Below are 57,671 nucleotides of genomic sequence, written 5' to 3' on the forward strand. Positions count from 1 at the left end.
GGCGAAGATGTAACGGGGCTAAAGTGATGCACCGAAGCTTAGGGTTCAGTCTTTGACTGAGCGGTAGCGGAGCGTTCCGTAGGCCGTTGAAGCGGAAGGGTAACCGACCGTGGAGGTATCGGAAGTGCGAATGCAGACATGAGTAGCGATTAAGAGGGTGAGATGCCCTCTCGCCGAAATTCCAAGGGTTCCTGCTTAAAGCTAATCTGAGCAGGGTAAGCCGGCCCCTAAGACGAGCCCGAAGGGGGTAGTCGATGGGAACCACGTTAATATTCGTGGGCCTGGTGGTGTGTGACGGATGCCGTAAATTGTTCGGGCTTATTGGATTGCTCCGGGCAGTGAAGGGGTCCCAGGAAATAGCCCCACCGTATAGACCGTACCCTAAACCGACACAGGTGGAATGGTAGAGTATACCAAGGCGTTTGAGAGAAGTATCCTGAAGGAACTCGGCAAATTGCCTCCGTACCTTCGGAAGAAGGAGGCCCCATCTTAAGGCAACTTTTGATGGGGGGCACAGGCCAGGGGGTAGCGACTGTTTAGCAAAAACACAGGGCTCTGCTAAGTCGGCTTCAAGACGACGTATAGGGCCTGACGCCTGCCCGGTGCCTGAAGGTTAAGAGGAGGAGTGCAAGCTCTGAATTGAAGCCCAGGTAAACGGCGGCCGTAACTATAACGGTCCTAAGGTAGCGAAATTCCTTGTCGGGTAAGTTCCGACCTGCACGAATGGCGTAACGACTTCCCCACTGTCTCCAGGATATGCTCAGCGAAATTGAATTCTCCGTGAAGATGCGGAGTACCCGCGGTTAGACGGAAAGACCCCGTGCACCTTTACTGCAGCTTCAGAGTGGCATTAGGAAAGAACTGTGTAGCATAGGTGGGAGGCTTTGAAGCATTGACGCCAGTTGATGTGGAGCCATAGGTGAAATACCACCCTGTTGTTTTCTGATGTCTAACCTCGCACCGTTATCCGGTGCAGGGACCCTCTGTGGCGGGTAGTTTGACTGGGGCGGTCGCCTCCTAAAGAGTAACGGAGGCGCGCGATGGTGGGCTCAGGACGGTTGGAAACCGTCTGTTAGAGTGCAATGGCATAAGCCCGCCTGACTGCGAGACTGACAAGTCGAGCAGAGACGAAAGTCGGTCATAGTGATCCGGTGGTCCCTCGTGGAAGGGCCATCGCTCAACGGATAAAAGGTACGCCGGGGATAACAGGCTGATGATTCCCAAGAGCTCATATCGACGGAATCGTTTGGCACCTCGATGTCGGCTCATCACATCCTGGGGCTGGAGCAGGTCCCAAGGGTTTGGCTGTTCGCCAATTAAAGTGGTACGTGAGCTGGGTTCAGAACGTCGCGAGACAGTTTGGTCCCTATCTGCCGTGGGCGTCGAAATTTGAGAGGAGTTGACCCTAGTACGAGAGGACCGGGTTGAACATACCTCTGGTGTACCTGTCGTCACGCCAGTGGCGCAGCAGGGTAGCTATGTATGGACGGGATAACCGCTGAAAGCATCTAAGCGGGAAGCCTCCCTCAAGATAAGATTTCATCGAGCCGTCGTAGACCACGACGTTGATAGGCTGGATGTGGAAGTGCGGTAACGCATGGAGCTAACCAGTCCTAATTGCTCTGTTCGCGCTTAAGAGTCCCACCATCAACGACAATGCTGGAAACAGCTAAGACGCTGATGGCGTGGTTTTAAGCCAGCCCAGATATACGAACATCAAACACTCAAAATTGTGCACGGTATCGATTAAAAACCCGCAGTTATGCGCCTGCTTCATTGCTTGGTGACCATAGCGTCTGTGACCCACCCGATCCCATCCCGAACTCGGCCGTGAAACCAGTCTGCGCCGATGGTACTATTGCTCAAGCACTGGAAGAGTAGGGCGTCGCCAGGCATTGAAGCACGCGCATAGCAACGGATCAAAAACCCATCACAATGTTACAAAACAGGGCGGCCAAAAGCCGCCCTTTTTTGCTTATCAGGGCCACAAAAGCCCAGTGTCGCGGGATGGAGCAGCCCGGTAGCTCGTCAGGCTCATAACCTGAAGGTCGTAGGTTCAAATCCTACTCCCGCAACCACATACCGATATCACAAACCGTCTCGGAGCATTCCGCGGCGGTTTTTTTATGTCTTTTCTGGCGGATTTGCGCCGTTTCTTGGGGATGCAGCGCCTCCCATCGGATCGCGCCTGATGCCAGGACGTCGATTTGCTTTTGGGGGTGTTTTGGAGGGTAATGCCTGTGCCCAGCAGGAGATACCCCCTATGCCGCTCAAGGAACTCGAGGTTCGCTACGCCAGCCGGCGCTCAAAGGATTACAAGCTTGGCGATGGCGGCGGCCTCTATCTGCTTGTTCGTCCGACTGGCTCACGCCTCTGGCGCATGAAATATCGGTTCAACGGCAAGGAGAAGCTGCTCTCGTTCGGGCGCTACCCGGAGGTTACCCTGGCTGAGGCGCGGCTACGCCGCGCTGAGGCCAAGCTCGCCCTTGCGCGGGGCGAGGATCCCGGTCCCAAGGCTCCCTCGCCTGTGACCAGCTTTGAGGCGGCTGCACGGGCCTGGCATGGTAACCGGGCGAGCGGGCTGGAGCCGGGGCATGCAGCACGCATCCTGTCGCGTCTGGAGCGCGACGTGTTCCCGTCGCTCGGGCAGCGCGATCTCAAGGACATCACTGCGGGCGATGTGCTGTCGATGCTGCGGGCGGTTGAGGCACGCGGTGCCCTCGATGTCAGCCGCCGGCTGCGCCAGCATGTAAGCCAGGTCTATCTCTTTGCCATACCGCAGGGCTGGGCCACCCATGATCCTGCTGCCGGGCTTGCTACCCTGCTGCGGCCCAAGCCTCGGGTCCGGCATATGGCCCGGGTTGGGGGAGGGGAGTTGCCTGCCCTTGTTCGGGCGATCGACGCTTATGACGGCGATGAGAATCCCCGGCGGCGTGCGGTCACGCGCGACGCGCTCTTGTTCACGCTGCTGACCTGGGCGCGGACCAATGAAACTCGCTATGCGACATGGGACGAGTTTGAAGGGCTGGACGGCCCTGATCCCATCTGGCGGGTGCCGGCCGAACGGATGAAGATGGGACGTGAGCATATCGTGCCGCTTTCGCGGCAGGCGGTCGGGTTGCTGGAGAGCGTGCGGATTTACAGCCGGGGGCCATATGTCTTTGCCGGCGACAAGCCTGAACTCCCCATATCGCAGAATACGATGATCTATGGCTGCTACCGCATGGGCTATCGCGGCCGTCAGACGGTGCATGGGTTCCGAGGCCTTGCCTCGACCTGGGCCAATGAAGCGGAATGCTATCGGCCAGACTGGATCGAGGTGGCGTTAGCCCATGCCGATCGTGATGATGTGCGTGGGGCCTATAACAGTGCCCTCTACCTTACGCCGCGTCGGCGGATGCTTCAGGCTTGGGCTGATCATATTCTGGGCATGGTCGCGGTGCCGCAAGAGGCGCTGGTCGCGTGATGGAGGGGATGCGGGGATCGGCTCTGCCGTGCCCCGCATAACTGTTCTCAGGCCGGTTCGGCGACCTTCGTCTTGCGCGGGGTGCGGGCCGGCTTTGCGGGGGCAGCGGCTTCCGCGCGCGGCTTGCGGCCGAGGCCGATCTTGTGGGCCAGCTCCTTGCGCTGCGCAGCATAGTTGGGAGCGACCATCGGATAATCCGCAGGCAAGCCCCACTTGGCGCGATAGTCCGCCGGGGTCATCTGATAATGAGTCATCAGGTGACGCTTGAGCATCTTGAGCTTCTTCCCGTCTTCCAGGCAGACAATATGGTCCGGCTTGATCGACGCGCGCACCGAAACCGCAGGCTCTGGCTTCACTTCTTCAGCAACCGCAGGTTCGCTCAGGCTGGCGAGAGCGCCATGCACATTGGCGATCAGGCCAGGAAGATCATTGATCCCAACGCTGTTGTTGCTGACATGGGCAGCGACAATATCGGCGGTAAGCGTGATGAGCGTTTCTTGCGCGGACATTTTTATCCCTTCTTTATGGCGACCAGTTGTTTTTGCTAAATGGCAGAAGGAAGATCGGATTACCAGTGTGCGTTCGATGAACTATTGCTCATGGTCGATCGCTTTTTTTAGAGAATATTTATGCTCGCTCGTCATCCTTGGATGATGCGGCAAAGATCCTCACTCATCATTGGCGCCCTCGTGGTCGGTGCTGCAGGTGGTGTGGTGCTCCGCGACCCAACACCGGCCGCGCAGTCTGAAGGGCCTTCCTGGTCTTTTCGGAACTGCAGCGAGGCGCGTGCGGCAGGCGTAGCGCCGCTCCATCGCGGCCAACCAGGCTATGGCGCGCACTTGGACCGCGATGGCGACGGAATTGCATGCGAGCCTTATACCGGGCGCTAAGCGATCGGACGGTTCACGACCGATAGTGTTGAAGAAGTCGGTGATTGTCAGTCTCTGACGTTGGGGCGAAGTCGGCTCCAGGTGTCACGCTGGAACGATAGGCGGCTGGATCGGGATGAGTTTCGCGAGCTTGCGCAGGTTCTGGGCTGTGGCTGCGAGGTGGAACTCATCTTTTGCGCCATTTGGTCCTCGTAGGCGCAAGCGATCGAGCTTCAGGATGCGCTTGAGATGGGCGAACAGCATTTCGACCTTCTTTCGCTCGCGCCGGGATGTGACATAGGCGTCGGTCTGGGACAGATCCCGTGCCAGATCGCGCGCGCCTTCATGGATTGATCGCATCACCTTGCGCGCGGGCTGGCCGGGACAGCATTGGGGCTTGAGGACGCAGGATTGGCAGTCGTGCTGACTGGCGCGGTAGCGCATGAAGCCGTCCTTATCGACGCCGGTCCGCGGGCTGGCATAGTCCCTGCGGTGCTGGACGAGGTGCTTGCCACCGGGGCAGACATAGAGATCTTTCCGGTGGTCATAGCGGAACACGGTGCGCTGGAAGCTATCGGTCCTGCGGCTTGCATGGTCGAAGACGGGGATATGCGGCTCGATGCCGCGCTCATGGACGAGCCAGGCAAGATTAGCCGCATCGCCATAGCCGGTATCGGCAGCTAACCGCTGGGGCCAGATGCCGAAGCGCTCCTGTGTCCTGTCGATCATCGTTCGCTGCGCCGTTACCTCAGCCTGACGGATGGCGGTGCTGGCCTCCACATCGACGATCACGGCATTAGCCAGATCGATGAGGTAGTTGGTGCTGTAGGCGAAGAAGGCCTGTCCGCCATGGGCGCCCGTCCAGCGTGCGGCCGGATCAGCCGGCGACAGATATTTGGGCGTGACGGGCGACGCCGCTCCGAAGGCCGCCTCGTCGAGCACTTCCAGATACTCCCGAACAGCATGATTGATGATATCCGGCGGTAGCCCCTCTGCGCCGGGAACGCCGCGCTGGCGATTGGCGTCGGCCTTGATCAGACTGGCGTCCACAGCAAAGCCTTCGCCACCGACCAGTCCTTCCTGGATGCAGCGCGAGACGGTCATCTCGAACAGTTGCCGTAATAGATCACTGTCCCGGAAGCGGCCGTGCCGGTTCTTCGAGAATGTTGAGTGATCCGGCACGGATCCGTCGAGACCGAGGCGGCAGAACCAGCGATAGGCCAGATTGAGATGCACTTCCTCGCACAGCCGCCGCTCAGACCGGATTCCCAGACAATAGCCGATCAGTAGCATCCGGATCATCAGTTCAGGATCAATCGAGGGCCGGCCTGTCTCGCTATAGAATGGCCGCAGCTTCTCTCGGATAGGGACTGTCAGGATTTCCGTGTGCGGCCGGGCATAATGGGCAACAAGGAGTCCCACTATGTCACGACGCAAAGAACCTGCCATACCGAATGAGCTTCTCGATCAGCTTTTGGCGGGCGGCGCTGCCAGTGCCGCCTTCGAGCAGGGCGGTCTGCTCGATTCGCTGAAGAAGGCGCTGACAGAGCGTGCCCTGAATGCGGAGATGGATCACCACCTCGCTGGCGAAGACGGCGCCGGCAACATGCGCAACGGCTACGGTCGGAAGACGGTAATGACCGACACCGGCAAGTTGGCGATCGACGTGCCGCGCGATCGCCAGTCGAGCTTCGACCCGCAGTTGATCGCCAAGTATCAACGCCGCTTTCCCGGCTTCGACGACAAGATCGTGTCGATGTACGCGCGCGGCATGAGCACCCGCGAGATCACCAGGCACCTGCACGATCTATACGGCATCGACGTCTCACCCGATTTGATTAGCACGGTGACCGACGCCGTGCTCGATGAGGTCGCCACTTGGCAGCAGCGGCCGCTCGATCCGGTTTACCCGCTGGTCTTCTTCGACGCGATCCGGGTCAAGATCCGCGACGAGGGCATGGTGCGCAACAAGGCGATCCACATTGCGCTGGGCGTCCGCGCCGACGGCGCAAAGGAGGTGCTCGGCTTGTGGCTCGAGCAGAATGAGGGTGCCAAGTTCTGGCTTCGGGTGATGAACGAGCTTCGCAACCGTGGCGTTGAAGACATCCTGCTGGCCGTCGTTGACGGCCTGAAGGGCTTTCCCGATGCGATCACCGCAGTGTTCCCCGATGCGATCGTCCAGACCTGCATCGTTCACCTGCTGCGCAACTCGATGGACTTCGTCTCCTGGAAGGACCGAAAGAACCTCGCCAGCGCGCTCAAGGAGATTTACCGTGCCACCGACGCAGATGCCGCCGAAAAGGCGCTGACAGCATTTGAGGCTGGCCCTTGGGGGCAGCGCTATCCCGCCATCGGCCAGAGCTGGCGGCGCGCCTGGGGCGAGGTGATCCCGTTTTTTGCGTTCCCCGACGAGGTCCGCCGGATCATCTACACTACGAACGCCATCGAAGCTTTGAACTCGAAGCTCAGGCGGGCTGTCAGGGCCAGGGGACACTTCCCCAGCGACGAGGCCGCCACCAAGCTGCTCTACCTGATCTTGAATCGGTCGGAGAAAGAGTGGAAGATGCCACCACGTGAGTGGACCATGGCGAAGGCGCAATTTGCCGTGATCTTCGGCGAACGTTTCATCAGAGCCATGGCGGCCTGATGATCAACCGCCCGGCCGCACACGGAAATCCTGACAGTCCCCTCGGATACCGTCCAGATCCACGAAGCGATCCACCGCTCGCAACAGGTGGCTCTGGGGAACATGATCTTCCAGGCTGAAGCTGTAAAACAGCGCCTCCTGCATCACCGTCCGATCACCCATCATGAGCCTGTCTCCTAACGACATGGTCAGTGAATCAGGACCGCGCCATTACTGCAAGGCCGGGTTTTTCAACACTATCGACCCTTATGAGACACTCAGCCGTCAACTTTCGTTGCCCAATTCCGGACGTTCCGGTCCAACGGCTCTCGACCAACGTCGGCCATTCAATTCGTCTCCCGTCAACGCCCGGTCCTGACAAAATTTGTTCGATCAAACAAACCCGGATCGCATGAAAATTTGGGAATCAGAAATTGGCAGCAACGATCTGTTGGCTGATGCTGCCGAAAGGGAATCTGTTGTTTCCAAATGCGCCGAGCGAAACGCGATCGCCGAATCTGAGGAAAGGCGTTTGGGGTTTACCTTGCTCGATCATCTCGATCGCGCGGCGTTCGGAGATGCAGCAGGAGCCAAGCGTCGCATAATCGGCATTGGACACGGTGCCTGATCCGATGATTGTGCCGGCGACCAGATCGCGCGTGCGGGCGGCATGGGCGACCAGTTCATGGAAGCCGAACACCATTTCACTGCCATGGGGATTTCCGAACCAGGCGCCGTTAACGTGGACCTGCAGGGGCAGATGGACGCGGCCGTCCTGCCAGGCCTCGCCCAGTTCATCGGGCGTGACTGCAAAGGGCGCGACAGAGCAGGCGGGCTTGGCCTGGACCCAGCCGAACCCGGTCTTCATCTCGATCGGCGCGATCGCGCGCAGCGACCAGTCGTTGATGAGCAGGACCAGCTTGATATGCGATAGCGCGTCCTGTGCGCTGGTGCCCATCGGCACGGCATCGGTAATGACGCCGAACTCGCCTTCGAAATCGATACCGTCAGCTTCGCTGGGGAGCGGCACATCCTGCGTTCCGGACAGGAAGCGATCGGACAGGCCCTGATACATGAGCGGCCGGTCGGTCTCGATCGGCGGCAGGTTGAACGCCTTCTGCATCAGTTCGCCATGCTGCGGGAAGGCCGAACCGTCGAGCCATTGCCAGGCGCGGGGCAGGGGGGCGAGCAGCCGGCTTTCGTCCAGCGCCTCGCCGTCCCCCTGTTCCAGCCGGTCGGCCAGCCGGCGCAGCGCCGGTTCGACGCTGTCCCATCGCTCGATCGCACACTGCAGCGTGTCAGCAATGCCGTCCGCAGGCAGGCAGCGACAGGCGTCGTGGGAGACGACGATCAGGCTGCCATCGGGACGGCCATTATCGAGGGTGGCAAGGCGCATCTCTATTCCTCGAAGATCGCGACCGCGCGGGTCCAGCCGGCTGACGCGCCCTTGATCTTGTGCGGGAAGCAACTGACCATGAAGCCATGGCCGGGCAGGCTTTCCAGATTGTGCAGCTTTTCCAGGTGGCAATAGCCGATGTCGCGGCCGGCCTTGTGGCCTTCCCAGATCAGCGAGGTGTCGCCGGTTTCCTTCACCTTCTGCGCGGTATAGCTGAACGGCGCATCCCAGGACCAGGCATCGGTGCCGGTGACGCGCACGCCCCGCTCGGTCAGGTAGATGGTCGCCTCATAGCCCATGCCGCAGCCGCGATTGACATAGTCGGGCTGGCCCAGCGCCGTGCCGGCCGCGGTGTTGACCAGCACGATGTCGAGCGGCTGGAGGCTGTGGCCAATACGGGCCAGTTCCGCTTCGACATCGGCGGCGGTGACGACATAGCCATCGGGAAAATGCCGGAAATCGAGCTTCACGCCGGGCTGGAAACACCATTCCAGCGGCACCTCGTCGATCGTGATCGACCGCTGCGGTTCGCCATCGCGGCCATCCATGGTGGGATGGAAATGATAGGGCGCGTCCAGATGCGTGCCGTTATGGGTCGTGAGCGTAACCCATTCCGCGGCGGCGAAACCCGCGCCGTCCGGTGTATCTTCCGCCGTCACGCCAGGAAAAAAATGCTGGAGCTCGGCGACGGTTTCGCCATGCGCCTGGTAGGTGATCTTGGGCCGAAGAAACGGCGGATCGGAAACCACATCATTGTCGAGCGTGATCGACAGATCGACGAAACGGCGGGTCATCGGGGTATTCCTTGAAAAACGGGATATGATGAAATCATGCGGCCGGAGCCGCGCGAAGAGCGGGAGGCGTGACGATCAAGGCGAGAATGGCACCATAGGTCGACTTGAAGAGCAGAGCAGGGATTGGGGCGATAATCTCCATACCCGTCAGCCAGACCAATCCGGCAACCAAAGCTGTGCCGATACCGGCTGATGCCCCTGCCAATACCAGCCCGCGCACCAGCAGATTGCGCGGAAGGATGGTGCTATGAGGGACAGGAGCCAAAACGCCCTTTTTGAGCTTTTTGTGGGCGATCGCGCCGGGGATGAGAACGCTCATCAGGGCGATCATGAAGCTCTGTGGCAGAAAGTCGAACACCCATCGCCCCAAGCCCCAGCTCTCCACCGGCTGGTGGAGGCCAAACACCACAAGGAAGATCAGCAGCGACAGCATGGCGTTGATCGCCATGCTGATGCGCGTCTCCTTGCGGACATAGGCGTCAATGACCGCCATGCCTGTCATTATCGGGCATGCCCGCCTAAGGTCTCGGCGAACCAGTCCGAGATGAGGTCGCGGCCATAGGCCATATTGTCGGCACCGACATGTTCGACGCCGCCTTCTCGCGCGGTGAAAATGACCTTCTCGCGCCGGGGCGAATTGACCAGCTGATCATAGAGATCATCGGCGTAGGAAACGCTGATCTGCCGATCGTCTCCGCCATGAGTGACGAGGAATGGTACCTTGATGCTGTCCATATGGCCATTGAGGTTCATCGCTTGCGACTTCGTCAGGAAATCCTCCTGATCGCTGGCACCGAACGCCCAATGGACATGCGCCCAATAATGGGGAACCGGGTTCTCGCCCTCGCGAGACATGCGCTTATCCTGCACTTCGCGCCAATTATGGTTGGCACCCCAGACCGCGCCGCTGGCAAAGCGCGGTTCATAGGCGACGGCGCGCGGCGCGAAATGCCCGCCCAGCGAAATGCCGGTCATGCCGATCGCTTTTGGATCGACTTCGGGCTGTTGCTCGAGCCAGTCGACGGCCTTGCTGGCCCAGCTTTCGCTGTGCGGATCGACAGGGAGGCCTTGCAGTCGCAGCGCTTCGCCTGATCCGGGCTGATCCACGCAAAGGGTAGATATGCCGCGCCGAGCCAGCTGTTCGGGGAGCCGGCTCCAGTACAGCAATTCCTTGCAGCTATCGAGGCCATTGCAGAACACCACCACGGGCTTCCTGCCGTCGCCGGGCGCGCGGGTGAAAAGCGCGGGCATGGTTCCGGTCTCAAGCGGAATTTCAACGCGTTCTCGATTGATCTGGCCAAGCGCAGTCGATCGATCGAAGGCCGTTCGCGCCTTGGCATAGGTCGCCTCGCGTCCCGGCGCGCCATGCCCCTGCATCCGTTCGGCCGTTATCAGATAGAGCGACGCACGTTCCAGCTTGTTCGAGGCAGAGAAATAGCGCCCCTTGGCCTCATCTTCACCGGCGAGTTCCAGCAGCTTGTCGCCCATTGCCGCCCAGGCCTTCATGAACTGGGGCGTGCCGGCGTCTGCGCCGCTATTGGCGGCATCGCGGATCGGCTGACACATGTCGATGATTTCGCCGAGTTGGGCGCCCGACTCCATCGCGATCGAGATCGAGAGGTTCCAGATATAGTTGGGGAAATATTCGAACAGCGCCATGGCTCAGGCCTCCAACGGCTGGAAGAGGCCCTTGTCGGCCTCGGGATGCGGCATGGTCTGCGGACCACCTGTGCCGATGCCCCACTGATCCATAACCTTGGGCCCTGGCACATGAACCTGCGGCTGATGTTCCTCGAAATCGACGTCCTCCAGTTCTGAAGTATATTCGACGGCGAAGCCTGCAGGCGTGGTGAAATAGCTGAACGTATTATTCCCCGCCGTGTGTCGGCCGGGACCCCAGCGGATGTCCGTCCCCTTGAACTTCAGCCGATTGATGCCGACCATCATGTCATCGACGCTAAGCATGTCGTAGGCGACATGGTTGAGACAGGGAGGCCCCGGAAGGATGGCCAGCCGATGATGGGCAGCATTGCAGCGCAGGAAGCACATGAAATCGCCCAGCCAGTCGCTGATCTTGAATCCCAGCACGTCGACGAAGAAGCGCACCAGGGCTTGATGGTCGGGAGAATGAAGGACGATGTGACTGATTTTCTGCGGGACGCCTTCCCAGCGAGAAAGCGTACGCGCGCTACGGGGCTCGACATCACTCGAAATCTCGAACGGCAGGCCGTCTGGCGAGAAGAAGCGAAAGCCATAGCCGCCCGCCAGAGTCGCCAGGTTGCGCGGCGGAAAGATGATTCGGCAGCCGGCAGTGACCACCTTGTCATGCAGTGCATCGACATCGGCTTGGCTTTCGGCGGCAAGAGCGATCACGTCAACGCGACGATCTTCGCTCCCGCGTAGGCGCACGACATAGGGTTCTTCGCCGCCATCGGCCGCAAAATATACCATGCCGTCCTTCTCGCCGACTTCGACTAATTTCCATTGATCAGCGTAAAAGCTTCGCTCGGCAGCCAGGTCGGGAACGCCGTAGCCGACATAGCGAATTTCAGAAACGCGGCTCATCAGATAACTCCTTGGGTAAATGCATGGGAGGCGGACTGCCGCCTCAGATCGGCTCGGCGATCATCTCGAACATTTCATGGGTGGCCGCCGCGTTATCGACAGGCGGCCCCTTGCCGATTTGACCGTGGCAGATGGCAAGGCTGGCACGCACGATATAGGCGCACCGTTCGAACCGACGGGCATGATAGGCTTCAAAAACGCTCTCCAGAGCGTCATGATTGGAGAGTTCATCGGCCAGGACCAGGCTGTCTTCGATCGCCATACCCGCGCCCTGTCCCAGATGCGGCGTGGTCGCGTGGACTGCGTCTCCCAGCAGGACGATCCTGCCCTTGTGCCATGGCCCTTCGACCAGCAGGCCTTCCAGTGGGCGGTAGACCACGGCGCTATCTTGTGTGATCTCTTGCGCCAGCGCCTGAATGGCTGGCGCGGTCCCCGAAAGCTTGGCACGCATGACCGCTGCCAGTCCTTCGAGCGGATAGCGCGGATTGTCGGGTTCGGGCGTCGTCGCATACATGTACATGAGCGCGTCCGAAATGGGCACGAGACCAACGCCGATAGGGCCGTTATAGACTTGCAGCGCATCAAGCTCGGCCGGGCGGGCGAAATTGTAACGCCACACGGCCTGGCCAGTGAATTGGGGCTTGGGTGCATCGGGGAAAATGAGGTCGCGCGTCTGCGAATAGACGCCGTCCGCACCTACAACCAGATCATAGCGATCGCTGCCGCCATCCGAAAAATCGACAGTCACGCCGTCGGCTCCGTCGACGATGCGCTCGGCTGTTACGCCAAGCCGAACGGTCGCACCGCTGGACAGCGTACGATCACCCAGAACATTGTGGAGCGCTGGGCGACCGATGCCGACATTGGCGGGCTTCCCTTCGACCAGTCGCGGCGAAGGGACACGGGCAATCTTCGCCCCGTTAGGAAGGAAGATCTCGATCGCGTCGAAGCCGACTCCTGCCGACAAATAATCGTCGAGAAGGCCGAGCTGCGCCATCGCCCGAACAACATTGGATTGCTGGATGATGCCGACGCCATAAACAGACCAGTCAGGGTCACGTTCGATAACATCGACCTGATGCCCCTTGGCGCGCAGGGCGATCGCAGCCGTCAGGCCCCCGATACCGCCGCCAATGACCAATATGCGCTGCGCTTCCAAGTCTCGCTCTCCTCCAATTTGTTCTGGGGAGAGTTTAGGACGCGCTTTTCAATATCAAAATTCGATTGTTTGGATCATAGTTTATCCATTTTGTGGATTAGTTGCTATCCGTCGCAATTGTTCTCGAAACCAGAAAAGCCCTTCGTCAGCAGCGCGGGTCTGATGAAACTGCACCAACTCCTGCATCACCGGGAAGGCAAAGGGCATCGGCACCGATGTGAGCGGAAAAAGGCGCATGGCCGCCCGTGCAAGACGTTCGTGCATGACCGCCAGCCGCTGGGTGCCCACCAGCAGCCAGGGAACCGTTGTGAATGACGAAGCCGAGATTTCGATCCGGCGATGCTTGCCCATCAGCGCGAGATGTCGATCGGCAAAAGCTATATTGGAACGCGAGCCAATGGCGACGCCGATGTGGCCCGCGCCCAGGAAGCGCGCTTCGTCGAGTGGCGTCTGGAGCAAGGGGTTGTCCTCCCACCCGACTACGACATGCTCTTCCTCGAACAGCAATTCTGTTGGATGATCGGCTGAGAGAAATTCGCGCGGACTGATCATCAGATCCGCCTTGCCATCACCGATCAGTTCGGAGCTGTGCTGATCAGGCGATATCAGTTGCAGCCTTACGCCGGGGGCCAAGTTGGAAAGGTCGGCCATCAAGGGAGCGACAAGCGCTGTGATCACATAGTCGGACGCGATGACCTTGAAGGTCCGCTGCGAGTTGGCAGGATCGAAGGAGGCCGACGTTGCGAGCAAGGTTTCAATCCCGCCCAGGCATTCGCGCACCAGCGGCGCCAGGCTTTCTGCAAAGGCGGTCGGGTACATCCGCTTGCCGTGGGTCACCAACAGAGGGTCACCGAAATAGTCACGCAGCCTGGACAGGGCAGCACTCATGGCGGGCTGGCTCAGATGCATCTGCCGCGCCGCGCCGGACACCGAATGCGTTTGCATGAGCCCTTCGAAGACAGCGAGAAGATTGAGGTCGAGACCGCGGAAACGCATGATCCATCCATTCCATGATTGGATAACGATAAGATCAAATGATTTAACCTATGGACCATAACTGATCTACTCTTTCCTCACAGATGCGTCGGAATAGGCGCGCACATCAGGAGAGGAGACAGGCATGAAGGCGGCCCTACTGGCGACAGCTGCAGCGATATTCATCCCGGTTACGCCGGCCTTGGCACAGGAGCAGGGCAGCGGCGAGGAAGTGCAGGCCGAGGTGTCCGGCATCGCCGACATCATCGTCACAGCGCAGCGGCGTAGCGAAAATTTGCAGAAGGCCGCGATCGCGGTCAGCGCAGTGGCCGGGGATACGCTCGTCAAGCAAAGCATCACCCAGGCCAATGATCTCACCCGGGTCGTGCCCGCGCTCCAGGTGGCGCCTGCGGCGTCCTTCACCCAGATCTATCTGCGCGGCGTCGGCACCTTTGGCGCCAATGCCTTTGCGGAGCAGGGCGTCGCCTTCAATCTCGATGGCGTTTATCTGTCTCGCCCAGCTGCACCGGCCGGGCTCTTCTATGATCTTGAGCGCGTCGAGGTGCTCAAGGGCCCGCAGGGCACGCTTTATGGTCGCAACGCCACCGGCGGCGCCGTCAACGTGATCACCGCCAAGCCCAAGCTTGGTGAGACGTCGGGCTATATCAACGCGGAATATGGCAATTACGATGCCATCAAGGGTTCGGCCGCGCTCAACCTGCCCCTGGGCGAGAAGCTCGCTTTGCGTGTTGCAGGCCAATATGTGAAGCGCGTCGGCTATTACAGCGATGGCTATGATGACGAGGATACCCAGGCCGTCCGCGCCCAATTGCGTGGCGAGACTGGCACTGGCCTCGATGCCACCTTGTCGGTCGATTATGCGCATGTGGGCGGAATGGGCTCGGGCGGCACGATCATGCCGCTGCTCGACGGGAAGCATCGGCTCGGGCCCAGCGATCCCCGTGTCATCGCCGCCTATGTAGCTCGCTCGCCAACGCCGCCGGTCCCCCAGGCGATCGCCAGCGATGATGGCTATCAGGATAATGACTTCTTCGGCGCAGCGCTGACGCTCAACGCGGATCTCGGCTTTGCGACGCTCACCGTCATTCCCGCCTATCGCAAGACGGATCTCGACTTTCGCTCCTATGCCTCGAGTTTCCTGATCGACGTCCAGGAAAAGTCGAGCCAGATGTCACTCGAGACCCGACTGGGCGGGCATAGCGGCCCCCTCGAATGGGTCGTTGGCGGCTATTATTTCGGCGAAGATGTGAGCGCCCGGCAGCTATTCGACCAGGCCAGCAATGGCACTCGGATCAACTCGGAACTGGAAACCGAAAGCCTCGCGGCCTTCGGTCAGGCGACTTTTTCGGTAACCGACAGATTCCGGCTGACAGGCGGGCTGCGTTACACAACCGATGCGAAACGCCAGGCAACCGAGGCGCATACGCTTCCCTTCGTCGGTTTCGTCAATCCCGCGCAGGGTAACTTCACCCCGATCATTCTCGACATCGTCAGCTATCCGCGCACCGACGTGGATTTCAACAAGGTTACATGGAAGGCGGGCGTGGAATATGACGCCGGACCGCGTTCGTTGCTGTACGCGTCGGTTGCCACCGGTTTCAAATCGGGCGCGCTGTTTGCGGCGACGGGGCGCAACTATTCAGCGCCGGAAAACATGACCGCCTACACCATCGGCTCGAAGAATCGCTTCTTCGACAATAAGGTTCAGCTGAACGCGGAAGCGTTCCTCTGGAAATATGAGGACCAGCAGATTTCGCATCTGGGCCCGGTCCAGATTGCCAGCACGCCGGCAGGCGCGATCTATGGTCCGGTCTTCACCACTGAAAATGCGGGCAAGTCGACCATCTACGGTCTTGAACTGGAGGCACTATTCCAGCCGACGAGCAATGACCAGTTTTCAGCCAATATCCAGTATCTGCACAGCAAATATGATGAGCTGACCTATCAGGCCTATTCGACGACCGGCACGGCGCCCGTCATCGGCTGCGCGGTGACCCCCACGAGCCAGACCGGCGCTTCGCCCGCTGCCCGCATCTATGATGTGGATTGTTCGGGCCGACCGCTGGTCAACGCGCCCAGGTGGGTGTTCAATCTGGGCTATGAACATAGCTTCCAGCTTGGCGATCATGGCAAGCTGATTGCGGCAGCTGATACACGGATCGAAACGTCCCGCTATCTCTCGCTCGATTTCCTCGAGCTGGGACGGCAGGGCTCCTACATGATGTCCAATGCGCGGCTCACCTACGAAAGCCCGTCGGGCAATTTCTCCCTGACCGGCTTCATCAACAATATTGAGAATGAGCTGGTGTTTGCCAATTCGCTGCAGAGTCCGGCGAAGCCCGGCGTCATTTACAACCAGCTGAGGCCGCCCCGCACCTATGGCGTGCGCGCCGGTTTCCGCTTCTAGTCGATCCCAAATCCGCTCGCGCGTCAGCCCCTGGCTCGCGCGAGCGTCAGGAGAATATATGGGTACAGAACCCGGCACCTCATTCCGTCGGATCGTAACCGGCCATGATGCAGATCGACGATCGCGCATCGCCAGCGATGCGCCCCCGGTCCGGATTTTCGACAATCTGGGCGAGGAAGGCCTCGTGTTCCACGAAGTATGGAATACCAGGCAGACGCCCGCCATCCTTGATAGGAACGACGCCGAACCTGCAGAAACGCATCTGCTTTTGGCGCCGCCGCCGGGCGGGACGCGTATCCGTGTCCTGGACATCCCGCCGGAGCAAGCCGGGGCAGATTTCGATGCCGTGTTCGATGCGATTGGCGGCAGCGACGCGCATGTCGGCAAGACATCTAATCGGCATGCCAGTTTCCATCGGACTCGTTCGATCGATTACGGCATCCTGCTCTCGGGCAGCATCACATTGATGATGGACGAGGGCGAGACCATTGCCCATGCCGGCGACATCATCATTCAGCGTGGCACCAATCATGGCTGGATCAACCGTTCCGGCGCACCTTGCCGGATCGCCTTCATCCTCATCGACGGCGTCTTCGACGACGATCTGGCATGACCCTGCTGGTTACCGGGGCATCCGGTTTTGTCGGCCGCCAAGTGGCGAGCCTGTTGGCGGATGAGGGTGGCTATGGCGCCGTCAGGCTGACGGATCTAACTGCGCCTCCCATACCGATCGGCAGCGGATTTGAAGCCGTCGCTTTCGACCTGGCCACCACGGAGCATCTCGACGCGCTGCTCGAAGGGGTCGACCGCGTCATCCATCTCGCCGCCGTTCCTGGAGGTGCGACGGAGCAGACGCCTGGATTTGCGCGCCGCATCAATGTCGATGCCCCGCTCGCCATCCTCGAGCATCTGGACCAGGCCAAGCGCCCGTGCCGCTTCGTCTATGCCAGTTCGATCGCCATACTAGGGCCGACGCCCTTACCCGTCGATGACGAGACGGTGCCTGCGCCGGCCACCCTTTACGGCGCACATAAGCGCATGATCGAGATCGCACTGGCGCAATTTGCTCGTCGCGGGAGCATCAAAGCTGTCGGATTGCGTTTGCCAGGTATCGTTGCCCGCCCCATGGGCCCAAGCGGTCTCGCCTCTGCCTTCATGAGTGACCTCTTCCATGCGGCGCTGGAACAGCGGCCGATGACCTTGCCCGTGTCGGCAGATGCGAGCATCTGGATATTGTCTGCGCGGCGGGCCGCCTGGAATCTGATCCATGCGCTTCATTGCGGTATCGAGCACGGCATAAGCCTGACCTGCCCGGCTCTGCATGTAACTATTGGACAATTGATCCAGCAGCTGTTTCCAGACCCGGCTCAGGTCCGCCATGCACCCGATCCTGAGCTTCAACGCCTGTTCGGATCCCAGCCCGCTCTTGTAACGCCATCAGCGGCAGAGGCCGGCTTCCAATCCGACGAAAGTCTCGAGGCGTTGACTGCTTCGGTGTTTGCCTCGCTTCGCGCTGAGGCGCCCTCTATTGTCCTATAGCGCGACCCGCCGGCATCGACGGATCACGGCCTAGGAAGAGCTCCGCCACGAGGCTACGAAACCAGACGATTGCCGGATCGCGATCGACACGCCGATGCCAGAATTGCTGGAGGCTTATCAGAGGCGTCTCGAATGGCGGCGGCAAGAGCTTGAGTGGCGCCATGGTGGCGAAGATGGCGGCGACCGCATGCGGAACGGTCGAAATGAGGTCGGACCCGGCGACAAGCAGCGGAACGCTCATGAAATGGGGCGATTGAAGCTGAATACGCCGGGATAGGCGAAGCTGATGCATTCGGATTTCCACCAGTTCCTGGCTCCGTCCCTTCTGCGACACCAGGATATGGCCGAGTCCCAGAAATTGCTCGAGTGAAAGCGCGTCGCCCACGTCAGGATGATCCTTGCGCACGATGCAGCTGAAGGGGTGCTCGAACAATGTCTGACACAGGAAATTGCTGCCCTGGAGATCCGGGAAATAGCCCAGCGCCATATCGACCACCCCGTCGGACATGGCGCGCTCCAGTTCATGGGGCGGCATCGAGTGGGAGCGCAGCGTCGCACGCGGCGCGCGTTCTTTCAGCACCTCCAGCAAGGTCGGCAGGAACACGAGCTCGCCAATGTCGGATGTGCTGATCGAAAAGCAGCGTTCCGCATTGAGCGGGTCAAAGACTGGCAGCCCCAGCAGATCTGCGTCGACCATCTCCAATATTCGTCGGACCGGTTCCCGCAATCGGTCGCCCATTGGTGTGGGGTGCATGGAGTTGCCGATTCGCACCAGCAACTGGTCCTGGAAAAATTGCCGTAGCTTGCCCAGCGCAAAGCTGACGTTCGGCTGGCTCATGTTGAGCCTTCGTGCGGTGGCGTGCACCCCGCGTTCCTCCAGCAAGGCGTCAAGCACCACCAGCAGATTGAGGTCGAGCCTACGGTAATCCATGAAACTGATCCAGCATATCGATATAACTAGTTATATTGATTGGCTGGCGGCGCGCTAGGCTTTCCTGAGAATAAGACAGGAGAGCGATGTGAGCGCGCAGTCGGGGCCAAGGGCCGGGTCATCATTCCTCCATGACATCTGGTATGTCGCGGGCTGGGGACATGAATTGCAGCCAGGAAGCCGGACCTCCCGAACCATATTGGGGCAACCGCTCGTGCTGTTTCGCACCGAAGGCGGCGAAGTCTCTGCGCTCGAGGATCGCTGCTGCCATCGGGCCATGCCGCTGAGCGAGGGCGTAGTGATTGGGGAGAGCATTCGCTGCCCCTATCATGGCCTTGAATTCGGCACGAACGGTGCCTGCGTGCATATCCCCGCACAGGACAAGATACCCAGGACTGCGCGCGTTCGCCATTTCCCACTGGTCGAAAAGGACGCACTCTTATGGATCTGGATGGGGGATGCGGACAAGGCGGACACCGCGATCATTCCCGATCATCCCTATCATCAAGATCCAGCCTGGGCCTGGCGGAGCGCCCATTATGATGTCCAGGGCAATTGGCAGCTGCTGGTCGACAATCTGATGGATTTGTCACACCTGCCCTATATCCACCCCTCGACCATCGGGGGCGATCCGGAACTGCATTTCAAGACCCCGACGATATCCACCCGCCTGCCCAATGGTGTTCGCGTCGAGCGAAAAATGCCTTCCTCTGCCCCCCCGCCGACCTATGTGGCTGCTGCGGGCTTCAAGGGGCTCGTCGATCGCTGGCAGGAGATCGAGTTCCAGCCGGTCTTCATCCGCATTCATACTGGCGCATGTGACGAAGGGACGGGCGCCTATGATGGCGATAGATCCCATGGTCTCTCGATGCTCGGCTTTCATGGCATCACCCCGGAGACCGAGACGACTACCCATTATTTCTGGTCGATGGCGACAAACATCACGCGGGGCGACATTCCCGACCTGGTATTCGAGCAGACGGCGCGCACCTTCAAGGAAGACCAGGCCGTTCTGGAAATGCAGCAGCGGCGCATCGCGCGAGAGCCAGGGCGGCAGCTGATCGACATCGCAAGCGATGTTGGCGGCCGACAGACGCGCCAGTTCATCCAGCGTCTGTTTCGAGCTGAACAGGAACGAGAGGCCGTGGAGGCCTGAGGGCATGGGATAGGGGCGATGATGCTCCTATCCCTTCGTCTTTCCCTCGATCAGTGCGCGCATCTTTTCCATCCGCCCATCGGGCACTGCCAGGCGCATCATCTCTCCTAGGAGGAGGATGGCATGTTCGGTTTCTGCTCGGTGCGGCAGATAACGGTCCGCAATGGAAAGGCCGCGCACGGACCACACCATGAGGCGCATGACCGTTCGGGCAAGCGCTTCATCGCCACCAAAGGCGCCGCGCATCACCGTGAGAGCTGAATGCTCGACCTCCTCCTGCATCGGTACGACGAGCTCGGCGAGTTCAGGATCGCTACGGGTTGCCTGAAGGATTTCGAGTACCGCCATACCGGGCGGTCGACTAAGTACCGACCAGAGCAAGCTGGGCCAGTCGAACAGATTGTCGCCCATTCCCGTGCGCACCCGGGTCGCTTCATATTCTGCCATTTCACTATTGAAAACGTGACGCACCACCTGCGCCATCAACGCCGCGCGCGTGGCGAAATGATGGAGCATCGCACCGCGGCTGACGCCTGCTCTCTGCGCGATCAAGGTAGTGCTGGCACCGGTATAGCCATGGTCCCCGATTGAAGCGATGGTCGCCTCGATGAGAGCCAGCCTCGTCTGGGCGGTCCGTTCTTCTTGAGTGCGCCTGACCCCGGGTGCTGCTCGATCCATTATCTTCCTTCATGACGGGATGCGGGCGCCAGGCGCCTGCAACCATCCTCCATTATCTATGATGCCCGACCGGATGCATAACAAAAATGGATCGAAACCCATACAAACAATCAGGATTGACTGTTTGTATGGCAAAGACCAAAGCGGTCTGCAAGTGCAGGACGAGCTGCGCAAAAATAGGGAGGATGAAATGCGGAAGGCACTGTTGTTTGTTGGCGCGAGCCTGATCTCCGTCGCCCATACAGCCCATGCACAGGAAACCGCGCAGAACGAGGGCGTGACCGACATCGTCGTGACCGCGCAACGTCGCGCCGAACGGCTTCAGGATGTCCCTGTAAGCGTGACGGCCCTCGGCGGCGACTCGCTAAAGTCGCGCAACCTCAATGATCTGACCCAGGTCGCGCTGGCGGCGCCCAGCCTCCAGGTCGGCAATGACAACAGCTTTGCCATTCGCGGGGTCGGCACCCAGGCCTTCGCAACCACCATCGATTCCAGCGTGGCCACCGCGCTCGATGACGTCAATCTGGGTCGCCCCTTCCTCACGCAAGGGCTTTTCAACGACGTTGAGCGGGTCGAGGTTCTGAACGGGCCGCAAGGGCTTCTCTTTGGCAAAAATGCCTCGGCAGGACTTCTGAACGTCGTGTCGACCCGTCCCAAGCTCGGCAGTTTCGGCAGCGAGACCAACCTCGAGCTCAACAATCGCAGCACGCCGGGCAGCGATACGGAGGCCTGGTCCGTGATTGCGCGACAGACTGTCAATATTCCTGTCGGCGACACCGCAGCATTGCGGATCAACGGAACTTATTCCGTGGAAGAGCCAGGCACCAATTTCGTTGGTACCGGCGGTGTCCGCAACGACCTGGATCGCAAGCAATATGGGGTTCGCGCCAAATATCTCCAGGAGATCACGCCTGAGCTCGAGCTTTATGTCATCGGCGAATATGCAGAATCTCACGGTGTCGCGGGCATCTATGACCGCACCTATCGCGAGCTTGGCGAGGGAAGTGTCAATGCAGCCCCGCTTGCAGCATCCGGCATCGTTCCAGGCGACAAGAATTTCACCTTCGCGGGCGACGGCGGATATTGGCGTGACCTGAAACTGGGTGGCGCCCAGGCTTCGCTCTCCTACACCGCGGACAGCGGCCTCGTCGTAAGCAATATCTTCGCCTGGAAATTCTATAATTTCGACGCCCAGCTCGATACCGACTTCACCAACAGCAACGGCGCGAACATCAACTATTCCCATGCCGATTATGATCAGTTTTCGAACGAACTGCGCGTAGCGCTGCCGGCCGGAAACCGCCTGACGGGACAGGCCGGCCTCTATTATTTCCATTCGACGATCGATCAGCGCAGTCAGATTGCTGGCAATAATTATCTGCCCGACTTCCTGCTGCCGACATTCCCCTTCTGCGTCGGCGCCGCTGCAGTGCCCGGCGCCTTCCCTCCCACCTGCTCGGTCAGCAATGATTATTTCCTCGGGCGGGACAACAGCTATCGGATGAAGACCGACAGCTATGCTGCATTCGGGCAGTTGACCTACGCCCTGACGGATGCGCTGAAACTCTTCGCTGGCGGCCGCGTCACGCGCGACGAAATCAGCATCGATCTTGACCAGAATCGCGGCGCCTATTTCGTGACCCTGGGCGTGCCCGGCGCGATCGCGCAATCCTATGGGCATACCGATTTCAGCTGGCGCACGGGCGGCCAATTTCAGCTGGCGCGCGATGCGATGATCTACGCCTCCTATGGTCGGGGCTATAAGGGCCCCGGCTTCAATGATACCGGAGCAACCGCGACGACCTCGCTGCTGGTCAAGCCGGAAAAATCGAACACTGCGGAAATTGGCGCCAAGACGAGCTGGTTCAATCGTCGCCTCGTGGTCAACGCATCACTCTTCCATACGAAATTCAAGAATTACCAGACCCAGTCGCTCGACACCCAGTTGCAGAGCTTCGTGGTCCAGAACGCGGCGTCGGTCATCAGCAAGGGCGTCGAGCTGACCGTCAATGCCAACCCGTTCCGGGGACTCTCTATCAACGGATCGGCGACGTTCCTCAGCTCCAAGTTCAAGGATTTTGCGGGCGCGGAATGTTATCCGGGGCAAACCGACGCCAGCTGCGCAACAAGCGGTTCGTTCAATGCCGGCGGCAAGCGCACGCCGACCGCCCCGAAATTCACCTCGTCGCTCCAGGCCAGCTACGAGTTCCAGACGGACGGAGCCGTACATCCCTTTATCGAGGGCAACTGGTACCATCGCACGCCGATAAATTATCTGATCAACCAGGCGCCGGGCGCCACCGTGCCGACGACCGATCTGATCGGCGCGAGTGCAGGCGTGCGGATCGACAATGGCATGCGCCTCTCGATCTTCTGCAAGAACTGCACGAACGAATATAATCCCAACTTTATCGGACTGGATTCCGGCGACGCGATCTCCGGGATCGCCACCTATCAGCAGCAATTCGGGTTCGATTCCGTGCGCACCATCGGCGCCAACATTCAGTTCCGGTTCTGAGGATGGATGATATGCCCTTTGCCCTCTCCCGCCGCTCCATGCTGCAACTTGCCGGCGGGAGTCTTGCGATGACGCTTGCCAGTCCTGCGCTCGCCGCGCGTCGCAAGCTGCGTCCTGATTTCCTTTGGGGGGCAGCTACCGCCGCCCACCAGGTGGAAGGCAATAATGTCAACAGCGACAGCTGGGTCATGGAGCATCTCAAGCCCAACAGCTTCGCCGCGCCGTCCGGCGATGCCTGCGACAGCTATCATCGCTGGCGCGAGGATATGGCACTCGTCAAGCAGATGGGCCTCAACTGCTATCGCTTCGGCATCGAATGGTCGCGCATCGAACCGGAGCAGGGAGAGTATTCCAACGCTGAACTCGACCATTATCGCCGAATGGTGGATGGATGCGTCGAGCTGGGCCTGAAGCCCTTCATCACCTACTCGCACTTTACCGTCCCGCGCTGGTTCGCAGCAAAGGGCGGGTGGGAAGAGCAGACGAATGTCGATCATTTCCTGCGCTTTTGCGAGCGGGCGGCCAAGGCGCTGGGGCCGAACTATAGTCATGGGCTTACCTTCAACGAGCCCAATCTGGCCGCCCAACTGTCATGGCAGCCCGGTTTTCGCGCAACCATGCCTTATTTCGTTCAGGCTTCGGCGGCAGCCGCCAAGGCTGTGGGCAGTGACCGTTTTTCCTCCACGCCGATTTTCGATGTCCGTCGTGCCGGCCCGATACAGGCGGAGGCTCATCGCCGCGCCGTCGAGGCGATCAAGTCGGTGCGCCCCGATCTGAAATTGGGGCTGAGCCTTTCCGTTGCTGACGAGCAATCTGCTCCGGGCGCGAACGGGTTGGAACGCAAGATTGCGGAGGTCTATGCGCCCTGGTTCGAAGCGGTTGCCAAGGATGATTTCGTGGGTGTCCAGACCTATGGCCGGGCCGTGGTTGGCAATGATATCGACTTGCCGCCAGCATCTGGCGTAGAACTAACGCAAACCGAGATGGAGTTCTATCCACAGGCACTTGAAGCCACGGTGCGCTGGGTCTCCAAAGCCACCAAACGCCCGATCATCGTCACGGAGAATGGCGTGGCGACCGCCGATGACGGCCGCAGGATCGCCTATATCGACGGGGCGCTTGCGGGCCTTTCTCGAGCGATCGTAGATGGCGTGGATGTTCGCGGCTATATCCATTGGTCGCTGCTCGATAATTTCGAGTGGAACAGGGCCTATACGGCACAATTCGGCCTGGTCGCCGTCGACAGGACGAGCTTCCGCCGCACATTGAAGCCAAGCGGCTTGCATCTTGGCCGGTACGCGCGAGACAACAGTATCTAACCCGTTCCCTCGCCCGACGCCTATTGATTTTCCAAGGATCTGCCTATGCCCATATTCGATCGTCGTTCCTTCATGGCGACCAGCGCATTTTTGGGCCTAAGCGCCAATCAGGCACGGGCCGCATCGACGTTGCGGTTCGGCGCCACGCAGCTGCGTACCGCCATGCGGAAAAATCCGATCGGAATCGACGACCGGCATCCCAGCCTCTCCTGGCGGGTCGCTGGCCCTGACGAAACGATGCAGTCGGCATATCGCATTCTCGTCGCGTCCAGTTCGTCTTTGCTTGGCCGCAATGTCGGCGACATATGGGACAGTGGTCGCATCGAAGGTGCCGCCTGCACGGGCATCCAGTATGAAGGCAGACCCTTGCGCTCGCGCGAAACCTGCCACTGGAAAGTGCAGGTCTGGAATGAAAAGGGAAATACCGGCTGGAGCGACCCGGCTTATTGGGAAATGGGCCTTCTCGAGGCGAAGGACTGGACGGGTGACTGGCTGGCCGCAGAAGATGCAGTCGAGCGCGAAGACCGGCTCAGCGGTGTCCAATGGGTGGGCGGCAACGCCCCTGCGCCCGACAAGCCGCGCAGCTTTCGTCTCGCCTTTCGCAGCGATGCAGGCGACGCGCTGCTGACCATCTTCGGCGATGGCGTGATGTCACGGCTGGAACTCGACGGCAAACCACTCGCCTTGCCTGCGCGCGATCCCAATGCTTTTGGCGGCGCGCCTGCAACACGCCTCGCCTTGCAGCTCCCGGCCGGTGATCATCTGCTTAGCCTGGATATTGCGCCTGCACCGGGCTTCTTCATCAAGCCATTCGTCTCGATTGCCGGGCAGATCCGTCTTCCTGCATTGAATGGCTCGAGCAAACGGTTGAGCGGCAACTGGGAAACCCGCCTGGGCGAGGCAGAGAACTGGGTGGTGGCGCCGCTGCTGGACACACAGCCAATTTTCCCCTGGCCTCCCACGCCGGCAAGATTGCTGCGGCGCAGATTCTCCAACGATGGTGCGATCGTCCAGGCCCGGCTCTATGCGGCAGCGCTTGGCGGCTATCGCCTGTCGCTCAACGGGCGCCGGGTCAATGACGATGAACTGCAGGCAGAGCCCGTCAATTACGCCGTTCGCATTCCCTACCGCGCTTATGATGTTACCAATTTGATCCAAAAGGGCACCAACTGCCTCGGTGCTGTGATCGGCGATGGCTATTATGCGAGCTACCAGGCGCCTGACGGTCGCTATGCATTTGGCAGCGCGCCCCGGCGACTGCAATTGATGCTAGAACTGACCCGGTTCGACGGCTCGATCGAACGGATCATCACCGACAACCAATGGCGCCATGCGCGCGCGCCCATCTTGATGTCGGAAATTTATGCCGGCGAAGACCAGGATTTGCGATCGCAGTCCCAGGGCTGGGATCGTCCGGACTTCGACGACAGCAAATGGGATCGGTGCTGGACGGCGCCGACCCCAATTGCCCCGATTTCGGCGGCACTTGCCGAGCCGGTACGCATCATCAGGCAACTGCCGCCAGTCGCCATTCGCAAGCTTGGGGACGCCCGGCATATTGTCGACTTCGGCCAGAATTTTGCGGGTCGCGTGCGGCTTCAGGTCAAGGGCGTTGCAGGGCAGCCGATCACCGTGCGCCATGCTGAAATCTTGTCCGAGCAGGGCGAGCTCGACCGTCGGAACCTGCGGGCGGCAAGGGCGGAAGATCGCTACTGGCTGCGCGGGGACGGATCGGAGACGCTCGAACCCGTCTTCAGTTACCAGGGCTTCCGGTATGCGGAGATCAGCGGGGTCAGCACGCTGACTTCGGACATGATCGCTGGCCTGGTCCTTTCGAGCGCCATGCCTGAAACCGGGACGTTTCAGATCAGCACCCCGGACGTCCAGAAGCTCTGGCTGAATACGCTGTGGAGCCAACGCTCGAACTTCATGGGAATTCCGACCGATTGCCCGCAACGTGACGAGCGGCTGGGCTGGACCGGCGATGCCCAGATTTTCTGGGATGCAGCCAGCTTCAACATGGATGTCGGCGCCTATACACGCGCCTTTTCCCGCACGATGCGGGACGCGCAGGCCGGCAACGGCGCTTACCCACTTTGGGCTCCTTCTCCGCAGGGCCTGGGCTGGGGCACCGACAGCCCAACCCCAGGCTGGGCCGATGCCGGTGTCATGCTCCCCTATACCGCCTATCTGCACAGCGGCGATCGCACGATCGTCGACGAGAATTGGCAGGCGATGACCGCTTATGCGCAGGGCATATTCGCAAAAAATCCCGATGGCCTGTGGTCGACAGGGCGTGGAGCAGATCTTGGCGACTGGCTTGCGCTCGATGCGAAGTCGCCGATGGACGAGACGACCCCCAAGGCGCTGATCGCTACAGCCATGCTTGCTCGCTCCGTGGAGCAGATTGCGCAGATGGCGGAATGGACGGGCCGCGCTGGCGAGGCCGTAACCTGGCGCGCGCATCATGATCGAATCCGCAGCGCTTTCGCATCGACCTTTGTTCGTGATGACGGAAGAGTCGGAAACGGCAGCCACTGCAGTTATATTCTGGCGCTCCGGCTCAATCTGGTTCCGCAGGCGCTTCGCGCGAAAGCCGCCTCGCTCTTGGCGGCAGATATTCGCAAGCGTGGAACGCTGCTCACAACGGGGTTCCTTGGCACGCCGCTGGCGCTCGATGCGCTGGTCGATGTGGGAGAAACTCGGCTCGCTTTCGATCTGCTGCTGCGCACGGAATTTCCTTCCTGGGGCTATATGGCGCGCAAAGGCGCCACCACGATATGGGAGCGGTGGAATGGCGACACCGGCGATGTCGCGATGAACAGCTTCAATCACTATGCGCTGGGTGCCGTCTGCGGCTTTCTCTACCGGCGAGTGTGCGGTATCGAACCTGTCGAACCGGGCTTCGCGCGGTTCCGCGTTGCCCCAGTCTTTGACGCTCGAGTGCCAGAGGTAAGCACGAAACTGGTAAGCGTCAGGGGATTGATTGAGACCCGATGGACCTATCACGCAAACGCTGTGAAGCTTGAGCTGACGGTGCCTGCAAATAGCCGGGCGGATATTGCTTTACCTCACGGTCTGCGCACCGTGGGACCAGGCGATCATCGCTTTATAATATAGCGTATATTTTTCACCCCGGATCGAGCTATCCGTGGGGTGGTACAACCGACCCTTCCCGGTCGTTGAACAGCCAATTTCATACTCCCAAGTGCGGTCCGCCAGCTTTCCCATTCTGGATGCCTTGGAGGGGGGCGGTGCACGAACCTCGCTCGCGTTTATTCTGATATTGGCCCACACGGCTTGGGTTGACTGCCGGGCAGGGCAGAGCCGGAGCCACCGCTTGTTCGACCTCAACATGAAACCGAACATGACGGGTGCGTGTATCCCGGCAGGTAAGATCAAGACAGCTTGAGCGTAATAGCCGCTCAAGCGCTTGGTTATAATTATGGCGATTTGCTGAAAGCCATATTCAGCAACGTATGGCTAGGCCGATAGTTTTTCTAACCCTTGGTAATGAATAGGCGCAACACTCTCGATCATTTCAAGAAGATATTTTACGTTCTTTTGACTTTCCGAGACGATCGCGGGATCAAAACCCTTCCCGGTAAAATGCGAATTATCATTTGTGAATTTATAAATAGCCGCCTTCTTGTCATCATCGAACGTCACTGCTTCGAGCTTTTTATAAAGCTTTTCGGATGAAGGTGAATGAAACTCAAGGAATGTTTCAAGAAGCTTTCTGGCGACATTCGGCATGTGATAACAAGATGCGATCGTCCCATCAGATTTGAAATTATATAGCGTCTTGAAAAGGAATTGATATTCAGTTTGATGATCGATCAAGAGTTGATCCAAAGCGCCAATCGTTGCCACGCGATCGGTGGCCGTTTCACTACATATAATCATGTAATGCGACGTATGCCGCTTAACGACATCAAGCCAATTTAGCAGAAGCTTCAAAAACTCGAAATTATGTGTAAGCAAGAACACCTGCTTCGCATTTTTTACCGCGTTTTTCAGGCAGGCGAATGCTTGGTAAATCGCAGAGGAGTCGAGGCTGGAAATCGGGTCGTCGATAACGACGATACCCTCGGACACATCGAACTCGTGATCGCCTAGCTGGACGATGAAATAAAGGAAGGCGATAGCCGTCTTTTCACCTTCGCTCAGGCGTCTAGCAGGCTTACCACGCCGAAGAACTCGATAACCCTCCGCACCCGACTGGAACTCCAAATCGGTGCGCCCAAGGAAATCGCGCAAGCGGGTTGTCATTTCCGAGCCGCCCGCATGGGCGGTCGATACCTTCGCCCGCTTTTCCTCCGCCGACTTTAACAGTTCCGCCATGCTGCGCGGATCGGCAAATTCCGGCGCACCATTCGTCAGTTTGGCAGACTCGGTATTATGCGCCTCGATCTGGCGCTCAAATTCAGCGACCTTTTCAGCTATCTCGGCAAGGTAATGGCGCTCAAGCATCTCCCGCGCCTTGCTCTTGGCAGAAGAGAACTGCGCGGTCTTGAGATTATGCCGGGCAAGAATCTCGTTGAGTACGTCCGCCGTGCCGACCAGCGTATCCGTTTGGATTCCTGCGTCGATCTCAAACGAATTGGATCGTCGAATAAGCTTATCGGCAAGGATGCCATCAATCTCAGTCAATCTCTCTAGGCAGGCCGTGCGCGCCAATGCCCAGTTCTCTGTCGCGACCTCGTAGTCCTTCCAAAGCTCGGCATAGAGCGAAGATTGGGCTGGGGAGTCAATCTTTTCCAAGCTGCCAGCCAGCTTCATACCCATGGCGATCGCCGCCTCGATCTCGGCCTTAAGCAATTGGTCAGCTGCGCCGAAATGCTGAGCAAGTGCTTCGGCGCGAGCCACCGGGATAGGTTGCGCGCAATATTCGCACGTTTCGGAGGAATGGTCGCGGTGCAGCCTGACACCCTCCTCAACCCATTTAGATATCTCGGGGTTTTCCACGAGGCGTTTTAATGCCCCTTCCTGAGCGGTCTTTCGGGTCAGGTTTTCCACCGTGCGGGAGAACTGCGCGCAGGCATCTACGAATGGCAAAAGCTCTCCGTCACTTTCGCGAAGCTGCGGCGGGAGTCCGAATTCATTGACGGGATCAGCTTGTTCCTGCCGGAGCGTGGCCCGGCTAACTTCAAGCTCATCGACCGGATAGCTTTTAACAGGCTGCGGAAAAAGGGTTGGCAGAGCCGGCCATTGGCCTCGCTTTCGCCGTTTTCTAGCCCAAGGCGTCAGTCATTCTGGGAGGTAACCTTCCAGAATCCGGTCGTTTTTGACCGGCCTCGGGCGCTATGAGGCGCAGGCCTAGCCCGCACTATTCATGAGGCCTCCGCTCCGGGTTCGTGCGAGCATGGTTTGTCGGTCGTCGGGTGATCAGAGCAAGCTCCTCCGGCGGTTTTTTTCACCGCGTCAGGATCGATGGGCTTTTCGAGGTTGAAGGACGAGGGCTCGGGCTTTGGGCGGCACTGCCGCGCTGGTTATGTGGGTGCCGGCCGGAGGCCGGTGGCAATGGTTCTGAACAGGCTGGCATCGGGACAGGCTGACGCGAAGGCGACGCGGATGCGCGTAGCGGTTTCGATGACGCGGGCGGCGACCTTGAGCAACCGCAGGCGCAGCGTTGCGAACTCGGCGGTGGCGAGCGCGGCAGCCTTCGGGATTTCCTGCTGGATGCGCCACACGAGCCAGTAGGCGGCGGTGTGCAGGATGAGGCGCATCTGGTTGGCATTGGCTGAGCGGCACGAGGTACGATCGCTGGCAAGCTGGGTCTTGTGGCGCTTGATCAGGTTCTCGGCGTTGCCGCGCGCGCAGTAGAGGGTGTCGTAGATATGCTCAGCCGAACCTTCGGCCAGCGAGGTGACGACATAGCGGATGTCCATGCCCAGCGTGCTGGCCTCGATCCGGGCGACGACGCGGCGCTGGCACTTCCAGCTCTTCGCGCCGTAGCGGGTCTCGGCATAGTTGCGCAGGACCGGATATTGGCGCTGAGCCCGCTTAACCGCGCAGGCATCGGCGGCAGCGACGATTTCGGGATCAGCACGCAGCGCGGCGTTGGTCGGCAGGCCGAACACGTAGTCGACGCCGGCCGCCTCGCAGAAGGCCATGACCTCGGGCCGGCCATAGTGCCCGTCGCCGCGGATGGTGATGTGCGTTTCGGGCCAGTGCCGGCGCAGATGGCGCACCAGGCGCCGGATGTGGCCGGCAGCTTCGGCGCCCGACGGTGTCTTGCCGGTGCGCAGCAGCATCGCCACCGGTCGGCCGGTGGCAGTGTCGTAGACATGGATCGGCAGGAAGCAGCGCTCGCCATGATGCCCGTTCCAGAAGGAGAGCTGCTGATAGCCATGAACAACGTCACAGGTGTCATCGATATCCAGCGTCACCGCCGCCGGCGCGGCGGGGTAGCTGGTGCAGTAGATGTCGATCATCGCGGCCATCATCCTGGCCAGTTCGCGTGTGGTCGGCGCATTTTCCCACCGGCTCATCGTCGGTTGGCTGGCCAGCCCCGCGCCCGATCCCGGCAGCTTGCCCAGCGCCAGACGGAAGCCCGGATCGTCGCGCAGAGCGTCGAGATCATCGGCGTCTTCATAGCCGCAGGCGATCGCGAACACCCGGGCACGCAGGATGTCATCAAGGCGATGGATCACCCGCACAGGGTCCCGCGGATCGGCAATGCAAGCCGCAAGCCGCCGGCAAAGCCCCATCGCGCGCTCGGCCTGTGCCAGCAGCAGAACACCGCCATCCGAGGTGAGCCGACCTCCGTCGAACGCGGCTGTGATCTTCTTGCGCCCGATCGCTGGAAACGAAAATCCCGGCGCGCTATCATCGCTCCCGGCGGGTGTGGCCCGTGGCATAAATTGCCTCGCTGCAGGACTGGTCTAGACACCCATTTTCCTACATCAAAGCAATCGCTTACACCACTCCCGCCAACCCTGCTGACTGAGCCCGATGAATAAGCCGGGCTAGGTTGCGCCCAGCAGTTTCGGCAGCCTGACGAGGTTGTAGGCGGCAGCGGTGAGCGTGAAGGACCATCCGACGCGATCTTGCCCACGGTGTCGGGTTTTTCGCATGGTGCCGCAGGTTTTTGCCCATCCGAACACTTCCTCGATCCGCTTGCGGATTTTCTGGGAGAGGCCGTAGCCGGGATGGCGTGTCGTACGCCCGTCAATGGCAGAACGGCGATTGGTGTTATTCTGGGCCACGTGCGGGGTGACGTCCATCTCGCGCAATGCCTCGACGAAGGCGGCGGTGTCGTAGTTCTTGTCCGCGCCCAGCGTGATCCGATGGCGCCCTTCCATCCGGCCCAGCATGGTCAGTGCGGCCTCGCGTTCGGCGGTGCCGGTCGCGTGGGTGAGGATCGCATCGACTACAAGGCCATTGCGGTTCTCCATGAGGACATGGGCCATATGGCACAGCTTGGCTGCCTGGCCCCGCGCTTTCTTGAATAAGCGGGCATCGGGATCAGTGGTTGATGCATGGGTCGCATTGCTGCGCTTCTCGCCCCGGAAATCGCGTCCGGCATTGCTCGGCGCTGTTTTCTGCTCGCCATGGCCGGAGACTGAACCACCGTCAGGGACTGTCAGGATTTCCGTGTGCGGCCGGGCGGTTGATCATCAGGCCGCCATGGCTCTGATGAAACGTTCGCCGAAGATCACGGCAAATTGCGCCTTCGCCATGGTCCACTCACGTGGTGGCATCTTCCACTCTTTCTCCGACCGATTCAAGATCAGGTAGAGCAGCTTGGTGGCGGCCTCGTCGCTGGGGAAGTGTCCCCTGGCCCTGACAGCCCGCCTGAGCTTCGAGTTCAAAGCTTCGATGGCGTTCGTAGTGTAGATGATCCGGCGGACCTCGTCGGGGAACGCAAAAAACGGGATCACCTCGCCCCAGGCGCGCCGCCAGCTCTGGCCGATGGCGGGATAGCGCTGCCCCCAAGGGCCAGCCTCAAATGCTGTCAGCGCCTTTTCGGCGGCATCTGCGTCGGTGGCACGGTAAATCTCCTTGAGCGCGCTGGCGAGGTTCTTTCGGTCCTTCCAGGAGACGAAGTCCATCGAGTTGCGCAGCAGGTGAACGATGCAGGTCTGGACGATCGCATCGGGGAACACTGCGGTGATCGCATCGGGAAAGCCCTTCAGGCCGTCAACGACGGCCAGCAGGATGTCTTCAACGCCACGGTTGCGAAGCTCGTTCATCACCCGAAGCCAGAACTTGGCACCCTCATTCTGCTCGAGCCACAAGCCGAGCACCTCCTTTGCGCCGTCGGCGCGGACGCCCAGCGCAATGTGGATCGCCTTGTTGCGCACCATGCCCTCGTCGCGGATCTTGACCCGGATCGCGTCGAAGAAGACCAGCGGGTAAACCGGATCGAGCGGCCGCTGCTGCCAAGTGGCGACCTCATCGAGCACGGCGTCGGTCACCGTGCTAATCAAATCGGGTGAGACGTCGATGCCGTATAGATCGTGCAGGTGCCTGGTGATCTCGCGGGTGCTCATGCCGCGCGCGTACATCGACACGATCTTGTCGTCGAAGCCGGGAAAGCGGCGTTGATACTTGGCGATCAACTGCGGGTCGAAGCTCGACTGGCGATCGCGCGGCACGTCGATCGCCAACTTGCCGGTGTCGGTCATTACCGTCTTCCGACCGTAGCCGTTGCGCATGTTGCCGGCGCCGTCTTCGCCAGCGAGGTGGTGATCCATCTCCGCATTCAGGGCACGCTCTGTCAGCGCCTTCTTCAGCGAATCGAGCAGACCGCCCTGCTCGAAGGCGGCACTGGCAGCGCCGCCCGCCAAAAGCTGATCGAGAAGCTCATTCGGTATGGCAGGTTCTTTGCGTCGTGACATAGTGGGACTCCTTGTTGCCCATTATGCCCGGCCGCACACGGAAATCCTGACAGTCCCCCACCGTCATCGTCATCCCCGGGGCCGCCTTCATCCTTGGGCCTGAAGCTCTTCACGCTGGCCCACGCTTCGACCAACGTGCCGTCCACCGAGAAATGATCGTCGGACAGAAGAGCCTGCACGCGTGCCTGAAGAGATCATCAAGAAGGCTCTGAGTCGTATCGCTGGCGGGTAGAACAAGTTTTGGGGTATTGATCGCATAAGCGATCGTGTCGCGCGGAACTCCCAAGTAGACGGCGATACGCTCCAGCTCAGGGACCGTCACCGGGGCGTTTTCATTCTCGATTAACCGAACCCGGCGCTCACTGATGCGGATCGCGTGCGACATCTCCTTTTGCAGCGATCCCGTTTCGAGTTGCGATCGAAGCTGCTTTATCAAACTGCCCTGTGGCGTGACCTTTTTCATCGTGACCTCTGCGTCTGCTTTCTAATCACGAAGCTACAAAGGTTTGCCGCACTTCGGTCGGCACAAGATCGGCAGGCAGCGGCACGTGATCGGCACGCATCTGGCCACCAGCCAGTCGCATTAATTTTAATCGCCGCATTCAGTTGCCCCTGAATTTCTCTAAAAAGTCTCTCCGTTTACTTGATTCAACCTAACCGACCGCCTCCACTTTGACCAGATTTTGCTTTGGTGAAATCTGCCGACCGCCAGGCCCGACGAAGCTTACGGACATGGAATATCTTCCTATAGCTCCGCCCCATATCCCTCGGTAGCTTTCACCAGCACTAATGAGGCAATATCCACATCTTCCCGTGACAGGCATTGCGGCAATTCGCTGGCCTCGTCGTCGATCATCGCCGCCTCGATCCTGACTTTTGCCTGTTTCAATGCACTGCCCACAGACTGCCCACTCGCGAGTGCCGCATAGAACTGCTGGGCGAAGAGGATCGCGGCCATGTCCAACACCGCGTCGGACATGGCGATAACCACCGGGACGGCGGGAAGGATGACTTCCGCTCCCTCCAGCGTCTCACAGGCATTCATAACCAGAAGCGTAGGCGGATGATCTGTTGAATCCAGCGCCTTCACCAAGAGCGGAAAGGACACCGAGTGCTCCGAGCCGCCTTCGAGACTGCCACCTTCCATCAATAGCACTTCGCCGCCCCCATGGCCGGAAAAATGGATGATATGAGGTTGAATGTCATTCAGACCGTCCAGCAAATCCTGAAAGGTTGCTGCCGGGCGCTGCTCCACCGACACAAGATCGCGATATTTTGCGCCCCGAAGGGCCTGTTGGACTTGCCGCACCTCAGCATCGGTTCGCAGGTCCATGCCAGGGTTAGCTGTCAGATAGAGAACGCGCAGCTTTTCTGGTTCTGGTGGCTTGATATGTACGTAGTGAACTTGCGGGGAAGTCAGCCGTGAGATTTCCCGCGCGTGATCTTTCTCCTGCTGTCTGCGCCGCTGCACGGCGCGATCCTCCGCCTGCCGTTCCGATTTCTCAGCTGATAGCAACGCGCGCTGTTTGTTGCCCTGATCTCGCGCATTGTCGGCGAGCTTTTTCTTGATTTCCGCGACCTTCTTTCCGGCGTCCACCGCCTTCTTGTTTTCGCGCGAGGCAGAAGACAGGGCGCTTCGAATGGATGTGGCCGAACTGTTCGGCCTGATCTGAGATTCATAGCGAAGGGCGCTATCTTTCGCCTTGTGGACATCAGCCTCATAGCGCTGCAAATCCTTTTGCAGCGCGGCTTCTCTATCTTTCAATCGCTCGATGTCGCGGCGATAGGTATCTGACAGCGGCACGGGCACCCCCCTCGTTCTTTTTCTGTTCTAGCTGATGCCGCCGCGCGTTCCAAGATCAAAGGCGTTGCGTACCTCCTGAAAACCAACAACTTGGAGTTGCTATGCCGACGTTCGCGTATGGCGAAAAGTGTGGCGCGCCCCACGCCGTATCACGCTGCAACCGCTTCTGCCGATGGCCCGAGCGCCTTGCCAAGCGGCGAGACCCGGCTTTGCAATCACGCAACTGCTCGTGAACGGCAGCTTTTTTCACTGAACCGCTCTCAAGCCGCCTGACCGGAAAGTCCCATCCCCAGCCGAAAAGCAGCCGGGCGAACCACTCCAAGCAACCGCCCCCAGCCACCCACTCGCGCGTTTTGCATATTTTTTCGGTCGCCCAGACCGCATCGGCAAAACGCAGGAGCGCGCGCGTTTCGATCTCTACAGGACGATCGCGAAGGCGCTTTTTGTTGACGCCAAGTAAAACCGAGCGAGCCAAAAAAAAGGCCGATCAGAAGACCGGCCGATGAGTTTTAGGAGAGGATGCCTGAAAGGCAGGGCCTCTTTGGATCGGTGGCGCTGTCCTGCCAATTGAGAAAGGTGGGAGTGCGATTGCGCCATGCGCAACTGAGCTTCGGCTGGATCACGATCGCGGGCCGGTCAGAGGCCCAGCTGCGCGAGGCATGCCCCAGCCTGCTGATGATAGGTGCCGCCGAAAAGCCGAACATGGACGAGCAGCGGCCACAGCCGATAGACGGGCTGGCGCTCTTCCCAGCCCTGGGTGAGGCCGCAGGCGTCGTAGAATATCTGTGGCGGCTGGTCGAACAGCCCCAGCATGGCGAGATCGACCTCGCGGTCGCCATGATAGCATGCAGGGTCGATCAGCCCGCTGATGCGGTCCTGGCTGACAAGGATATTGCCACCCCACAGATCGCCATGGAGGAGGGCTGAGGGCGGGCGATTGGGTATATGCTCGCCAAGGCGGTCGGCGAGCCGCTCGACACGATGGGCCAGCTGGGCACTGAGATGCGGAATATGGCAGCGCAGGCGTTTATCCGCCCAGAAGGTGACCCAGTTGTCGGAGCGGCCATTGGGGATCGGTACGTCGCCAAAGCCGTAATCGCGATCCCAGCCATAGGCCGCCTGGCTCGGGGCATGGAGATGGTCGAGCAGTTCGGCAAGATGCGCCCAATTCCGGGCGAGCCGGCCGCTCGAGGGTAGATCCTCAAGCAGCAAAAGATCATCCTGGACAGCCAATACCTGCGGGACCGCCGTGCCGGTCGCCGCGATTGCTGCGAGCATGCGGGCTTCCTCGACCACCCAGTCGCCCCGTTTGGCGATGACAGTGTCACCGCCTGACAGGGAAAGCCGGGCAACGAAGGAAAGATCGCCGCCTGCAACGCGCGTGACGCTTTCAACATGGCGACCCAGCAATGATGCCGCCTCGGTGAATATCGCTCTCATGCTGCTTTGCCCCTGTCCCCCATCAAGCCTGCACCGATCGGATTTCTGCTTGCTCATGGCAAGACTGGAGACAGGCGCCAAGCAGGGGCAAGATCAGGCGGCGTCGATAAAAGCAGCCCCGCCGGAGACATCTCCACGGCGGGGCCATAGTTCAGGGAGGTGCCGCCCCAAGGGGGGAAGGAGCGACAGACTGGATATGGTGTCCATCGATGACTTTACAATGACGATGCCCTTTGCCGCTTGTCGGCATCCTCCACAGTCCAGAACATGGGATTGCGCACCCAGTCGTTGATGGCGGATTCGCGCCAGCCCATGCAGCGGGTGGCAATCCTGATCTGTTTGGGAAAGGTGCCGGCCTGGACCTTGCGATAGAGGGTCGCGCGGCTGAGGCCGGTCCGGTCGAGGACGGTGTTGAGCCGGAGGATACGGTCGGACGGGGGCATGGTCATGGCTGGTCCTTGCTGCTGTGGATAAGTCTGATCCCCTTTGCGATGAGTCTTGGCAGCGGCTTGAGCGGGAGCAAGGGACTGAGCCGTGTCTGGCGGGCTTTGTCATGATCTGGCGTAAACTGACACAGAACTGGATGATGGAAAGGGGCGTCTCCGCCTTGGGGCGGACCGCGCTCTGCTCCGCTGCGCTCCACCGAGTCGGCGCTGTACTTGTCTCGTCCCTGCCGGGCGATGATCGCTGACGCTTTGCAGCCCATTGGGCTGCTGGCTGCGGCCAGCGCGGCTGCGCCGCGCTGACGCCGGTTTGTCTGGGGCCGCCAGAATGACGGGGGTGGGCGTCGGCTTTCTCTAGACCCGTGCCGGCGGGCCGCAAGCCGGCTGCGCCGGCTCCTCCTCTTGCGTTGCGGCCCTGCAGGTGCAGTCCGCCTCATGGGCACGGGCCTGCCGTGCGCCTCCTTGCCGCCCACCCCCGCCATTCCGGCGGCCGGTGCTGGAGAGGCAGGAGAAAGGACATGGGTAACATCGAGCGCCAGAGCATCTATGGCGAAGTCACCTCCCGGATCATCGCGGAACTGGAGGCGGGGCATCTTCCCTGGGTGAAGCCATGGGACAGCAGCGCCTGTCCCTGCACCATGCCGCACAATGCCGTCACCGGGCGTCGCTATTCAGGCATCAACATTCTGATCCTGTGGGCCACCGTGATCGAACGCGGCTTTACCGGGCAGCGCTGGCTGACCTACCGGCAGGCCGAGGCGGCTGGCGGCCATGTCCGAAAGGGCGAGAAGGGGAGCGTCATCTGCTACGCGGATCGGTTCATTCCCAAGGCCGAGGAAGAGCGCGCGGGGCAGGAGGATCGCGAGGCCAGGACGATTGCGTTTCTCAAGCGCTTTACCGTCTTCAACGTCGACCAGTGCGAGGGGCTGCCCGAAGACTTGTCCCATGTGCCCGAACTGCCCGGGCCGTTGGTGTCGATCGCCGAGGCCGACAGCCTGATCCGGAACAGCGGCGCGGACTTCCGCATCGGCGGCGGCGAGGCCTATTATTCTCCATCCGGTGACTATGTCGCCGTGCCGCCACAGGCCGTCTTCCATGAGCCCATCAACTGGTATCGCACCGCCTTGCATGAGCTTGGCCATAATGCCGTGATCCGGATTATGCCGCATGGCTTCCGCTGGAAGCCGGTTTTCCGGGCATCGGCCATGCGGCTATTCGGCATAATCAGAGCCCTTCCAAGAACGCGAGGAGTTGATCGTCGGGCCGGAACCGGCCTGACGGAGTGGGCGGAGCCGCGACGCGAGCGAGCGCTTTCTCCTTCATCCGCATGTCGGCGTGGATGTAGATCTGGGTGGTCTCGACGTTCTCGTGACCAAGCCAGAGCGCGATCACCGCTGGATCGACGCCGTGGTGAAGCAGGTCCATCGCCGTGCTGTGGCGCAGCGTATGCGGCGTGACCCGCTTCGTGCCGATGCTCGGACACGCGCGCGATGCCGTGAGGCAGTGCTTACGCACCAGATGTTCGAGCGCATCGCGGCTCAGCCGTTCGCCCCGGATCGACGGGAACAGCGGTCTGCTCTCATCCTTGTCGTTGCCGATCCACGCCGCCAGCATCTTGCCCGTCTCGCGGCGAAGAGGGGTGGCGCGCTCCTTCCGCCCCTTGCCCATGCAGCGGATGTGCGCGCCGTTTCCGAGCACGACATCGCCGCGCGTGAGGCCGACCAGTTCGGATGCCCGGAGGCCGGTCTGAACCGCGAGCAGCAGCAGCGCATGATCGCGCCGCCCCGCCCATGTCGTGCGGTCCGGCGCTGCCAGCAATGCCGCCATTTCGTCGGCGTCGAGGAACGTCACCGTGCGCTTCACATAGCGCTTGTTCGGCATGGCGAGGATGCGCTGGCAGTGCAGCAGCCAGGTCGGATCGCTCATCGCCACGTAGCGGAAGAACGAGCGGATCGCGGCGAGCCGGGTGTTGCGGCTGCGCGCGCTGTTGCCACGCGTCGTCTCGGTATGGACGAGGAAGTCGGCGACCAGATCGGCGTCGATATCCTCGACCGTGAGCCTGACCGGCGGCTTGCCGTGGCGAGCGCTCGCATATCGGAGCAACAGCCGGAACGTGTCGCGATAGCCTGCGACCGTATGACGGCTCGCCTCCATCTGGACGCGCAGCCGGTCGGTGAAGAAGCGCTGGATCAGCGCGGGCAAGGCAACCGCGCTCATTGGACTGCCTCCCGGCCATCGGCTGTTGCTCGCGCCATCGCCAGATCGAGCAGTTCCGGGACCGCTTCCAGATACCAGTATGTGTTGGAGGGATCGCTATGGCCCAGATAGGTCGTCAGCCGGATCATCTCGCGAGCCGGGTCTTTGCCCGTGCGATACCAACCGATCATCGTCTTCACCGCGAAGGTGTGGCGAAGGTCGTGGATGCGCGGCCCGCGACCATGCTTGCAGTATGGCTGATGAGCCCGAAGCCCGATCTGCTGGCAAGCCCGCGCGAAGTTGTAGCGGGCCGCGCAGTCGGTGAGCCTCGTCCCCTTGTCTGTGACGAACAGCGGCTTGGCCAGATGGCCGAGCAGCCGGTCGCGTTCGGCAAGATAGTCGATCAACGTCGCGACGACGCTCGGATCGAGCGGCAACAACCGCTCTTTGCCGAGCTTGCCCTGCCGGACGCGCAGCACGCCATGATCGGTATCGAGGTCATCACGATCGAGCCCGAGCGCCTCGTTGATCCTCAGGCCCGTGACCGCTATCAGCCCGAACAACGTCGAGCAGGTCAGCCCGCGCAGGCCGTAGATCGATGGCAGCGTTTCGGCCGCTGCGATGATCGACCCGATCTCGGCATCAGTGTAGATATGCGGGCGCGACCGCTGGAAGCCTCCCGGCAAGAGGCCGCGCGGCGGCGGTTCATGCCCCGGATCGAAGCTGCTCAGCCACTGCGCGAACAGCCGCACGACGCTGAGCCTCGCCGCTCGCGTCGATGGGCAGGCTTCGGCCAGTGTGGCGTGCCAGCGCAGGAACAGCGCCGTATCGATATGAACGGCACCTTCGCGGTCGGCGAACCGGGTGAAGCGACGCAAGATGCGCTCGCTGGTGCCAAGGTCGTAACCGAGGCTGCGGCGAACGCTCAGATAGCGGTCGAGCTGGGAGGCGAGGCTCATTGCGCGCCTCCCGCCACCGGCCAGGGCTGCGCGACCGACCGCAGTCCGTCGATGTCGAGCCGGGCATATATCATTGTCGATGATCGGGAGCGGTGCCGCAGCACGTCGCCCACTTCGTCGAGCGACGCGCCCGTATTCACGAGCTGGGTGGCAAGGCTATGACGCAGAAGGTGCGATCCCACATAGGGCGTCGCCGGCTTCTGGCCGGTCGCCTTGAGGGCATCCTTGAGGATGGCGTTGACGATCTGCCCATCCTTGAACGGGCGATGCGGCGCGCGATGGGCGACGAACATCGTGCGGCAAGCCGCCGGTCCTCGCTCCTCGCGAAGATAGCGGCTCAGCGCGTCGCCGACCTCCACCGTGATCGGCAGGCGGTCGTGCAGCTTGCCCTTGCCGCGCACCGTAAGCTCGCCCGAGCGCCAGTCGATGTCGTCGAGCTGGATCGCAATGACCTCGGCCGCGCGCAGGCCAAGCCGGGCCATGAGCAACAGCATCGCATAGTCCCGCGCGCCGTGACGGGGATTGTCGCGCACGCAAGCCAGCACTGCCTCGACGCCTTCCGGCGACAGGTGGCGCGGCAATCGCGCTCCCCAGACCTTCGCCGTCTTCGGCACGCTCAGCGCCAGATTGGTCGCCGTGGCCCCGCAGCCGAACAGATATTGAAGGAAGATACGGACATGGGTGGCAACCGTCTTGTCGCGACGGGCGGTGGTCAGCACATGTTCCATGAAGCCGATCACGTCGGCGGGACGCAGGCTGCCCGGATCGATTATCGTCTCGCCGAAGCGATAGTCGAGGAAGCGGCGCGCGAAGCCTATCGTATGGGGGATGCTCCGCGGACTGAGGCCGCGCTGTTTGACGAGATAGGTCTCGAAGTCCGCCAGCAGTGTCGCGCGCGCCTGCTGCACCTCGGTCAATGGCACCGGCTGCGTCACGCCGATATCGAGCAGATGCTGCGCGAAGCGACGGGCCAACTTATACGGCCATGCCGTGCCCGCATGCTTGCGCGGCACTTTGCGGCCCACCTGCTCGGCCATGTCGAGGGTCAACGCCGGAGGGTCGATCCCCTCAGCATCCATCACGTGGCCCACTTTCCGCAGGATCAATCGATAGGCATTGATCGTGGCGGGTGTGTAGTTCTCCGCCGCAAAACTCTCGGCGAACGAGTCCAGATAAGGCTCGATGCTGGTCTGCAAATATTGAGGCATGATCGTCGTGCTCCATGTCGTTGGAGCGACGAAGATTATGCCGAATGGGATTGGCGCGATCATACTGCCAACCGCGCGCTGCCGATCAGATGCGGCATAATCCGGATCACGGCATTATGGGTCTTATGCCGATATCGGCATAATGGGCATTGGACCGGCCATCGCGGCCGTCTCGCACGCGATCAGTCGGGCGGGTTTGGCACGGCGCTCTATGCAAAAGAGGAACTGGTCGCCGAGATGGCGAGCGCCTTCACCTGCGCGTCGCTGGGGATCGTGCCCACCGTCCGACATAGCGACTATATCGGCTCCTGGCTTGCCGTCCTGCGCGAGGATGAGCGGGCGATCTTCAGGGCCGCGAGCGCGGCCAGCAAGGCGGCCGATTATCTGCTCGAGTTCCCCCCCGAACAGGGAGGCGAACATGAGTGATGCAAGGGCCAGGGAGGCGCTGCGCCGGACGCTGGCGAAAGCGTCTGAGCGCGACATGCATGTCGATGTCGATCCGGCTGTCCTTGATCGGCTGGAGGATGCGATACGGCGCTTGTCCCGCTCGCAGCGCGAGATCATGCTCGCGGTCCGGCTCGACGATATGGATTATGCCCAGATCGCCGAGCGCACCGGGCTTAGCCAGCGACAGGTCGAGGCGATGATGGTCCGGGCGCTGATCAATTTTCAGCGCAATCTGGCTGATCCTGATCGACATGCGTGGCGGCGATGGCTGGGCTGAACGGTGCGCGCGCGCCTGGCAATGCCGGGCGCGCTTTGCGCTTTCCTCTCATCGCGTTAGGAAGGTCGGGCATGAGGAACGACCTTGATCATCTGCCCCAGACCAAACAGCAGGAGCTGGCCCATGTGGTGCGCGTGCTGTTCGAGGCGTTCGAGGCCGCCCAGACGCGGCGAAACCAGAAATGGAACAAGCAGGCGCGCATCCTCAAGCTGGTGCTGTACGGCTCCTACGCGCGCGGCGGCTGGGTCGATGATCCGGTCAGCGGCTACACATCGGATTATGACATACTGATCGTCGTCAATGACGAGCATCTGGTCGACTTTGAATATTGGTCGGCGGCCGAGGATCGGTTGATGCGGGACATGACGATCACCGGCACATTGAGCGCGCCGGTCAATTTCATCGTCCACTCGCTGTCCGATGTGAACCGCCAGCTGGAAAAAGGGCGGCCCTTCTTCATCGATATCGTGCGTGATGGCATTCCGCTCTATGAGGCGGAGGGGTTTTGCTTCACCCAGCCGCGCGACCTGCCAGAGGATGAAGCGCGCGCCGAGGCGCAGGCGCATTTCACGCGATGGTTCGACAGCGCCAGTGGCTTTCTGGAGCAAGCTCTATTCGCGAAAGAGAATGGCCGGGCAAACATTGCAGCATTTGAATTCCATCAGGCGGCTGAACGCTTCTACCATTGCGTGCTGCTCACCCTGACCCTTTACAGCCCCAAGTCGCACAAGCTCAATTTCCTGCGCGGCCATGCCGAGGCGATCGCGCCAGCGCTGATCGAAGCCTGGCCGCGTGACGACAAGTTCAGTCGCCGCTGTTTCGAGCTGCTGCGTCAGGCCTATGTGAACGCCCGCTATTCCGAACAATATAGCGTGAGCGATGACGAGCTGAACTGGCTGGGCGAACGCGTTGCCATTCTGCAGCAGCTGGTCAAACAGGTTTGCGAGCAACGATTGGCGCAAGGCTGACCCAGCGTCAGTTGGTGGCGCGGATATGGCAGTCTTCATAGGCAAGATCGTCGTTCAGCACGAATGCCACATAGTCCCCATCGATGATCAGGGCGGCGTCGCTTGAACGATATTGCTGGCCCAGCGATGAGGCGCGCCGCGTCAGGCGCAATTCTCGTCCTTCCAGCAATATCCGGGCCATCTTTTCCCGCGCCTCGATCTGAAAACTCCTTCCTCAAGCGCAGACGACCATCGTAGGTTCGTCGCGCGGCTTGCTCTGAGCGCAAGCCGCTGAAGAAAGGGTTGCGACCATGATAGTCAGCAGCCCGCTTGCGTGCGTCCCGATGATCGGTCGGCGGATGCTGGTGTCCGAATGCATCGCCCCGTCATCCTCCATCGGCCGCTGCTTGTCCTTAATCGTGCGGGGCGTCGTTCGTTCCCTCGCCCAGGACATTGACGATCATGGCTATCAGCGTCTCTTCTGCGCGCAAACGCACGCCACTATCCTTTGCCGCCAGGTCATGGCGGATCCAGTCCGGCAGGCGGGTCACGGTCCTGGTCAGCAGGTCTATTGCAGTTTGGTTCATCTGCGGCGCTATGGCGGCTCAATCGGCTGGCGGCAATGCAACCGTCTCGAACACACGGCGTCCGCGCCGTCGCCAGAGCGACAGATGCCGTTCGCGATCATCGTCACGCAGCTTTGCCGCGGCCTCGATGAGCAGCCCGAGGATGACTGCGCGGTCATCATCCGTGAGCGTGACCAGCTCAGCCTTCATGACCAGACCGCCCAGTTCGATCAGATGCCGGGTGCGCTCGCGCTGCTTCACCTGCCAGTCCCGCCGATCATGCCGCGCCTGACTCAGCTGCAAGCGATGGCGCGAGACCGTCACCCGGCGCAGCGCTGCCCGGCTTGTCGCCAGCGCCCGGCCCAGCATCATGCCGCTGCCCTGAAAAGAAAGCGGCGCCCCGTTTGCGCCACGCCTCCCGCCTTGGTGCTTCGGTTGTACTGGCAGCGGCAAGCAATGCGCCGGCCAGTTCCTCGGCGCTGAGTCCATCGGCCCCGGTCGCCATCACCAGTTCACCCAGCTGGCTCTGCTTGCGGGCTTTACGTTGTCGTGCCTTGTCGGTGAGAGCCTTGAGCTCTGCGTCATAGTCCCGTGGTCTGCGCATGGAGTATGGCCTCGCTGTTGGTGTCAGACCCCGGGCGTTATCGACCGTCTCGATCAGTCACAATGCGCTGGAATTTCCTGGGATCTCGTCATCCCGAAACTGATGAAATCTTTTGAGGGCGCGCTTATACGTCGTGCCGACGTGCTGCTTGAGGTGTAAATGGTACGCCGTCATGGCGATCTACCATTTCTCGGTCAAAGTCATCTCGCGCGCCGCCGGCTCCTCGACGCTGGCGGCCGCCGCCTATCGCTCCGCCTCGCGGCTGCACGATCAGCGGCTGGATCGTCACCATGACTTTTCCAACAAGGCCGGTGTCGTTCACAGCGAAGTGATGCTGCCCGATGGCGCGCCGGAGGAATGGCAGGATCGCGAGCCGCTGTGGAATGCTGCCGAGGCAGCCGAGATCCGCAAGGACGCGCAGCTGGCCCGCGAAGTGGAGTTCGCCATTCCCCGCGAGCTGAGCCAGGCCGAGGGCATCGCCCTGGCCCGCGACTTCGTCCAACGCGAGTTCGTGGATGTCGGCATGGTCGCCGATCTCAATGTTCATTGGGATATCGGCGCCGATGGCGAAGCCAAGCCCCATGCCCATGTGATGCTGGGCTTGCGCGAAGTGACGCAGGACGGTTTTGGCGCCAAGGTCCGCGACTGGAACAGCACGCAGCTTCTGACGCATTGGCGCGAGGCCTGGGCCGAGCATGTCAATGAGCGCCTGGCCGCTCTCGATATCGATGCCCGCATCGATCACCGCAGCCTGGAAGCCCAGGGCATCGATCTGGAGCCCCAGCACAAGATCGGCCCGGCCGCCTCGCGCATGGTGGAGCAAGGGCAGGCCAGCGAACGGCTCGAAGAGCATCACGATATCGCCCGGTCCAATGGCGAGAAGATCCTCGCCAATCCCAATATCGCCCTGGATGGCATTACCCACGGCCAGGCGACTTTCACCACCCGCGACCTCGCCATGTTCGTCCACCGCCATAGCGAGGGGAAGGACCAGTTCGATGCGATCATGGCGGCGGTCAAAGCCTCGCCCGATCTGGTGGCGCTGGGCAAGGACGGGCGAGGAGAGGAGCGGTTCACTTCACGGTCCATGCTCGAGACCGAGCAGCGGCTAGAGAAGGCCACGGCCACGCTTGACGCGCGGCGTCATCATGGCGTGGCCGATCACCATGTCGAGCGCGCGCTGGAACGAGCAAGCGCACGGGGGCTGGACCTCTTGGCCGAACAGCGTGGCGCGCTGGAGCATGTGACCAGCGCAAAGGATCTGAGCAATGTCATCGGCTATGCCGGCACCGGCAAGAGCGCGATGCTGGGCGTAGCCCGCGATGCATGGGAACTGGCCGGCTATGATGTGCGCGGTGCTGCTCTCTCGGGCATCGCTGCGGAGAATCTGGAAAGCGGATCGGGCATCGCCTCCCGAACGATCGCAAGCCTGGAGCATCAATGGGCGCAGGACCGTGAGTTGCTGACCGACAAGTCGATCCTGGTGATCGACGAGGCCGGGATGATCGGCACCCGGCAGATGGAACGGGTAGTCAGGGAAGCGGAGAAGCGTGGCGCCAAGGTCGTGCTGGTGGGCGATCCCGAGCAGTTGCAGGCGATCGAGGCTGGCGCATCGTTCCGGTCCATTGCCGAGCGTCATGGCAGCGTGGAGATCACGTACATCCGCCGGCAGCAGGAGGACTGGCAGCGCGATGTCACAAGGGCGCTGGCGAGCGGGCGGACGGATGAAGCAATCACCGCCTATGAGGAGCGCGGCCATGTCCATGCGGCAGAAACTCGCGACGACGCGCGGCGCAGCCTGATCGACCGTTGGGACCGGGATCGCATCGCCGATCCTCAGGCCAGCCGCATCATTCTCACCCACACCAATGAGGAGGTGTATAACCTCAACCAGGCGGCCCGTGCGCAGCTCCGCGCCGCTGACATATTGGGAGACGAGGTTCGCCTGACCGTCGCGCGTGGTGCGCGCAGCTTTGCTCAGGGCGATCGGGTCATGTTCTTGCGCAATGAGCGCAGCCTGGGCGTGAAGAATGGCAGTTTGGGCACCGTAGCCCAGGTCAGTCAGTTGGGCATGCGGGTGATGCTGGATGACGGTCGATCCGTTGGGTTCGACGTAAAGGATTATGCCGACATCGATCATGGCTATGCGGCCACCATCCACAAGGCGCAGGGCATGACGGTGGATAAGGTCCATGTGCTGGCAACGCCCGGACTGGATAGACACGCCAGCTATGTCGCACTCTCGCGTCATCGCCGGTCGGTCGAGCTTCATTATGGCCGGGATGATTTTGACGATTGGGGAAAGCTCGTGCGCACGCTTGGTCGCGAGCGGGGCAAGGACATGGCGTCGGATTATGATCAGGCGCGCGCGCCAGTGCTGCAGCCCAAGTCGAGCCCCTTTGCAGGACTCAGGCTTAACCCTGCCCCGACCGTCGAAAAAGCGGCCGCACCACCGCCAGAGGTCGCCACCTCGCCCGAGGTCGCAGTGGAGATTCCCGGTGCCATCCAGCGCCACGCCCGCGCCATACAAGCCATCTTCGCCATGCAGGATCAGGGCAGCGCCATGACGCCTGACCAGGCAGCAGAGCTGGGCGCAGCGCGCAAAGGGCTCAACGACATTCGCGAACATGCGGCTCGCGATGCAGAGGCCGCCTATATCCGTCGGCCTTCGCTGATCGGTCGAGCGGCGCAAGGCGACACCGAGCCGGCGCGGCGCGCCATTCTGCATGAGCGGGATGTGCGCACTGATCCGAACCTGCGAGCCGATCGCTTTGTCGCGGACTGGAACCGGAAATCCCAGGCGGCCGAGCAGGCCTATGTTGATGGGGATGAGCCGCGGCGTCGGGTCATCCAGAACAGCATGCGTTCGATGGCGCTATCATTGGAGCGCGATCCGCAGCTTGAATCGGTCCTTGCCAATCGAAAGCGTCAACTGGGCATATCCGTAGAGGGCCGCCGTTCGCTGGGTGCCGATCTGGCGTTCAATCATGGGATCGATATGGGCCGAGGGCGGGCGCGGGGGATCGGCATCGGCATGTGACGGGCGTCGTTTATGCGCCCTTTGTCGTCGTCCAGCGCCTCACTTGCGTTTCTCGGAAGCCGTCGTTTGTTCAGAAATGCGCTGTCCATCTGTTGAATGGCATGACGACAGCGTCAACTGGTTCCGCACCTATGGTAATGAAAATTGGGAACTTGACCAGAGCGGCCTGACGCAATGGCGGGTTCGCCTGCATCAACGATGCGCCGATCAATGCGGTGGAGCGGAAATTCCACTGGACGCAGGGGCACCGTCCTGACGATCATCCGTGGTTGAGCGAACTTGGGGTTTAGGCGGGATCTAGCGGCGAGTCTTTGTGCTGGATCGCAGACGTCTTGCGAATTGGATGGCGCAATCCGTCAAAACTGCTCACTTGAATAAGACTTGCAAACGTTTGCCTACGCCTTTATTCCCATTTGTGAAGCTGGTTCGGATGGGCGTTTGAGCGCGACCGAACCTACTTCTATCTTAGGGAGGATGTCGTTGGGACTGCACGCTTGACGGCGTCCTCCTCTCATGAAGAGGGCGTTGATGTGACGATATCCTGGACGGCTGCGCATGTTGCTGCAATTCCCTCGTCGCCGATCGTCATTGCCCCAATCACCGACAAGGATTTTGCCCCGGTCGCCTTCAATCTGGGCATCTGGGATGCGTGGCCGATCCAGCGTCGGGATGGCGCACCCTTTGCCAATGCTGCGGGTGGCGAGCTTTGGATGGCGCTCGGCGCGCCGCGATTTGATGATCCGGAAGCGCGCCATGGCCATGCACGCATTCATCTGCTTCGCCACGAGGATGGCGGTTGGTCCGACCTTGGGCCTGCCATGCCAGATGGCTTTTCGCCGGGCAGCCGGGAATGGTCTGGATCGGCCATCATCGACGATGCCACCGGCGATGTGATCCTCTATTTCACGGCCGCCGGGCAGCGCGGCGACAATGGACTGACCTTTGAGCAGCGCATGTTCAGCGCACGGGCCAGTCTTGGCGATGACGATCGCCTGGCGGACTGGCGCGACCTGTGCGAAGTGATCCCACCTATGCCGGATTGGTATATGCCCACCACGGGCGGCGGCGCCATCGGCACGATCAAGGCCTATCGCGATCCCGCCTATTTTCGCGACCCTGCAGATGGCCGCCATCATCTGTTTTTCGCCGGCTCGCTGGCGGGAACGGCATCGGCTTTCAACGGGGTAATCGGGGTTGCCACCGCCCCGGCCGATCGCCCGGACGACTGGACCGTCCAGCCGCCGCTGATCGTCGCCGACGACATTAATAATGAGCTGGAACGACCGCATGTGGTGTTCCATCAGGGGCGTTATTATCTGTTCTGGTCGACCCAGGCCCATGTGTTCAATCCAAAAGGGCCAATAGGGCCGACGGGCCTCTACGGCATGGTCGCAGATATGTTGAGCGGCCCCTGGCACCCGATCAACGGCAGTGGCCTGGTCTTCGCCAACCCGCATGAAGTGCCTGCGCAAAGCTATAGCTGGTTGGTGCTGCCTGATCTGCGGGTCACCAGCTTTGTCGATAATTGGGGGGGGGGAGGACGCAAGCGGCGGTTCGGTGGCGCCTTTGCACCGTTCGTTCAGTTGTGGCTCGATGGCGATGCTGCTGGAGTGGCGGCATGACGCCCCCATTGGTCGCGGGTGTCGAGCTGGGCGGGACCAAGGTTTTCGTCCTGCGCGCACGCGGAACCGAGATTGTCGAGCGACAATTGGTGCCGACGACGACACCGGATGCGACTCTGGGCGCGGCACAGGAAATCCTGACCCGCTGGCACGCGGAAGAGGCTTTTTCCGCGCTGGGCATTGCCTCCTTTGGACCCTTGCGCCTTGACAGAAATGCCGGGGATTTCGGCCGGATTCTGCCAACGCCCAAGCCTGGCTGGAGCGATACGGACATTTTTGGTGCGCTGGCCGGCGCGCTGCCCTGTCCGGCAGCGATCGATACCGATGTGAATGCGGCGGCGTTGGCCGAAGCGCGCTGGGGCGCGGGGGCGCAGGGACAGGAACCATCCGATTGCCTCTGCTACCTCACCGTAGGAACGGGGCTGGGCGGCGGTTTCGCCCTGAATGGCAAAACGCTGCATGGCGCGATGCATCCGGAATTGGGGCATATCGCCATTCGCCGGGCGAAGGGGGATGATTTCCCTGGCGCCTGCCCCTTTCATGGCGACTGTATCGAAGGGCTGGTGTCCGGCCCGGCCCTGGCAAGGCGCTTCGGCCAGCCGGGTGACCAGATCGATGCGGAGGATCCCCGCTGGGATCATGTCGCCCATGACCTTGCCCAGCTCGTGTCCACGATCCTGCTCATGACGGCAGCGCGGCAGGTGTTGATTGGCGGCGGCGTGGGCATGGGCCGCGCCGATCTGCTCGATCGCGTTCGGGCCAAGGTTGTCGCGCAACTGGCTGGCTATCTGCCGTTTGTAACTCCGGACACTATCGCGGCCATCGTGCGCACCCCCGCGCTGGGAGATCAGGCAGGGCCGCTCGGCGCTGTCGCGCTGGCACTTGATGCCCTGGCGGAAAGGCAAGAATGATGAATATGCGGTCCCTTCGGTCATTGTGCCTGGCGGCTACCGTCTTCACGGCTCTTGCCTGTCCTGGCGTCCTTTGGGCAAAGGTCAGCGCCACAGCGGATGGTCGGGTGATGCGGCTCGATGGCGGCGGCGTGACCTATGCCATGGGTGTGGATGAGCAGGGCTATCTCCAGCCGCTCTATTGGGGGCAGGCGCTGGATGAGAAGGCACCGCTCATAGCCCGGCATCCCACCGAATTGTCGGGGTTCGACCCGGCCGGATCGATCACCGCGCAGGAATATGCCGGGCAGGGGGAGGGGCTGGTCAGCGAACCGGGCATCAAGGCGGTGTTCGCCGACGGCAATCGCGACCTGGTCCTTAAATATCGCGGCCACAAGATTTCGGGTGAAACGCTGACGGTGGAACTGGCCGATATCCGCCGGCCGCTCACGGTGACATTGCATTATGTGATTGATCCGGCGACAGGCGTGATCGCCCGATCGGCCAGCGTTCGCAATGGCGACAGCAAGCCGGTGCGCATCGACCAGATTGCGGCGGCGACCTACACGCTGCCGGTCGGCAACGGCTATCGTCTCCGCTATCTGACGGGGCGCCATGCGTCGGAATGGTCGCAGGTAGAAACGCCGGTGACGCCAGCCCTAACCGTGCTGGAAAGTCGCCGAGGATCGACCGGCCATGGCAATCAGCCCTGGTTTGCGCTGGTCAAGGACGGCAAGGGCAGCGAGACGGATGGTCCTGTCTGGTATGGGGCGCTGGCCTGGTCCGGTTCCTTCCGCCTGTCGGTCGGCCTCGACAATCTCAGCCGGGTGCGGATCAGCGGCGGTTATAATCCCTATGATTTCAGCTGGACGCTGAAGCCGGGCGAGAGTCTGGACACACCGATTTTCTACGCGGGCTATAGCAGCAAGGGCATGGGAGATGCGTCGCGCCGTTTTCATGCGTTCCAGCGCGCTGCGATCATTCCCGGCGGTGCCAAGGCGAAGATCCGGCCGGTTCTCTATAATAGCTGGGAAGCGACCACCTTCAACGTGACCGAAGCAGGGCAGATGGCCCTGGCCGAGAAGGCGGCGAAGATCGGCGTCGAGCGCTTCGTCGTCGATGACGGCTGGTTCGGCGCGCGCGACGACGACAAGGCGGGGCTGGGCGACTGGACGGTCAATCCGCGCAAATTTCCCAATGGCCTGAAGCCCCTGATCGACCGGGTGAAGGCGCTGGGCATGGATTTTGGCCTCTGGGTCGAGCCGGAGATGGTGAATGTCAATTCCGACCTCTATCGCGCCCATCCCGATTGGGTGCTGAACTTCCCGGATCGACCGCGCACGGAGGGCCGTAACCAGTTGGTCCTGAACCTTGCTCGGACCGATGTGCGCGATCATCTGCTGGCCGTTCTGGACGGGCTGGTGCGCCAGAACGACATCGCCTTCCTCAAATGGGACTATAACCGCAACTGGACCGAGGCCGGCTGGCCGGGCGTGCCGCCGCAGGATCAGCAGCGGGTGCAGGTCCAATATGTCCGCAACCTCTATTACATCCTGTCCGAACTGCGGCGGCGGCATCCGGGGCTGGAAATCGAGGGCTGTTCGGGTGGCGGCGGACGCATCGACCTGGGCATTATGGGCCTGACCGACCAGAGCTGGACGTCGGACAATACCGATCCCTATGATCGGCTGATCATTCAGGACGGCTTTACCCAGGCCTATGCGCCGTCGATCATGATGGCCTGGGTGACGGACAGCCCCAATTGGGCGAACGGGCGGCAAACCAGTCTCGACTATCGCTTCCTGTCCGCCATGCAGGGCAGCCTGGGGATAGGCGCCAATCTGGATCATTGGCAGGAGGCGGATTTCGCTACGGCCAGGACATGGATCGCCGCCTACAAGTCCATTCGGGATATCGTGCAGCGCGGCGATCTCTACCGCATCGCGCCACCTCGGCCAGATGCGGCAAGCTCTGCGACCTTCCATGTCTCCCCAGACAAGCGCCGGGCCGTGCTGTTCCAGATGCTGCACAGTTCATCCTTCCGCGACAATGTGGAGGCGGTCCATCCCGAGGGGCTTGACCCGCTGCGCAGCTACCGGGTGCGGATGCTGGACGGATCGGCCTTGCCTGATGATGTGCCGGCGGAGGCGAGCGGCGCCTACTGGATGGAACAGGGGCTGCGCGTAAAGCTGAAGGGCGATTATAAGGGCGCGGCCTATCTGTTCGAAAGCTGAGCGCTCAGCGGCGCGGTGGGCGGATGTCGAAGGCGATTGACAACCGCTCGCCATCCGCGAACGGCACGGTGCCGTGCCACAGGGTGGACGGAAAGAGGATCAGCCGCCCGACCTTTGGTTCGACCTCGCAATAGGGTGGCAGGTCCAGCCCCAGTTCCGGCGGCGGCATCCCGAAACGCAGCCAGCCCGAAGGCTCTTTCCCCATTGCGGCTGGGTCGGGCAAGGCGACATGCAGCGCCGAACTGATCCAGCCGACCGGATGGGTGTGGGCGACATGAAAGCCCTGGGCATGGAGGCGCACGGACCAGCTACCTGCAAATTTCACCTCGCCGCGTGGCGTCCCTAGCAGCGGATGGCCCGGCTCGGCGGCAGGCAGGTGATAGATATAGTCGCGCACGCTTGCCTCGATCGCCGCGCGGGTGCGCTGCATGATCGCTTCATGTCGGAACAACAGCGGCCGGTCGGTCTGGGTGCCGCCGCGCACCGACTGATCCGGATAGGGGGAGGTGGCGGTGTGCAGCGTGCGGAGAAGGTCCGCCAGATCGGACAAGTCCTGCGTATCTAAACCGATGTCGGCCGCATGGATGAACTGCTCTGGCCGGTCGAGCCAGGTCGCCCGGTCATCCCCCAGCAAGCGCCAGCCGATCGACAGATAGGGCCAGAACAGCGGCGCGGATGGTGAGCCAAGCTGTGCGAGCGCGATTTGCACCGCCCGCTCCGGCGCGCCACAACGCAATGCGTGACGGACACGGGCAAGGGCTAGGCCAGGATCGGGGCGGTCGGCCAGCCCGTCGAACAGATCGGGCCTGTTCGACGCTGCGCCCGATTCCGCCTCCAGATAGAGGCGCGCCACCTCCAGCGCGCCAGCATCGCCGCAGGCGCGGCTAGCGTAGTGCAGCACGGCGCGGGCATCATCCCACGACTTTGCCTTGGCCAGCCAGTGGAAGCGAGCCAGATGAAGCGCCAGATTATGCGGCTCGGCGCGCAGCGCCTCGGCAAAGCCCTCATCCGCGCGCGCACCTGCACCAGCCAGACGCCGCAATGTTGCGCGATAGGTCTGGCCCTCGATCCAGTCGGGATGCTCGTCAAGCGCAGCCGTCATCAGGGCCAGTGCCGCATCGCTGTCGCCTTCCGCTGCAAGCGCGCCGGCATGGCCACGAACCAGCGCCATGTCTCCTGGCGCGAGCGCGCGGGCGACAGTGAATTGCGCGGCGGCGCTCCGCCCGGTTTCATAGCGCAGTTGGGCGAACAGCGCCTGCGCCAGCGGATCATCCTTCGCCAGAGCAGCCGCGCGCTCGGCGGCGATAAGCGCAGGCTCATGCGCCTGCATTTCGCGCAGAACCAATGCTTTGAGCCAGAGGAGGCGGGGATGGTCTGGCCAGGCTATGCCGACCTTTTCCAATCGCGAGGGGATCTGGTCGCCAGCCCCGGCGCGCAAGGCGTCCAAAATGGCCGACTCGATCGATCGCAGCCAGGCGGCGGCATCGGGAGAAGACGGTGATGTTGGCTGGTTCGCGACCAGATCGACGAGGCTGTTATCGTTTTTCATCCTCAACCTGCTTGCTCTTGTTTCTGGGCCGCAGCCGCCGCTTATCTGATCGCAATATAGCCATAAACACCGGGCTGACGAGATGAAATGCAAACGTTTGCTGTAATATGTTGCAAAGGTTTGCAGTGGTGGTTATGCAAGCCTTCAACCGACCGCGAAGCGATGCGCGGCGGCCCTAAGGAGGGGATGATGAAGACCAGCTTTCAGCCAAGCCGCATTTCCACGCTCGCGCTGGCCATGGCCTGCCTCGGCGGGCCTGCCCTGGCGCAGGATGCCGCACCTGCCGAAGCGCAGGCCGCGGCCGCCGGTAATGCCGAACCCGTCAATGGCGAGGATATTGTCGTGACCGCCGCAGCCGGCGACAAGTCGCGGTTCCGATCGTCCATTTCGGTGTCGCAGGTCAGCCAGGAAGCGATCCAGAATTTCACGCCGCGCTCCGAAGCCGAAGTGCTGCGCTCCATCCCCGGCCTCCAGCCCTCCGACACGGCGGGACCGGGCGGCAACGCCAATATCGGCGTGCGCGGCATCCCGGTGTCGACCGGCGGATCGGAATATGTCGCGCTGCAGGAGGATGGCCTGCCCGTCACCCTGTTCGGCGACATCCAGTTCGGCAACAACGACTATTGGCTGCGCTTCGACCAGAATGTCGAGCGCGTTGAAGCCGTGCGCGGCGGCTCCGCCTCCACCTTCGCCAGCCAGGCGCCCGGCGCCGTCGTCAACTATATCAGCAAGACCGGCGAGAAGGAGGGCGGCTCGATCGGCTTGTCCAAGGGCGTCGGTTTCCGCGAGACGCGCGTCGATTTCGACTATGGCGGCCCGATCAGCGACACGCTGCGCTTCCATGTCGGCGGCTATGCCCGCGAAGGCGGCGGCCCGACCAATGAGGATTTCAACATCCTGCGCGGCTATCAGGTGAAGGCCAATCTGACCAAGGATCTGGGCGACGGCCGGGGCTATATCCGCTTCAATTTCAAGCGGCTGGACGAACAGGCACCGACCAACACCACCATGCCGTCGCTGGTGACGATCGATGGTAACAAGATCACTAATTTCAAGCCATTGCCGGGCTTCGATGCGCGAGACGGATCGACCTATTCCATCTATCAGCGCAGCTTCCAATATGTCGGCTCCAACGGCGTGCTCAAAAATGCCGATGTGGAGGGCATCCACCCCCGCGTCACCTCCGTCGGGGCGCAATTCCATTATGAACTGAGCGACGCGCTGACCGTCGACAATAATTTCCGCTACACCGACATGAGCGGCAATTTCACCACCCAGTTCCTGAATGTCGCGACGACCGCCAGCGTGCTGGGATCGACCGTCAACGGGCAGACGGTGGGGGCGATCCGCTATGCGGCGGGGCCGAGCAAGGGGCAGGCCTATACCGGCACCTATCTGAACAATAATCCGAACATCAACACGGTGATGAAGGATATGGGCAGCATCGCCAACAATTTGGCGCTGACCGGCAGGTTCGATGTGGGTGCGGGCAAGATCACGGTGCAGGCGGGCTGGTTCCACATGAGCCAGAACATCGTCCAGGACTGGCATGTGAACCGCCAATATAGCGCGCTGGAAGGCGAAAATGCCGCGCCGCTCAATCTCTACTCCACCACCGGCACGCAGATCACCGCAGCGGGCCAGGCGGGCTTCAACGACAATTGGGGCAATTGCTGCGCCCGCAGCGTCGACCTCAAATATACCGACGATGCGCCTTTCCTGTCGGCCAATTATTCGGGCGGCGGCTTTGACCTGGACGCCAGCGTGCGCTTCGACCGCGTGCGCGGCGAAGGCACGGCGCAGGCGGGCGTCGCCGGCCCCGATTATATCGTCAGCGATGAAGTCGGCAGCGCGACCATCCCTTCCATGGTGCCGGGCGGCACGATCGAGCGGATCAATTACCGGCGCAGCTATACCAGCTGGTCGTTCGGTGCGCTCTATGCCTTCGACAGCAGCACCAGCATCTTCGCCCGTGCCAGCCGGGGCGGGCGCTTCAACGCCGACCGGCGCACGCTGGGCGGGAATTTCAATGCCGACGGGTCGCTCAACAGCCAGGGTGCCAGCACGGCAATCAACTTCCTCAATCAGCAGGAAGTGGGAGTGAAGCATCGTGGCTTCGTCGGTGGGTCGGGCAATTATTCGGTGGAAGTCACCGGATTTCGCTCGACCCTCACCGAAAATAATTACGACTTTACCCGGATCAACAATCCGCCGCCGAACAATGATCCCAACATCTCCAACGACTATCGCTCCTGGGGCGTGGAACTGACCGGGCGTCTCAATCTCGGCAATTTCCGCCTGGCGGTCGATGCGACCTGGGTGAACCCGAAGATCAAGGACAGCGCAACGGCGGCGTTGGTCGGCAACCGGCCCGGCGGCATTCCCAAGCTCACCTATCTGATCTCGCCTTCCTATGATGCGGGCCTGTTCGCGGTCGGCCTGTCGGCCAGCGGGCAGTCCAGTGCGCCCAATGATGACTTCAACCTTTATACGGTGCGCGGCACGACCTTCTTCAATGGCTTCGTGAAGGTGCGACCGATCGAGAATCTGGAGCTGGGCCTCAACGCCAATAATCTGTTCGATACGCTTGGCTATCGTGGTGGCGGCCAGCTGCTGCCGATCAGCGCAACGACTGGCATCTTCCAGAATAGCGCGGTTTATGGCCGCACGGTGACGGCTTCGATCCGCTATAATTTCTGACCAGATCCGATGCCGGAACCTATGTTTCGGCTACCTCGAAGGCCCGGCTCCCTCAGGGTGCCGGGCCTTTTCTTGTCAGCTTGATTCTCGGGTCACGATCTCCGGCGCGATCTGGATCGATCCGACCTCCTCGCCTGCGAGCCGCTGACACAGCTGCTCGACCAGCAGGGCGGCGCCGCGCTGGATGTCCTGCCGGATGGTGGTGAGCGGCGGGTTGGACAGCCGTGCCAGCGGCACATCGTCAAAGCCCACGACCGACAGTTGGTCGGGCACGCGGATATCCTGTTCGGCGGCGGCGGTGATGATGCTCATGGCGGTCACGTCGGACGCGGCAAACACGCCATCGGGGCGATGGCCCGCCGCAAAATAGTCGGCCGCCACGCGATAGCTGGCCTCTGGCGTGACATGCGCATGAACCAGTTCGACCCGATCGCGCGCATCGGCGGGCAGGGCGGACAGAAAGCCTTCATAGCGGGCGGCAAATTCGGGCACTGCGACATTGCCGAAAAAGGCGAGCTTGCCGCGTCCACGCTCCAGCAGATGTCGCGCCGCCAGCGCGCCGCCAGCGACATTGTCGGTCCCGATCGTCAGATACTGATTGCGCTCGGCATGGGCGCCCCAGATCACCAGCGGGCGATAATGGCTCGCGGTACGGTCCAGCACGGCGCTCTGGTTGGACTGGCCGATGATGATGACGCCATCGACCCGGCCGGCGCGGATGAAAGCGTCCAGCCAATCCTCGCCATCCGGCAGGACGCGCGAAAGCAGCAGATCATAGCCGCGCTCCGTCAGTTCGTCGGCCAGAAAGCCCAGCATCGCCATGAAGAAGGGATCGGACAGATGCTGCCCGCGCTCATGACCCAGGGGCAGCAGGACGGCGATCGCCCCGGTCCGGCCCAACCGCAGATTCTGCGCGGCGATATTCAACTGGAAGCCATGCTGGGCCGCCAGTTCCTGAATACGACGCCGCGTGTCCTTGTTGAGTGCGCCCTTCGACGTCAGCGCACGCGATACCGTCGATACCGAGACACCGGCGATCCGGGCGAGGTCGGTTATGCTGCGGACAGGTTCGTTCTGATGATCCGTCATGCCCTATCGTCTAGGCCAGCGAAGGACGGGGGACAATCCGGATCGCGGCTGTATCAATTCTTTCGAGGTTTCCTGACGATCAGGGTGGCGGCCCCGGCGGCGATCATCATCACGCCGCTCATCAACAGGATGTTACGCGGATCGCTGGCCAGCAGCGGGCGGTAGATGACGGGCACGATCAGCGTTTCAAGCAGCATGGGAATGACGATGAACATGTTGAAAATGCCCATATAGACCCCGGTCCGCTCGGGCGGGATGGCGTTGGCCAGCATGACATAGGGATTGCCCATCATGCTGGCCCAGCCAATGCCGATGCCGATCATCAGCAGGAACAGGTGCGCGCGATCGCTGGTACCGGGGATGGCCAGCATCGCGGCACCGGACAAGGCGA

At 61.3% G+C, this 57,671-nt stretch carries 43 protein-coding genes, 1 tRNA gene, 2 rRNA genes and 7 pseudogenes (2 of these 53 only partly in view); 23 read left to right on the top strand and 30 right to left on the bottom strand.

Features of this window, described 5'->3' with window-relative positions:
• The 4 genes from N6H05_RS04680 to N6H05_RS04695 form a co-directional block, all read left to right on the top strand.
• A 23S ribosomal RNA gene (locus tag N6H05_RS04680) occupies window positions 1-1,636 on the top strand (it extends 1,156 nt beyond the left edge of the window).
• A 143-nt stretch (window positions 1,637-1,779) separates the two neighbouring features.
• Window positions 1,780-1,894 (top strand): 5S ribosomal RNA (rrf, locus tag N6H05_RS04685).
• Window positions 1,895-2,001: 107 nt separating this feature from the next.
• A tRNA-Met gene (locus tag N6H05_RS04690) sits at window positions 2,002-2,078 on the top strand.
• 185 nt (window positions 2,079-2,263) lie between these two features.
• Entirely contained in the window at window positions 2,264-3,466 is a 1,203-nt protein-coding gene (locus N6H05_RS04695) for a tyrosine-type recombinase/integrase (RefSeq protein WP_284112899.1), read from the top strand.
• 47 nt (window positions 3,467-3,513) lie between these two features.
• Here N6H05_RS04695 and N6H05_RS04700 read toward each other — a convergent pair whose 3' ends face one another.
• Window positions 3,514-3,975: a Ros/MucR family transcriptional regulator gene (locus N6H05_RS04700; RefSeq protein WP_279776442.1), complete on the bottom strand. Its 462-nt coding sequence runs from the start codon at window positions 3,973-3,975 to the stop codon at window positions 3,514-3,516.
• 144 nt (window positions 3,976-4,119) lie between these two features.
• Between N6H05_RS04700 and N6H05_RS04705 the strand changes: the two genes are divergently transcribed.
• Window positions 4,120-4,356, top strand: coding sequence for an excalibur calcium-binding domain-containing protein (locus N6H05_RS04705; protein ID WP_279776444.1), 237 nt, complete (start codon window positions 4,120-4,122; stop codon window positions 4,354-4,356).
• Between the two features lie 84 nt (window positions 4,357-4,440).
• On the opposite strand, the pseudogene N6H05_RS04710 reads toward N6H05_RS04705, so the two are convergent.
• Window positions 4,441-5,700 (bottom strand): annotated as a pseudogene (locus tag N6H05_RS04710) (transposase); the annotation flags it as partial.
• Between the two features lie 58 nt (window positions 5,701-5,758).
• Here N6H05_RS04710 and N6H05_RS04715 point away from each other — a divergent pair.
• Complete coding sequence (locus N6H05_RS04715) at window positions 5,759-6,982, top strand: IS256-like element ISSpwi2 family transposase (protein ID WP_014082638.1); 1,224 nt, start codon at window positions 5,759-5,761, stop codon at window positions 6,980-6,982.
• A gap of 24 nt (window positions 6,983-7,006) precedes the next feature.
• Here N6H05_RS04715 and N6H05_RS04720 read toward each other — a convergent pair.
• The 8 genes and pseudogenes from N6H05_RS04720 to N6H05_RS04755 form a co-directional block, all read right to left on the bottom strand.
• A pseudogene (locus N6H05_RS04720) lies at window positions 7,007-7,147 on the bottom strand (IS5/IS1182 family transposase); the annotation flags it as partial.
• A 241-nt stretch (window positions 7,148-7,388) separates the two neighbouring features.
• The gene (locus N6H05_RS04725; RefSeq protein ID WP_126000137.1) at window positions 7,389-8,357 is read right to left on the bottom strand and encodes a fumarylacetoacetate hydrolase family protein; all 969 of its coding nucleotides are present in this window, start codon (window positions 8,355-8,357) and stop codon (window positions 7,389-7,391) included.
• Between the two features lie 2 nt (window positions 8,358-8,359).
• Window positions 8,360-9,151, bottom strand: coding sequence for a cyclase family protein (locus N6H05_RS04730; RefSeq protein ID WP_284112900.1), 792 nt, complete (start codon window positions 9,149-9,151; stop codon window positions 8,360-8,362).
• A gap of 34 nt (window positions 9,152-9,185) precedes the next feature.
• Window positions 9,186-9,644 carry a hypothetical protein gene (locus tag N6H05_RS04735; RefSeq protein WP_284112901.1) on the bottom strand — a complete coding sequence of 153 codons (459 nt, stop codon included), beginning with the start codon at window positions 9,642-9,644 and terminating at the stop codon, window positions 9,186-9,188.
• Window positions 9,645-9,652: 8 nt separating this feature from the next.
• Entirely contained in the window at window positions 9,653-10,810 is a 1,158-nt protein-coding gene (locus N6H05_RS04740; protein ID WP_284112902.1) for an alpha/beta hydrolase family protein, read from the bottom strand.
• 3 nt (window positions 10,811-10,813) lie between these two features.
• Entirely contained in the window at window positions 10,814-11,716 is a 903-nt protein-coding gene (locus tag N6H05_RS04745) for a VOC family protein (protein ID WP_048938512.1), read from the bottom strand.
• 43 nt (window positions 11,717-11,759) lie between these two features.
• Window positions 11,760-12,875 (bottom strand): FAD-dependent oxidoreductase, encoded by a 1,116-nt coding sequence (locus N6H05_RS04750; RefSeq protein ID WP_048938513.1) that lies wholly within the window; start codon window positions 12,873-12,875, stop codon window positions 11,760-11,762.
• An 81-nt stretch (window positions 12,876-12,956) separates the two neighbouring features.
• Complete coding sequence (locus N6H05_RS04755; protein WP_048938514.1) at window positions 12,957-13,871, bottom strand: LysR family transcriptional regulator; 915 nt, start codon at window positions 13,869-13,871, stop codon at window positions 12,957-12,959.
• A gap of 124 nt (window positions 13,872-13,995) precedes the next feature.
• On the opposite strand from N6H05_RS04755, the gene N6H05_RS04760 reads away from it, so the two are divergent.
• Genes N6H05_RS04760 through N6H05_RS04770 form a run of 3 tightly spaced genes read left to right on the top strand, consistent with a single transcriptional unit; the run spans window position 13,996 to window position 17,817 of the window.
• Entirely contained in the window at window positions 13,996-16,278 is a 2,283-nt protein-coding gene (locus N6H05_RS04760; RefSeq protein ID WP_126000133.1) for a TonB-dependent receptor, read from the top strand.
• Window positions 16,279-16,336: 58 nt separating this feature from the next.
• The gene (locus tag N6H05_RS04765; protein ID WP_126000141.1) at window positions 16,337-16,891 is read left to right on the top strand and encodes a cupin domain-containing protein; all 555 of its coding nucleotides are present in this window, start codon (window positions 16,337-16,339) and stop codon (window positions 16,889-16,891) included.
• The gene (locus N6H05_RS04770; RefSeq protein ID WP_126000132.1) at window positions 16,888-17,817 is read left to right on the top strand and encodes an NAD-dependent epimerase/dehydratase family protein; all 930 of its coding nucleotides are present in this window, start codon (window positions 16,888-16,890) and stop codon (window positions 17,815-17,817) included. The genes N6H05_RS04765 and N6H05_RS04770 overlap by 4 nt, the downstream gene beginning before the upstream one ends.
• On the opposite strand, the gene N6H05_RS04775 is transcribed toward N6H05_RS04770, so the two are convergent.
• A complete protein-coding gene (locus N6H05_RS04775; protein WP_284112903.1) occupies window positions 17,804-18,700 on the bottom strand; it encodes a LysR family transcriptional regulator in 897 nt (298 codons plus the stop codon). The genes N6H05_RS04770 and N6H05_RS04775 overlap by 14 nt on opposite strands.
• 136 nt (window positions 18,701-18,836) lie before the next feature.
• Here N6H05_RS04775 and N6H05_RS04780 point away from each other — a divergent pair, with 136 nt between their 5' ends.
• Window positions 18,837-19,904 carry an aromatic ring-hydroxylating dioxygenase subunit alpha gene (locus tag N6H05_RS04780; protein WP_126000130.1) on the top strand — a complete coding sequence of 356 codons (1,068 nt, stop codon included), beginning with the start codon at window positions 18,837-18,839 and terminating at the stop codon, window positions 19,902-19,904.
• A gap of 27 nt (window positions 19,905-19,931) precedes the next feature.
• Here the strand turns inward: N6H05_RS04780 and N6H05_RS04785 are convergent, their stop codons facing one another.
• Window positions 19,932-20,582 carry a TetR/AcrR family transcriptional regulator gene (locus N6H05_RS04785; RefSeq protein WP_126000129.1) on the bottom strand — a complete coding sequence of 217 codons (651 nt, stop codon included), beginning with the start codon at window positions 20,580-20,582 and terminating at the stop codon, window positions 19,932-19,934.
• Between N6H05_RS04785 and N6H05_RS04790 the strand changes: the two genes are divergently transcribed.
• The 3 genes from N6H05_RS04790 (at window position 20,551) to N6H05_RS04800 (ending at window position 27,539) form a co-directional block, all read left to right on the top strand.
• Complete coding sequence (locus tag N6H05_RS04790) at window positions 20,551-23,100, top strand: TonB-dependent receptor (RefSeq protein ID WP_284112904.1); 2,550 nt, start codon at window positions 20,551-20,553, stop codon at window positions 23,098-23,100. The genes N6H05_RS04785 and N6H05_RS04790 overlap by 32 nt on opposite strands.
• A gap of 68 nt (window positions 23,101-23,168) precedes the next feature.
• Window positions 23,169-24,419, top strand: coding sequence for a glycoside hydrolase family 1 protein (locus N6H05_RS04795; RefSeq protein WP_126000139.1), 1,251 nt, complete (start codon window positions 23,169-23,171; stop codon window positions 24,417-24,419).
• Window positions 24,420-24,464: 45 nt separating this feature from the next.
• A complete protein-coding gene (locus N6H05_RS04800; protein ID WP_126000128.1) occupies window positions 24,465-27,539 on the top strand; it encodes an alpha-L-rhamnosidase in 3,075 nt (1,024 codons plus the stop codon).
• A gap of 363 nt (window positions 27,540-27,902) precedes the next feature.
• Here N6H05_RS04800 and N6H05_RS04805 read toward each other — a convergent pair whose 3' ends face one another.
• From N6H05_RS04805 to N6H05_RS04840, 8 genes and pseudogenes are all read right to left on the bottom strand, one after another.
• Window positions 27,903-29,477 carry an AAA family ATPase gene (locus tag N6H05_RS04805; protein ID WP_284112905.1) on the bottom strand — a complete coding sequence of 525 codons (1,575 nt, stop codon included), beginning with the start codon at window positions 29,475-29,477 and terminating at the stop codon, window positions 27,903-27,905.
• 434 nt (window positions 29,478-29,911) lie between these two features.
• On the bottom strand, window positions 29,912-31,282 hold the full coding sequence (locus N6H05_RS04810; protein WP_020817822.1) for an IS1380 family transposase: 1,371 nt from the start codon (window positions 31,280-31,282) through the stop codon (window positions 29,912-29,914).
• Window positions 31,283-31,390: 108 nt separating this feature from the next.
• Window positions 31,391-31,951: pseudogene (locus N6H05_RS04815) on the bottom strand (transposase); the annotation flags it as partial.
• A gap of 90 nt (window positions 31,952-32,041) precedes the next feature.
• Window positions 32,042-33,265, bottom strand: coding sequence for an IS256-like element ISSpwi2 family transposase (locus tag N6H05_RS04820; RefSeq protein WP_014082638.1), 1,224 nt, complete (start codon window positions 33,263-33,265; stop codon window positions 32,042-32,044).
• Between the two features lie 59 nt (window positions 33,266-33,324).
• Window positions 33,325-33,453, bottom strand: a pseudogene (locus N6H05_RS28240) (IS5/IS1182 family transposase); the annotation flags it as partial.
• A gap of 557 nt (window positions 33,454-34,010) precedes the next feature.
• Window positions 34,011-35,075 carry a CHAT domain-containing protein gene (locus N6H05_RS04830; RefSeq protein WP_125999289.1) on the bottom strand — a complete coding sequence of 355 codons (1,065 nt, stop codon included), beginning with the start codon at window positions 35,073-35,075 and terminating at the stop codon, window positions 34,011-34,013.
• Between the two features lie 630 nt (window positions 35,076-35,705).
• Entirely contained in the window at window positions 35,706-36,509 is an 804-nt protein-coding gene (locus tag N6H05_RS04835; RefSeq protein WP_278394127.1) for a fructosamine kinase family protein, read from the bottom strand.
• Between the two features lie 215 nt (window positions 36,510-36,724).
• Complete coding sequence (locus N6H05_RS04840; protein ID WP_278394126.1) at window positions 36,725-36,958, bottom strand: helix-turn-helix transcriptional regulator; 234 nt, start codon at window positions 36,956-36,958, stop codon at window positions 36,725-36,727.
• A gap of 512 nt (window positions 36,959-37,470) precedes the next feature.
• Between N6H05_RS04840 and N6H05_RS04845 the strand changes: the two are divergent.
• Window positions 37,471-38,037: pseudogene (locus N6H05_RS04845) on the top strand (ArdC family protein); the annotation flags it as partial.
• Between the two features lie 139 nt (window positions 38,038-38,176).
• On the opposite strand, the gene N6H05_RS04850 reads toward N6H05_RS04845, so the two are convergent.
• From N6H05_RS04850 to N6H05_RS04860, 3 genes are read right to left on the bottom strand one after another with little or no spacing between them, the layout of a single operon-like run.
• The gene (locus N6H05_RS04850) at window positions 38,177-39,169 is read right to left on the bottom strand and encodes a tyrosine-type recombinase/integrase (RefSeq protein ID WP_284112599.1); all 993 of its coding nucleotides are present in this window, start codon (window positions 39,167-39,169) and stop codon (window positions 38,177-38,179) included.
• Window positions 39,166-40,107 (bottom strand): tyrosine-type recombinase/integrase, encoded by a 942-nt coding sequence (locus N6H05_RS04855; RefSeq protein WP_007711087.1) that lies wholly within the window; start codon window positions 40,105-40,107, stop codon window positions 39,166-39,168. Before N6H05_RS04855 ends, N6H05_RS04850 begins: the two co-directional genes overlap by 4 nt.
• Window positions 40,104-41,315, bottom strand: a complete 1,212-nt coding sequence (locus tag N6H05_RS04860) for a tyrosine-type recombinase/integrase (RefSeq protein WP_284112598.1) — start codon at window positions 41,313-41,315, stop codon at window positions 40,104-40,106. The genes N6H05_RS04855 and N6H05_RS04860 overlap by 4 nt, the downstream gene beginning before the upstream one ends.
• A 141-nt stretch (window positions 41,316-41,456) precedes the next feature.
• On the opposite strand from N6H05_RS04860, the pseudogene N6H05_RS04865 reads away from it, so the two are divergent.
• From N6H05_RS04865 to N6H05_RS04875, 3 genes and pseudogenes are all read left to right on the top strand, one after another.
• Window positions 41,457-41,741 (top strand): annotated as a pseudogene (locus N6H05_RS04865) (zincin-like metallopeptidase domain-containing protein); the annotation flags it as partial.
• Window positions 41,734-42,039, top strand: coding sequence for a sigma-70 region 4 domain-containing protein (locus tag N6H05_RS04870; protein ID WP_278394123.1), 306 nt, complete (start codon window positions 41,734-41,736; stop codon window positions 42,037-42,039). The pseudogene N6H05_RS04865 and the gene N6H05_RS04870, both read left to right, overlap by 8 nt.
• A 71-nt stretch (window positions 42,040-42,110) precedes the next feature.
• Window positions 42,111-43,007, top strand: coding sequence for a HEPN domain-containing protein (locus tag N6H05_RS04875; protein ID WP_278394122.1), 897 nt, complete (start codon window positions 42,111-42,113; stop codon window positions 43,005-43,007).
• Window positions 43,008-43,014: 7 nt separating this feature from the next.
• On the opposite strand, the gene N6H05_RS04880 is transcribed toward N6H05_RS04875, so the two are convergent.
• From N6H05_RS04880 to N6H05_RS04895, 4 genes are all read right to left on the bottom strand, one after another.
• Window positions 43,015-43,188, bottom strand: coding sequence for a hypothetical protein (locus N6H05_RS04880; RefSeq protein WP_278394121.1), 174 nt, complete (start codon window positions 43,186-43,188; stop codon window positions 43,015-43,017).
• Window positions 43,189-43,399: 211 nt separating this feature from the next.
• Entirely contained in the window at window positions 43,400-43,573 is a 174-nt protein-coding gene (locus N6H05_RS04885; protein WP_278394120.1) for a hypothetical protein, read from the bottom strand.
• Window positions 43,574-43,591: 18 nt separating this feature from the next.
• The gene (locus tag N6H05_RS04890) at window positions 43,592-43,924 is read right to left on the bottom strand and encodes a conjugal transfer protein TraD (RefSeq protein ID WP_278394118.1); all 333 of its coding nucleotides are present in this window, start codon (window positions 43,922-43,924) and stop codon (window positions 43,592-43,594) included.
• Window positions 43,830-44,156: a conjugal transfer protein TraD gene (locus N6H05_RS04895; protein WP_278394116.1), complete on the bottom strand. Its 327-nt coding sequence runs from the start codon at window positions 44,154-44,156 to the stop codon at window positions 43,830-43,832. The genes N6H05_RS04890 and N6H05_RS04895 overlap by 95 nt, the downstream gene beginning before the upstream one ends.
• 172 nt (window positions 44,157-44,328) lie before the next feature.
• Here N6H05_RS04895 and traA point away from each other — a divergent pair, with 172 nt between their 5' ends.
• The 5 genes and pseudogenes from traA to N6H05_RS04920 all read left to right on the top strand — a co-directional run bounded on the left by traA (window position 44,329) and on the right by N6H05_RS04920 (window position 51,942).
• Window positions 44,329-47,196, top strand: coding sequence for a Ti-type conjugative transfer relaxase TraA (gene traA / locus N6H05_RS04900; protein ID WP_284112909.1), 2,868 nt, complete (start codon window positions 44,329-44,331; stop codon window positions 47,194-47,196).
• 94 nt (window positions 47,197-47,290) lie between these two features.
• Window positions 47,291-47,486, top strand: a pseudogene (locus N6H05_RS04905) (DUF1348 family protein); the annotation flags it as partial.
• 240 nt (window positions 47,487-47,726) lie between these two features.
• Window positions 47,727-48,818, top strand: a complete 1,092-nt coding sequence (locus tag N6H05_RS04910) for a glycoside hydrolase family 68 protein (protein ID WP_278394112.1) — start codon at window positions 47,727-47,729, stop codon at window positions 48,816-48,818.
• On the top strand, window positions 48,815-49,729 hold the full coding sequence (locus N6H05_RS04915; protein ID WP_284112910.1) for an ROK family protein: 915 nt from the start codon (window positions 48,815-48,817) through the stop codon (window positions 49,727-49,729). The genes N6H05_RS04910 and N6H05_RS04915 overlap by 4 nt, the downstream gene beginning before the upstream one ends.
• 110 nt (window positions 49,730-49,839) lie before the next feature.
• Window positions 49,840-51,942: an alpha-galactosidase gene (locus N6H05_RS04920; RefSeq protein WP_278394134.1), complete on the top strand. Its 2,103-nt coding sequence runs from the start codon at window positions 49,840-49,842 to the stop codon at window positions 51,940-51,942.
• A gap of 4 nt (window positions 51,943-51,946) precedes the next feature.
• Here N6H05_RS04920 and N6H05_RS04925 read toward each other — a convergent pair whose 3' ends face one another.
• Window positions 51,947-53,491: a putative 2OG-Fe(II) oxygenase gene (locus N6H05_RS04925; RefSeq protein WP_278394110.1), complete on the bottom strand. Its 1,545-nt coding sequence runs from the start codon at window positions 53,489-53,491 to the stop codon at window positions 51,947-51,949.
• A gap of 186 nt (window positions 53,492-53,677) precedes the next feature.
• Between N6H05_RS04925 and N6H05_RS04930 the strand changes: the two genes are divergently transcribed.
• The gene (locus tag N6H05_RS04930; RefSeq protein ID WP_279729633.1) at window positions 53,678-56,191 is read left to right on the top strand and encodes a TonB-dependent receptor domain-containing protein; all 2,514 of its coding nucleotides are present in this window, start codon (window positions 53,678-53,680) and stop codon (window positions 56,189-56,191) included.
• Between the two features lie 75 nt (window positions 56,192-56,266).
• Here N6H05_RS04930 and N6H05_RS04935 read toward each other — a convergent pair whose 3' ends face one another.
• Both N6H05_RS04935 and N6H05_RS04940 read right to left on the bottom strand, forming a co-directional pair.
• The gene (locus N6H05_RS04935; protein WP_278394108.1) at window positions 56,267-57,280 is read right to left on the bottom strand and encodes a LacI family DNA-binding transcriptional regulator; all 1,014 of its coding nucleotides are present in this window, start codon (window positions 57,278-57,280) and stop codon (window positions 56,267-56,269) included.
• A gap of 53 nt (window positions 57,281-57,333) precedes the next feature.
• Window positions 57,334-57,671 carry the 3' portion of an MFS transporter gene (locus N6H05_RS04940; protein WP_279729632.1) on the bottom strand. It continues 949 nt past the right edge of the window, so 338 of the gene's 1,287 nt are visible here — the last part of the coding sequence; its start codon lies off the right edge, out of view; it ends in the stop codon at window positions 57,334-57,336.

This window comes from Sphingobium sp. WTD-1, from assembly GCF_030128825.1.
In the GTDB taxonomy this organism is placed as follows: domain Bacteria; phylum Pseudomonadota; class Alphaproteobacteria; order Sphingomonadales; family Sphingomonadaceae; genus Sphingobium.

Coding starts and splice junctions, on each gene's coding strand:
- N6H05_RS04695 (WP_284112899.1), top strand. CDS start 2,264: ATGCCGCTCAAGGAACTCGAGGTTCGCTACGCCAGCCGGCGCTCAAAG.
- N6H05_RS04700 (WP_279776442.1), bottom strand. CDS start 3,975: ATGTCCGCGCAAGAAACGCTCATCACGCTTACCGCCGATATTGTCGCT.
- N6H05_RS04705 (WP_279776444.1), top strand. CDS start 4,120: ATGCGGCAAAGATCCTCACTCATCATTGGCGCCCTCGTGGTCGGTGCT.
- N6H05_RS04715 (WP_014082638.1), top strand. CDS start 5,759: ATGTCACGACGCAAAGAACCTGCCATACCGAATGAGCTTCTCGATCAG.
- N6H05_RS04725 (WP_126000137.1), bottom strand. CDS start 8,357: ATGCGCCTTGCCACCCTCGATAATGGCCGTCCCGATGGCAGCCTGATC.
- N6H05_RS04730 (WP_284112900.1), bottom strand. CDS start 9,151: ATGACCCGCCGTTTCGTCGATCTGTCGATCACGCTCGACAATGATGTG.
- N6H05_RS04735 (WP_284112901.1), bottom strand. CDS start 9,644: ATGGCGGTCATTGACGCCTATGTCCGCAAGGAGACGCGCATCAGCATG.
- N6H05_RS04740 (WP_284112902.1), bottom strand. CDS start 10,810: ATGGCGCTGTTCGAATATTTCCCCAACTATATCTGGAACCTCTCGATC.
- N6H05_RS04745 (WP_048938512.1), bottom strand. CDS start 11,716: ATGAGCCGCGTTTCTGAAATTCGCTATGTCGGCTACGGCGTTCCCGAC.
- N6H05_RS04755 (WP_048938514.1), bottom strand. CDS start 13,871: ATGCGTTTCCGCGGTCTCGACCTCAATCTTCTCGCTGTCTTCGAAGGG.
- N6H05_RS04760 (WP_126000133.1), top strand. CDS start 13,996: ATGAAGGCGGCCCTACTGGCGACAGCTGCAGCGATATTCATCCCGGTT.
- N6H05_RS04765 (WP_126000141.1), top strand. CDS start 16,337: ATGGGTACAGAACCCGGCACCTCATTCCGTCGGATCGTAACCGGCCAT.
- N6H05_RS04770 (WP_126000132.1), top strand. CDS start 16,888: ATGACCCTGCTGGTTACCGGGGCATCCGGTTTTGTCGGCCGCCAAGTG.
- N6H05_RS04785 (WP_126000129.1), bottom strand. CDS start 20,582: ATGGATCGAGCAGCACCCGGGGTCAGGCGCACTCAAGAAGAACGGACC.
- N6H05_RS04795 (WP_126000139.1), top strand. CDS start 23,169: ATGACGCTTGCCAGTCCTGCGCTCGCCGCGCGTCGCAAGCTGCGTCCT.
- N6H05_RS04800 (WP_126000128.1), top strand. CDS start 24,465: ATGCCCATATTCGATCGTCGTTCCTTCATGGCGACCAGCGCATTTTTG.
- N6H05_RS04810 (WP_020817822.1), bottom strand. CDS start 31,282: ATGCCACGGGCCACACCCGCCGGGAGCGATGATAGCGCGCCGGGATTT.
- N6H05_RS04820 (WP_014082638.1), bottom strand. CDS start 33,265: ATGTCACGACGCAAAGAACCTGCCATACCGAATGAGCTTCTCGATCAG.
- N6H05_RS04835 (WP_278394127.1), bottom strand. CDS start 36,509: ATGAGAGCGATATTCACCGAGGCGGCATCATTGCTGGGTCGCCATGTT.
- N6H05_RS04840 (WP_278394126.1), bottom strand. CDS start 36,958: ATGACCATGCCCCCGTCCGACCGTATCCTCCGGCTCAACACCGTCCTC.
- N6H05_RS04850 (WP_284112599.1), bottom strand. CDS start 39,169: ATGAGCGCGGTTGCCTTGCCCGCGCTGATCCAGCGCTTCTTCACCGAC.
- N6H05_RS04855 (WP_007711087.1), bottom strand. CDS start 40,107: ATGAGCCTCGCCTCCCAGCTCGACCGCTATCTGAGCGTTCGCCGCAGC.
- N6H05_RS04860 (WP_284112598.1), bottom strand. CDS start 41,315: ATGCCTCAATATTTGCAGACCAGCATCGAGCCTTATCTGGACTCGTTC.
- N6H05_RS04870 (WP_278394123.1), top strand. CDS start 41,734: ATGAGTGATGCAAGGGCCAGGGAGGCGCTGCGCCGGACGCTGGCGAAA.
- N6H05_RS04875 (WP_278394122.1), top strand. CDS start 42,111: ATGAGGAACGACCTTGATCATCTGCCCCAGACCAAACAGCAGGAGCTG.
- N6H05_RS04880 (WP_278394121.1), bottom strand. CDS start 43,188: ATGGCCCGGATATTGCTGGAAGGACGAGAATTGCGCCTGACGCGGCGC.
- N6H05_RS04885 (WP_278394120.1), bottom strand. CDS start 43,573: ATGAACCAAACTGCAATAGACCTGCTGACCAGGACCGTGACCCGCCTG.
- N6H05_RS04890 (WP_278394118.1), bottom strand. CDS start 43,924: ATGATGCTGGGCCGGGCGCTGGCGACAAGCCGGGCAGCGCTGCGCCGG.
- N6H05_RS04895 (WP_278394116.1), bottom strand. CDS start 44,156: ATGCGCAGACCACGGGACTATGACGCAGAGCTCAAGGCTCTCACCGAC.
- traA (WP_284112909.1), top strand. CDS start 44,329: ATGGCGATCTACCATTTCTCGGTCAAAGTCATCTCGCGCGCCGCCGGC.
- N6H05_RS04915 (WP_284112910.1), top strand. CDS start 48,815: ATGACGCCCCCATTGGTCGCGGGTGTCGAGCTGGGCGGGACCAAGGTT.
- N6H05_RS04920 (WP_278394134.1), top strand. CDS start 49,840: ATGCGGCTCGATGGCGGCGGCGTGACCTATGCCATGGGTGTGGATGAG.
- N6H05_RS04925 (WP_278394110.1), bottom strand. CDS start 53,491: ATGAAAAACGATAACAGCCTCGTCGATCTGGTCGCGAACCAGCCAACA.
- N6H05_RS04930 (WP_279729633.1), top strand. CDS start 53,678: ATGATGAAGACCAGCTTTCAGCCAAGCCGCATTTCCACGCTCGCGCTG.
- N6H05_RS04935 (WP_278394108.1), bottom strand. CDS start 57,280: ATGACGGATCATCAGAACGAACCTGTCCGCAGCATAACCGACCTCGCC.